This is a genomic window from Rhodanobacter spathiphylli B39, from assembly GCF_000264295.1.
In the GTDB taxonomy this organism is placed as follows: domain Bacteria; phylum Pseudomonadota; class Gammaproteobacteria; order Xanthomonadales; family Rhodanobacteraceae; genus Rhodanobacter; species Rhodanobacter spathiphylli.
Window position 1 is genome coordinate 1 of record NZ_AJXT01000024.1, and the last position, 57671, is coordinate 57671.

Genomic DNA, 57671 nt, shown 5'->3' on the forward strand with positions numbered 1-57671 from the left:
AGGTGGCCAAGGCACGTGCCGCAGCAGTGCCGGCCGCACCTGCCGGACACTGATGCCGCGGTGAAATGCAGGTATGGACGTCCATACGGCCATACCTGACAGACCAAAAGACAACGCCGTCCGCATGGACGGCGTTGTCTTTTGGGTGGACTGCGCGGCGCGTTGTCACAGTGGTGGCATCCCTCGCCATGACTTGACCGAAGTCAGGTCGGGTGCGCCCCCGCAGGCAGAGACTGCCGCCAACTACAAGGGAGCAACGCGATGAAGCACACGAGAAACCGTCTTTCCATGGCCTGCCTGCTGGCCATCGTGGCCATGCCGGCCTGGGCGGCGGGCGAGTCCGCCAGTGTCACGCCGGCCACCACGTCGGCCACGCCTTCGCTGCAACTGGAGTGGGATGCCCGCCTGCGCCATGAAGGCGTCGATGATGATGCTTTCAACCGCAACGCGAGCGCCGACACCTTGCGCCTGCGGCTCGGCCTGCATGCGGAGTTTGGCCACGGCTGGAGCGGCCTGCTGGAAGGCGCTGGCGTGGCCAGCGCCGGCGATCGCTACAACAGCGGCGCGAACGGACAGAGCCAGTATCCGGCGGTGACCGATCCCAAGGGCAGCGAGTTCAACCAGTACTGGGTGCGCTGGCAGGGCAGCCAGGTCGCCGCGACGGTGGGTCGCCAGCGGCTGCTCGTCGACAACCAGCGCTGGATCGGCAACAGCGGCTGGCGCCAGCACGAACAGACCTTCGATGCCGTCGCCCTGCAATGGCAGCCGTGGTCCGCGTTGACGGTGAACTACGACTGGCTCGACCGCGTGCATCGGGTGGCCGGCGATGATGCGCTGAATCCGCTGGCGCGCGAGCGCAAGCTGAATACCCACCTGCTCAACGTGGCGTGGACGCGGGGCACGCAGCAGTTCACCGGTTATGCCTACCTGCACGATGACCACGACGTCGCCAGCGCTTCCAGCGCCACCTATGGCCTGCGCTGGAACGGCAAGGCCCTGCGCGATGGCAACGGACTGGGCTGGACGGTGGAGGGCGCGCGGCAATACGAGCATGCCGACAACCCGCTGCACTTTGCGCACAGCTACTGGTTGCTTGAACCGAGCTGGACGCAATCCGGCATCACCGCGAAGCTGGGCTGGGAACACCTGGGCGGCAACGGTCTGCATGCGTTGCAGACGCCGCTGGCCACGCTGCATGCGTTCAATGGCTGGAACGACCAGTTCAACGTGACGCCGGCCGGTGGGCTTGACGATCGCTACGTGGGCGTCAACGGCAACTTCGGTCGCGCCGGCCTTGCCGGCAAGCTGGCGTGGACCGTGGTGTGGCACGACTATCGCGCCGATCGTGGCGGCCGTTATGGCAGCGAATGGGATGCGTCGCTGGCGTTCCCGCTGGCGAGCGGACTCAGCGGCCTGGTCAAGCTGGGCAACTACCAGGCGGACGGCTTCGGTCGCGACAGCGCCAAGGTGTGGTTGCAGCTGGAGTGGCGTGGCCAGCATGGCTTGGCCGGCGCCCGCTGAGACGACCGGTGCTGAGCTGCGGGCGGGTTGACCCAGGTCAGCGCGTCCGCAGCGCATCCGCGGTCAGATGGTGACATGCAGAACAACCTTTCCACCGTGTGCGGCGTCGCTGACGCGCCGCTGCTCGAACTCGATCTGCGCGACCTGCCGTCGCCGGAACCGATGATGCGTGCGTTGGCCGCCGCCGACGCGTTGCGTCCGGGTCAGGCCGTGCAGGTGCTGACGCCCTTGCTGCCCACACCGCTGCTCGACCTGCTGCAGGCCCGCGGATGGCCGGCAACCGCAACGCTGCTTGCCGGCGGCGGTGCCCGCGTGCTGATCCGCTGTCCGCTCGGCGATGACGAAGCTGCGGCTTGACCGGGCGCCGGCCGCGCCGCTGCCGCTGCGCTTCCTGCTGACGGTGCCGTTGTGGGGCGTGCTGGCCGGCGTGCTGCTGATCGTCGACGGCGATGTCGCGCTGCGGACGCGCTGGAGCCCGGCCACCCTGGCACTGGTGCACGCTTTTACCCTCGGCGTGCTGGGCAATGCGATGTTCGGCAGCATCCTGCAGTTTCTTCCCGCGGCCGCTGGCGTGACGCTGCGCGGTGGCGAGCGATCGGGCCGGTGGCTGCATGGCCTGTTCAACGTCGGCGTGCTGCTGCTGGTGGCCGGCATGCACCAGCGCTGGCCTTTCGGCCTGATGACCGCGGCGATGGTCCTGCCGGCTGCCTTCGTCATGCTGGCGCTGATGGTGGTGCCCGGGCTGCTGGCGGCGGCGGGACAGCGCCTGCTGCGTGCGGGCTTCGGCGTGGCGCTGGCGTCCGCGCTCGTCACCGCCGCGCTCGGTGCCGTGCTTGCGCTGGGCCTGGCGGGGCGCCTCGCCGTTCCGCTGATGGTGTGGACCGACGTGCATGCCAGCTGGGGCGTGCTGGGCTGGATCGTGGTGCTGTTGGCCACCGTGGCACGCGTGGTGATGCCGATGTTCCAGGGCACCGGCAGCGTGCCCGAAGCGGCGCAGGCGACGTGGCTGGCTGGTGTGGTCGCGATGCTGGTGGCTGTTGCCGGCCTGCGCGCAGGCAGCGCGGTGGCCGGCGTGGTTGCCGCGCCCGTGCTGATCTTCGCCGGCGCCGGCCTGTGGCTGCAGTGGCGCGCGCCGCGGTTGCGCCGGGGACCGCTGGTGGACAGCTGGCGTGCAGGACTTATCGCGCTGGCATGCGCCGCGCTGGCCTTGCCGATCGCGCCCGGCGGCATGCTCGCCGCCAGCGTGGGGCTGGGCCTGGCGCTGCCCTTGCTGGTGACCGCAATGATGCTGGAGATCGTGCCCTTCATCGGCTGGATCGCGCTGCATCGCCACTGCGGTCGCGGCATCCAGCTGCCCGGCGTGCAGCGCCTGCTGCCCGAGGCGGACAAGCGTCGCGTCCTGCTGGCCCAGCCGCTGCTGCTGTCGTTGCCGGCCGCGATGGCCTGGCCGTCCGCCTCGCTGGCACGCGTGGCCGGCGTGGCGCTGGTGCTGGTGTGGTCATTGACGGGCTGGACCCTGCTCGGCGCGGGCCGTCGCGCCAGGCACTTTCTGCGCTCGCTGGAGAAGTCGCGATGAGTGTTTCGACAGGAGAGCGGGCCGTGAGACCCGGCACCGGACGTTTCGCGCTTGCCCGCGTACGTGCGGCGATCGATCGCGTCGACGATGGCCTGATCGTGTTGCTGGCCGCGCGTCGGCGGCTCGCCGCCATGGCTGGCCGGTTGAAGTCACGCAGCGGTGTGCCGTCGCGTGACCTGTTGCGCGAGCAACAGGTGCGCCGTCGCACGCAGGCGCTGGCGCAGCGCGTGCAACTGCCCGCGGAGACGGCCAGCAGGTTGTTGAACCTGGCGATCGCCGATGCCTGCGCGCGGCAAGGCCTCGTCGTTGACCTGGGTCAAGGCGTCCACGCCGTCGATCCACGCATGATGCCGCCCACCATGCGCATGCCTCCAGCCACTGTTTCCATCACGCCGCGCCTGCTGCGTGCGCTGCCGCCGCCGCAACGCGTGGCGCCACTGTTGCGCGTCCTGCCGCTGCGCTGGCAGCAACGCCTGCTGGAAGCGGCGATGCAGCGCGTGCTGGCCGCGCCGATCCGCGACGGCTCGCTGGAGTTCATGCGCGGCCGTCGGCTGGCCATCGAGGTCAGCGACCTGCGCCTGCGCTGGGTGCTGGAACTGGCCGGTGACCGCCTGTGCGTAGTCGATGCCGAACCCGAGGCGAGCGTGCGCGGCAGCGCCACCGACCTGCTGTTGCTGGCCGGCCGGCTGGAAGATGCCGATACGCTGTTCTTCCAACGCGCGCTGGACCTCACCGGCGATACCGAACTTGGCCTCACCGCGCGCAACCTGCTGGAGCGGCTGCCGTGGGAATCGGTGCCGCTGGGCCTGCGCATCGCGCTCAATCGCGGTGCCCGGTTCGCCCGCGCGGCGCGTGCGGCGCATCGTGGCGAGTCCGCCTGACGCGCCGTTCCTTTCCTCGAAAGCGATCACCATGACTGACCTCGCAAACCTGCCCGTGCCGGTCTGGCGCGACGAACTCGAACACGACTACGCGGCGCTGGCCGAGCGGCTGGAGCCGCTGGTGCCCTGCCTGGAAATTCCGTTGCACCTGCCGTGGATCGAGGCGATCAACCAGCTGAAGAAGCAGCGCGGCGCGGTGATCATGGCGCACAGCTACCAGTCGCCGGAGATCTTCCACGGCGTGGCCGATATCACCGGCGATTCGCTGGGGCTGGCGCAGGCCGCGGCCGACTGCGACGCCGAGCTGATCGTGCTGTGCGGCGTGCACTTCATGGCCGAGACCGCGAAGATCCTGGCGCCGCACAAGACCGTGCTGCTGCCCGACCTCGAAGCCGGCTGCTCGCTGGCTTCCTCGATCACCGCCGCCGACGTGCTGGCGCTGCGCGCGCAACATCCGGGCGTGCCGGTGGTCAGCTACGCCAATACCTCGGCCGCGGTGAAGGCGCAGTCCGATGCGATCTGCACTTCGGCCAACGCGGTGCAGGTGGTCGAGTCGATGGGCACGGACCAGGTGATCTTCCTGCCCGACGAATTCCTGGGCCGCCATGTCGCCAAACAGACCGCCGTGGAAATCATCCTGTGGCACGGCCGCTGCGAAGTGCACGAGCGCTTCACCGCGCAGGAAGTGCGGCATGTGCGCGAGCAATTCGGCACCCGGGTGGTGGCGCACCCGGAATGCTCGCCCGAGGTGCTGGCCGAGGCCGATTTCGTCGGCTCCACCACCGCGATGGGCAAGTGGCTGGCGCGCGAAAGGCCGGCGCGCGTGGCGATGGTCACCGAGTGCTCGATGGCCGACAACCTGAAGTCGCAGTTCCCGCAGACCGAGTTCATCAAGCCGTGCAACCTGTGTCCGCACATGCAGCGGATCACCTTGCAGAACATCTACGCCTGCCTGCGCGACTTGCGCCACGCGATCGAGATCCCCGCCGACGTCAGCCAACGCGCACGCGCAGCGCTGGAGCGCATGCTGGCGGTCGGTCGGCGCGAACGCGTGTGAGGCACGCACGCCTGCCGATCGTGGTGGTGGGCAGCGGCGTCGCCGGGCTGGCGACGGCGCTGGCCGCGGCGCCCGCGCCGGTGCGCCTGCTGTGTCGCGCCCATGACGGCTGCGGCAGCGCCAGTGCGCTGGCCCAGGGCGGCATCGCCGCCGCGCTCGATCCGCACGACAGTCCCGCGGCACACGCACTCGACACGCTGGTGGCCGGGGCGCATCACAACGATGAGGCGATGGTGCAGTGGCTGACCGCCGAGGCGCCGGCGGCGATCGCCTGGTTGCAGGCACAGGGCGTGGCATTCGATCGCGATGCGCAGGGTGAACTGCAACTGGGTCGCGAAGGCGGCCATGGCGCCGCCCGCATCGTGCATGCCGGCGGCGATGCCAGCGGCGCGGCCCTGGTGCAGGCCTTGCGCGCACGGGCGCAGGCGGCCGTGCATGTGCAATGGCGCGGCGGCGTCGATGTCGATGCCTTGCTGATGCGCGAAGGCCGCGTGGTCGGCGTGCGCACCTGCGATGAGCGCGGCCGGCATGAGCAGGTGGAAGCGTCGGCCGTGGTGCTGGCCACCGGCGGGATCGGCGCGTTGTATGCCCGCAGCAGCAACCCGCCAGGCGCCGATGGCGCGGGGCTGGCACTGGGGCTGGCCGCCGGCGCCGCGGCGCGCGACCTGGAATTCGTGCAGTTCCATCCCACCGCGCTGGACGTACCGGGGCACTGCCTGCCGCTGATCACCGAGGCGCTGCGCGGCGCCGGTGCCCGTCTGCTCGATGCCGACGGCAACGCGCTGATGGCTGGCGTGCATCCGCTGGGCGACCTGGCGCCGCGCGACGTGGTGTCGCGCCGCGTGGCCGCGGTACAGGCGGCCGGAGGAGGCGTCCGCCTCGATGCGACCGGTGTCGACGGCGACTGGGAGCGGCGTTTTCCCACCGTGCTGGCGGCGTGCCTGGCGCACGGCTTCGATCCTCGCCACGCCGCGCTGCCGGTGACGCCGGTAGCGCATTTCCACATGGGTGGGCTGGCCACCGACGCGGACGGGCGCACCAGCGTGCCCGGCCTGTACGCGGTGGGCGAGGTGGCCTGCAACGGCGTGCACGGCGCCAACCGGCTGGCCAGCAATTCGCTGCTGGAAGGCGTGGTCTGCGGCCGTCGCCTGGGCGAAGGGCTCAGCCACGCGGCGGAGCCTGTCGTGGCGGGAACGGTGCGCGTGGTCGAGCGCGGCCCGAGCCTGCCGCCGGCCGAGCTGGCCGTGTTGCGCGAGCTGCTGTGGCATGCGGCCGGCCCGATCCGTGAAGCCCGTTCGCTGCGCGACGCGTGGCACGCCTGCGCGGTGCTGGCCGAGGCCGGCTGGCAGGCGCAGCTGGGCAAGGCGCTGCTGCGCGCGATGCGCCTGCGCACGCGCTCGCTGGGCGCACACTGGCGGGAAGATCGCGGCTGTCCGTCCTGACACACCGCCCACTACCACGACAGCTTTTCAGTGCGCACGCGTACGGCATCGCGTTGATGCGCGTCAAGACAGGAGGGCGCTCAGCTGGCACACTGGGCGTTCCTCACCCCGCGAGTATTTCATGACACGTCCTTCCTCCTTCGACTACGAACAGCTGCGCGCCTGCGGCCGCGGCGAGTTGTTCGGTGACGACAATGCCCGTCTGCCTTCGCCGCCGATGCTGATGTTCGATCGCATCACGCGGATTTCCGAGGAAGGCGGTGCCTACGGCAAGGGCCTGATCCATGCCGAAATGGACATCCATCCGGACCTGTGGTTCTTCGGTTGCCACTTCATCGGCGACCCGGTGATGCCTGGCTGCCTTGGCCTGGACGCGATGTGGCAGCTCAGCGGCTTCTTCCTGCCGTGGCTGGGCGAACCCGGCCGTGGCCGCGCGCTGGGCGTGGGCAACGTGAAGTTTTCCGGCCAGGTGATGCCGACGGCCAAGCTGGTGCGCTACGAGATCGACATCCGCCGCGTGATGCGCGGCAAGCTGCGCCTGGTGATCGCCGACGGCAAGACCTTCGTCGACGACCGCCTGATCTACGAGGCCAGCGACATGCGCGTGGGCCTGTTCCAGTCCACCGAGGGTTTTTGAGATGCGTCGCGTCGTCGTGACCGGCATGGGCATCGTGTCCTGCCTGGGCAATGATCTGCAAACCGTGACCAGCGCCTTGCGCGATGGCCGCAGCGGCATCCGCGCGATGCCCGAGTACGCCGAGCTGGGCTTGCGCAGCCACGTGGCCGGCGTGCCGAACATCGATCTCGACGCGGTGATCGATCGCAAGCTGAAGCGCTTCATGGGCGACGCCGCGGCGTTCGCCTATGTGTCGATGCGTTCGGCAATGGAAGATGCCGGACTGGACGCGGACCAGGTGCGCGACCCGCGCATCGGCGCGATCGCCGGTTCCGGCGGCGGCTCGCCGCGCTGGCAGATCGAAACCGCCGACCTGCTGCGCAACAAGGGCGTGCGCAAGATCGGCCCGTACATGGTGCCGCGCACGATGTGCTCGACGGTGTCGGCCACGCTGGCCACCACCTTCGGCATCCAGGGCCTGAGCTATTCGATCTCCGCCGCCTGCGCCACCTCGGCGCACTGCATCGGCGCGGCCGCCGACCTGATCCGCCACGGCGCGCAGGACGTGATGTTCGCCGGTGGCGGCGAAGAGGAACACTGGGGCATGACCTCGCAGTTCGACGCGATGGGCGCGCTGTCCAGCCATCACAACGACACGCCGGTCAGCGCCTCGCGCCCCTACGACACCAGCCGCGACGGCTTCGTCATCGCCAGCGGCGGCGGCATGCTGGTGCTGGAGGAATACGAACACGCCAGGGCGCGTGGCGCGCGCATCCATGCCGAGCTGGTCGGCTACGGTGTCACCTCCGACGGTGCCGAGATGGTCGCGCCGTCGGGCGAGGGCGCGGTGCGCTGCATGAAGATGGCGCTGGCCAACGTCAAGGCGCCGATCGACTACCTCAACACCCACGGCACCGCCACGCCACTGGGCGACATCGTGGAGTTGAACGCGGTGCGCGAAGCGTTCGGCGACGCGGTGCCGCCGCTGTCCTCGACCAAGGCACTGACCGGCCACTCGCTGGGCGCCGCCAGCGTGCACGAGGCGATCTACAGCCTGCTGATGCTCAACGGCGGTTTCATGGCGGGCTCCGCCCACATCAGCGACCTCGATCCGGCAGCCGCAAGCTTCCCGATCGTGCGCGAAAGCCGGGAAGCGAAGCTGGCCACGGTGATGTCGAACAGCTTCGGCTTCGGCGGCACCAATGGCACCCTGGTGTTTGCCAGGGTCTGAGCCCGCGCGTCCTGCGGCTGCCCTCGCGGCAGCCGCTCCATTCTTCCGAGCTTCTCCGCATGTCTCCCACGGCCGCGCCCGCGCTCTCGCGTGACTCCACCCTCGGCGAGGAAATCGCCAACAGCATCAGCCATGGCCTCGGCCTGCTGCTCGCCGTGGCCGGTCTGCCGATCCTGGTCATTGCCGCACTGCGCAGCGGCAGCACCACCGCGGTGGTGGCGTCGACGGTGTTCGGGGCCAGCGCGATCCTGCTGTACCTCGCGTCCACGCTGTACCACGCGATCCCGCATCTGCGGATCAAGGAACTGCTGCAGCGCTTCGACTACGCGGCGATCTACCTGCTGATCGCGGGCACCTACACGCCGATCGCGCTGGGCGTGCTGCGTGGCGGTTGGGGCTGGTCGATGCTGGGCGTGATCTGGGGCCTGGCCCTGCTGGGCGCGATCTTCAAACTTGCCGTCGGCGCGCGTTTCCATCGGCTGTCCACCGCGCTGTACGTCGCGATGGGCTGGGCGGCGCTGATCGCGATCCGCCCGCTATGGCTGCACATGGCGCCGGGCGGCCTGGCCTGGCTGCTGGCCGGCGGCCTGGCCTATACGCTGGGCGTGGTGTTTTTCCTGCTGCACGAACGCCTGCGCTACAGCCACTTCGTCTGGCATTTGTTCGTGCTCACCGGCACCGGCTGCCACTACTTCACGGTGTTGCGTTATACGTTTTGAGCGTGGTGCAGCGTGCTGCCTGTGAACTTGCGTGCGTTGCAGGCAAGTGGACTGCGATGCTGTGCCATTCAACGCCACTCGATGCATCGCCCAGTCCAGCCTGCCTGAGGAATCGCCTTTCGATTCACCGCCAGCGCGACGCGATGACAACGGGCACGCCACACCAAAGATCACATGATCGCCGGCAGTCGCCCGAAGGCCCAAGGCAAGAGCATCGTGCAACCGGCGTTGACGAGAAGCTTTCCGCGAAGGCTGCTATGGAGCTGGCGTGGGCGCGAACTTCTTGATGAGATTGAAGAGCTCGCCGCCGTCAGGGACCAGATAGGTCCCGTATACCCATCCTTTCGTCACGCCACTCATGCAGTAAAAAACTGTGCCGTCATTGCTGCTCTCCTCGAGGTAGCCACCTAGCACCCGGTCTTTGAGTTGTATGCGAAGTATGGCGGCCCTAGTGACTTCAGGATGCTCAGGGTTATGGCCTGACAGATGCGAGAACGCCTTGGAAAAGGCCGCAATGCTCTGCCTGTCCTTGATAAGGACTGTCTGGTTGACAAGAGTTGGGTATCCGGCTCGGGCTGGCTCGACGCTTATGGACAGAATCTGTTGGCTCGAAAAGTTTCTCAGAATTGCTCGATCTTGGCGCGACGTGGGATCGATATAACGATATAGAAAAGTGCCAAGCCAAACGGTCGCGAATGCATACGCCAAATACCGTATCCATCTGGGCTGTTCTTTCTGATCAGGTGCCACGTTCCCCTCCAACGTCGCTGCAGGAAAAGCCAAGCCGCAGCCTATCATCCGGCAAGCCTGCGGACTGTGGCGGTTGGGAGTACGGCCGTGGGATACCGGCACCACGACCCGCAACAAAGAAGGATGGCCGCGATGTCTGTTGGGACAGCTGCCGGTGCCACGCGTCGGCTTCGCTGGGCTTATGCCTCAGCCACCGGCCGCATGCCCGGCTCGCCGTGCCAATAGCCGTTGCGGGCGCCGATCCGCGGCGGTGCTACCGGGGAGTGGCGGGCCAGGTCGAAGTGCGCCATCACTTCGGCCATGCCGTCGACCTGGGGATACAAGCGCAGCACGTCGACGCCCAGTTCGCGCAAGGCGGGCAGTTCGGGGCCGAGGTCGGTGATTTCCTCGCCCTGGATCTGGATGCCGTTGATGCGCAGGAAGGGGCGGCCTTCGCGGGTGGCCAATGGCATGCCGTCGGGGTAGTCGATGCAGCGGAAGCCGCACTGGTCCTTGGCCACGTCCAGCGCGCGGGCGGTGAAGCAGCGGGCGGAGAAGGCCAGCGGCAGGCGGCCGAAGGCGATCACCTCCAGCTCGGGCATGGGCCGGTCCTCGGCCTGCATCGCCTCGCGCAGTTCGCGCAGCAGCTGGTGGCCCTGCTCGACGCCTGGTACCCAGCGGCGCAGGCCGTCGGTCATCAGCATCGCCAGGGCGTGGTGGTTGTAGACGTTGAGGGTGGGGCCGGCGACGAAGGGCACGCCGCGTTCGCGGCACAGCTGCACGGCGGAAAGATCGTTCGCCTCGATCCAGCAGTCGCCGTGGTCGACCAGCCGTTGCAGCACGCCCAGCTCGGATTCGGCCTCGATCAGCGCCAGCGACGACAGCACGACCTGCTTGCCGCTGCGGGCCAGTTCGGCGGCCAGCGCGATCCAGTCGCGCGTGCCAAGTTCGCGGCGCTTGCTGCACACCGTCTCGCCCAGGTAGATGATGTCCAGCGGCCACTCCACCGCCTCGCGGTAGAACGCCAGGGTCTGTTCGCGGGGCCAGAAATACTGCAGCGGGCCGAGGCTCAGTTTCATCGTGCTCATCGTTTCAATGCCAGGAACGGTGGTAGGGGCCAAGCGTGGTCTGGTGGCCCTCGGCGTGTTTCGACAGCGACGACTGCCAGCCCGGCTGCAACTGCCAGGACTCCGGCGCATGGCGGTAGCGGTCCAGTGCGTCGCGCCAGGTGCGGGTGACCGAGGCGACGTAGGCAACGCCGCGCTGGCGGCCTTCGATCTTCAACGCGGCCACGCCCGCTTTGGCCAGGCGGGGCAGCAGCTCCAGCGTGTTGAGGCTGGTCGGCTCCTCCAGCGCATGGAAGGTCTCGCCGCCTACCTCGAAGCGTCCCTTGCACACGGTGGGATAGCCGGCCGGTTCGGCGGGCTCGAACTTGTCCATCAGCACCTGGTTCAGGCGCACGCTGCGGCGACCGTCGCCGTGTTCCTCCCAGCGCACGAAGCTGGCAGGCGAGCATACGCCGTGGCGATTCGGCGAGGCGCCGGTGACGTAGCTGGAAAGCTGGCAGCGGCCTTCGACCATGATGCACAGGCTGCCGAACGCGAACACTTCGATGGGCACCGGCGAGCCTTCGCACAGTCGCTCGACCTGCTGGATCGACAGCACCCGCGGCAGCACCGCGCGACTGATGCCGAAGCGCTCGTGGGCGTAGCGCAGCGCCGGCGCGGTGGTGGCCGAACCCTGCACCGACAGGTGCCGCGCCATCGCCGGGCAGGTGCGCGTGGCGTAATCGAGCACCGCCATCTCCGCCGCGATGATCGCGTCGCAGCCGAACTCGGCGGCCTTGTCCACGGCGCGGTACCACGTCGCCAGGCGCGCGCTGTCGGGGTAGGTGTTCAATGCCAGGTAGACCTTGCGCTTGCGCTGGTGCGCGTAGGCGATGCCGTCGCGCAGCTCCGCGTCGCTGAAATTCAGGCCGGGGAAGGCGCGGGCGTTGGTCTGGTCGCGGAAGCCCGCGTAGACCGCATCGGCACCGGCGTCGATCGCCGCTTGCAGCGCCGGCAGGTTGCCGGCAGGACAGACCAGTTGCATGTGCACCTCGAAGCCAGGAAGTTCGCGGCGCATCGTGGCGGCTGATCCGGCGAGCTGCGTTGACATGGGTCAGGTCGGAGCGGTTCCGTGCGGATGCGGGGAAAATCGGCGGATGCGCCGAAGTCCCCGGAAGGGAACTTGACCGAGGTCAATCCCGGGCGCGCCGGTGCGGTCCATGCTGTGCCCGGCTTTGCACGACTCGTGTCGATGCCCGGCCATCTGTTCCGAATGCCGACGGCGAAACTTCCCATGAATCCGATGAACACCACCGACCGTTATCACCCGCTGTCGATCGGCATGCACTGGCTGATGCTGGCGCTGCTGGTCGCGGTGTACGCCTGCATCGAGCTGCACGAACTGGCGCCGCGCGGCAGCAGCCTGCGCGCCGGCCTGAAGACCTGGCATTTCATGCTGGGGCTCGGCGTGTTCGCGCTGGTCTTCCTGCGCCTGGCGATTCGCCTGACGACGCCGGCGCCGCGCCGTGATGCAAGCCTTCCGGCCTGGCAGCATCACCTGGCCGGGATCATGCACCTGCTGCTGTATGCGTTCCTGGTCGTGATGCCGGCGCTGGGCTGGCTGACCCTGAGTGCGGGCGGCAAGGTGATCCCGTTCTTCGGCCTGGAGCTGCCGGCGCTGATCGCGCCAGACGAACTGCTCGGCGAGCGGCTGGAGGACCTGCACGGCACCATCGGCACGATCGGCTACTACCTGGTGGGCCTGCACGCGGCCGCGGCGCTGTATCACCACTACTTCATGCATGACGACACCTTGCGCCGGATGCTGCCGCGCCGCGGCAACGGCAACTGAGAGGTTGCGAGTTCAACCTCTCAGGTCGGCCAGGCACGGCCGACCGCGGATCGGGCACGTCAGTGCCTGATTCGCGTGAGCGAGTCCGGGCGTGTACCGGGCTCGCGATAGAAGAAAACCACAGGAAGTGGTTTTCTTCACAGGCTCCGAGCTGCGGCAGCCGGCCGCAGCGATGACGGTCGCGCGGTTGACGTGGGTCAGTCGCGCAGCGGCGGGCCCGCGCTAGCATCCTTCCATCCGCGGCATGCACGCCGCCTGCTGGAGCGCTCCCCATGACATCCGTCCCCACTCTCGTCGCCCTGGCCTGCGGCCTGGGCCTGGCCGTTTCGGTGCAGGCCGCACCACCACAGACGCATGCGGATCACGCCGCCCATCATGCTGCCAAGGTGAGCGTGCCCGCGCAGCGCTGGGAGCCGGACGCGTCCCTGCGCGAGGGCATGCGTCGTGTGCATGTCGCGGTGGACCAGCTGCGTCATTACGAGATGGGTCACATGAGCGCGCCGATGGCGGTCGACCGCGCGGCCGAAGTGGAGGATGCGGTGGGCTTCATGTTCGCCCACTGCAAACTGGCCGCCGAACCGGATGCGGCCCTGCACGGCATCCTGGCACCGCTGCTCGGTGCGGCGCAGTCGCTGCAGGCCAACCCGGGCAACGTCAAGGCGGTGGCCGCGATGCGCGAGGCGATCGCGCACTATCCGCACTACTTCAATGATCCGGGCTGGGACCAGCCGGCGCCGGCGATGCACGAGATGCATGACGAGCCGTAAGAGCGCACCCTGTGCGCGAGGTCTGGCGACACGTGACGGAGTGCATCGCGCACGGGGTGCGCTCCTACGGGGTCGCTTGCAGGGTCGCCCATAACGCATCCACGCGCCGCTCCACCGCGGCATCCGGCACGATCGGCCGGCTCCACGCACGCGCGGTTTCGGACGGCCATTTGCGGGTGGCGTCGATGCCGAGCTTGGAGCCCACGCCGGCCACCGGGCTGGCGAAGTCCAGGTAGTCGATCGGGGTGTTCTCCACCAGCATGGTGTCGCGCGCGGGATCGACCCGCGTGGACAGCGCCCAGATCACCGCCGACCAGTCGCGCACGTCGATGTCGTCGTCGGTGACGATCACGAACTTGGTGTAGGTGAACTGGCGCAGGTACGACCACACCGCCATCATGATGCGCCGCGCATGGCCGGCGTACTGCTTGCGGATGCTGACCACGGCGATGCGGTACGAGCACGCTTCCGGCGGCAGGAAGAAGTCGATGATCTCGGGAAACACCTTCTGCAGGATCGGCACGAAGATGTCGTTCAGCGCCATCGACAGCACCGACGGCTCGTCGTGCGGCGCGCGGCCCATGTAGCTGCCGTGGTAGATCGCGTCGCGGCGCAGGCGCAGGCGTTCGATGGTGAAGACGGGGAAGTGATCCTGCGCGTTGTAGTAGCCGGTGTGGTCGCCGAACGGGCCTTCCAGCGCGGTGTCGCCGGGGTGGATGAAGCCTTCCAGCAGGATCTCCGCACCGGCCGGTGCATCGAGCCCGGTCAGCTCGCTGTGCCACACGCGGGTGCGCTGGCCGCGCAGCAGGCCGGCGAATTCGTATTCTGACAAGCTGTCCGGCACCGGCGCCACGGCGGCCAGCATGGTCGCCGGATCGGCGCCGATGGCGACCAGTAGCGGGAACGGTTGCCGCGGATGCGCGGCGCGCCAGTCGGCGTAGTCCAGCGCGCCGCCGCGATGCGGCAGCCAGCGCATGATCACCCGGTTCGGACCGATCACCTGCTGGCGGTAGATCGCCACGTTCTGTCGGGGCTTGTCGGTGCCCCGGGTCACCACCAGGCCGAAGGTGACCAGCTTGCCGGCGTCGTCCGGCCAGCAGTGCTGGATCGGCAGGCGGGCCAGGTCGATCTCGTCGCCGCGCAGCGTTTCGTGTTCGAACGCCGCTTCCCGCACGCGTTGCGGCGCGACGTGGGCCAGTTGTGCCAGCTCCGGCCAGGTGGCCAGCGCCTGGCGCAGGCTGGACGGCCAGCGCGGTTCCTTGATCGCGGCAAGCAGCTGGCCCAATTCGCGCAGCGAGGCCAGCGGCCGCCCGGCCAGTGCCAGCTCGATGCGGCGACGATGGCCGAACAGGTTGCCCAGCAACGCGTGCCGACTGTCGCCGGGATGTTCCATCAGCAACGCGGGACCCGCCTCGCGCAGCGCGCGCAGGCTCAGCGCGGTGGATTCGAGATGTATGTCCACGGGTGCGCTGACGCGCTGCAATTGCCGCTCGCGCTCCAGTCGCTGCAGGAAGCTGCGCAGGTCATGGAAACTCATGCGGACGGTTCGCCGGAGGTCGCAATGGCGAGCTCGTCGTCATCCGTCGCGACCAGCAACTGCTGATGCACGCGTTGCAGTTCGGCCAGCAGTTCGGCGCGGGCCTCGGCGGCAAACGGGTTCTCGCGCTGGATCGCGCCGAACAGGTGGCCGGCGTCGCCGCGCACCGCGGCCAGCATGTGTTTCATGCCCTGAAACGAGGGCGGCGCGATCGGCATGCCGTCGTCCACGCCGATGTCGATCAGGCCCTTGGCGATGAAGAAGGCCAGCACGTGGGTGCGCGCCATCGCGCGGTCGTGGCTCTCCGGGTCCTGTTCGATGACTTCGCAGCCGAGCGCGGCGAACAACGCAGACGTGCGTGCGGCGGCCTGCGGATGCCGGGCGGAGGCGCAGATCACCGTGCGCCGCGGGCGCTCGTCGCGGGCCAGGCTGAGCGGGCCGAACAGCGGGTGGCTGCCGACGTGGGGAATCGCGTCACCCAGCAACTCGTCCATCGCCGCGCAGGGATGCATCTTCACGCTGCCCACGTCGAACACGATCTGGCCGGCATGCAGCAGCGGGCGCAGCGCGAGCAGGGTGCCCCGCAGTTGCGGCACCGGCATCGCCAGCACGATCCATTGCGCGCCCTCGAGCGCGACACGCAAGGATGGCGCGGCCAGTGCGGCGGGAACCCGGGCGTGCGGATCGAACACGCGCACGTGGTGCCCCGCCTGCAGCAACAGCTGCGCAAACGCGGCGCCGAAACGGCCATGGCCCAGCAGCGCAAAGCGCACGCCCGGGGCCGGCGACGCAGCGGCGCTCATGTCAGCGCGGGCGCGCGGCCGCTGGCCAGGCTGTGGCGCAGCGCGGCATCCCACGGCGCGAGGTCGATCGCGCGCGCGGCCAGCCAGTCGCGGTCGAACAGGGTCTGCGCGTAGCGCTCGCCGCGGTCGCACAGCAGGCTGACGATGCTGCCACGCTGGCCGCGCGCGCGCATCGACGCGGCCAGCTGCAGGCAGGCGACCAGGTTGGTGCCGGACGAGCCGCCGTAGCGATGGCCGAGCAGGTCTTCCAGCAGCCAGGCGGCGGCGATCGAGGCGGCGTCGGGGATTTCGTTGACGCGGTCGACCACGTCGAAGATGAAGCCCGGTTCCACGCGCGGTCGGCCGATGCCCTCGATCAGGGTGGGCTGGCTGGCCACCGCCTTCATGTCGCGGTTGCGCCAGCCGTGCGCGTAGCCGCTGCCGCTGGGCTCGGCCACGCACAGTCGGGTGTTGAGGCGGCGGTAGCGCAGGTAGCGGCCGATGGTGGCCGAGGTACCGCCGGTGCCGGCGCCGCACACGATCCACGCCGGTTCGGGTTCGGCCTCCAGTGCCAGCTGGCCGATGATCGACTCGGCGATGTTGTTGTTGCCGCGCCAGTCGGTGGCGCGTTCGGCCAGGCCGAACTGGTCGAGGTGGCAGGCGCCGCGTGCGGCATGTTCGGCGGCGCGCGCGTGCACCTGGGCCGGGTCGTCGACCAGGTCGCAGGTGCCGCCCAGCGCCTGCACGTCGCGGATCTTGCCCGGCGCGGTGCAGGCCGGCATCACCGCGGTGAACGACAGGCCGAGCAGGCGCGCGAACCAGGCTTCCGAAATCGCCGTGCTGCCCGAAGACGCGTCCACCACCGCCTGGCCGCCACGCAGCCGGCCGTTGCACAGCGCGTACAGGAACAGTGAGCGGGCCAGCCGGTGCTTCAGGCTGCCGCTGGGGTGGGCGGCCTCGTCCTTGAAGTAGAAGTCGATGCCGTGGAAGCCGGGAAAATTCAGCTTCAGCAGATGGGTGTCGGCGGAGCGTGCGGCCTCCTGCGCCAGCCTGGTCAGGGCGTCGTGCACCCAGCGGCGATCATGATCCTGTTGCAGGTTGACCAGGTGCAGGACGCTGTCCATCGGAGACTCCGGATTCATGTCGAGTGGCTCGCGGCCTGGTGCATCGCGCGCATGCGGCGGCCGAGAAATTCAAAATAGCGGTCGATGTAGCTGATGCCGTTCTCGTGATCGATCAGGTACGGATTCATCAGCGTGTGGCGCAGGATCATCAGTCGGTCCTCGTCCGGATCGATCGAGCTCGCATCCAGGCCCAGCGCCTGGAAGATGCGCGTGGTCTGCGCGTGGCCCAGCATGTCCGGGCGCAGCGTGGTCACCGAGCCGAAGAACTCCTTGGTCTGCAGCGGCTGCTGCGGATCGCAGCGCAAGGTGTCGTGCAGTTCGCGCATGAAGGCGTTGGCGGCGGTGATCGAGCGGTTGCCGCGCGGGTTGAGCGCCAGGCAGACCAGGTTGCTGTCCGGCGCGAACGGCACCAGCGCGTGGACGCAGTCGGCCAGCTCCAGCGCGAAGCGCTGCGCGCGGGCGTGGAAGGTTTCGGCGGCACGCACGGTGGCGCAGGGCAGGCGGCCGAAATGGGCGTGATCCAGCGGCAACACCTTGTGGGTGACGTAGACCGCTGCCGCCGCCGCGCCGGACTTGGAGCCTTCCGGAATGAACTGGCCCAGGCTGCGGTAGCGGGCGAGATAGTCCTTCGGCGTGCCGCCGTGGAAGACATAGTCGGCACGCTCGGCCAGCAGGCTCATCGCACGATGGTCGCGGCAGATGAAGGCGCCGCTGCCATAGGGCAGGTAGCCGAGCTTGTGCGGGTCGACGGTGACCGAGTCGGTGGCGCCCAGCGCGGCGAACGCGGCGTGCACGGCGGGCGTGGGGAATTGCACGTAGTCGGTGGCGACTTCGTCGCGCGGGCGCAGCGAGCCGTCTTCGTTGCGGAACAGGGTGGCCAGGTAGCCGCCCCAGGCGGCGTCGACGTGCACGGCGAAATCCAGTCCCCGCTGGCGCGATGCATCGCGGGCGGCCAGCACCTGGTCGATCGGATCGATGGTGCCGTACTCGGTGCCACCCAGCACCGCCACGCACATCAGCACGGGTTGTTGCTCGCGGGCACAGCGCTCCAGCGTGTCGCGCAGGGCGTCCCGGTCCAGTCGCATGCCTTCGGTGGGCAGCAGCTCCAGCTGGTCGCTACCCAGGCCGAGCAGCTTCACGCCCTTGCTCCAGGAGTAGTGGGCGGTCACCGGCGCCAGCACCCGCGGCAGCTTCAGCGTGGCGTGTGCGGCGAAGAAGTCGACCAGGCCGCGCTGCTCGATGCGCTCGCGTTCGACGCGCTGCAACCAGCCGCTGCGCCCGGCCGCGGGCTGCGCCACAAGCCAGGCCTGCCAGTCGGTCAGCAGCGCGATGCAGTCCGCCTGGGTCAGGTTGAATGCGCTCCAGTCATCTTCCGGCAGCGCCAGTCCGGGGATCTTCGCAGCACGCAGCGCCACCGGAAACGCCTTTAGCGCCAGCGCCAGGCGCAGTGCCTGGTAGTTGGCCAGGGTGCCGCCGGAGGTGAGGTGGCCGAACGCGCAGGCGTCCTGGGCGGGGTCATGCGGATAGCCGAGCATGCGCGCCAGCTGCAGGCCGACCTGCACTTCCATGTCGACGGTGACCGGCGCGGCATCCTCGCTGACGTTGTTCGGGTTGTAGGGCAGGGTCAGCATCTGCGCCGCCAGGCCCGGCAGCAGCAGGTCCGAGGCCATGTGGCCGATGTAGCGCGGGCTGTGGAACGGCACCGACTTCTTCAGCGACGCCGACAGCTGGTGCAGCTCGCGGCGCATGCGCGACTCGAAGGCCAGGTAGTCGGGGTGGTGCGCGGCGGCGGTGGCGATCGCCGGCGGATCTTCAGGGTGGAAGTTGCGCCGCCAGTAGACGTGATCGCGCAGGAACTCGACCAGCATCTTCTCCAGCAGCGCGTCGTTCTCCCCGTAGGGGCCGAGGAAGCAGGCGTCCAGCGTGTGGTCGCGCGGCTCGCCATGGTTGAACGGTTGTGCGCTCATGCGATCCATCCATGCAGCCAGCCCAGCGGGTGGTGCATGCGCGCCACGCCGAGCATGTAGACGTAACAGGCCAGTGCGGCGATGAAGAAGGCCAGCCGCGCACGGCGGGTGCGGGCGCGTTTCAGTGCCAGCGTGGCCAGCACCACGTAGACCACCAGCAGCACCAGCTTGGTGGTGAGCCAGCCGTTGGCGAACAGCGCGCCGGGCAGGATGCTGACCAGCATCAGCGCGGCGGTGAGCAAGCTGGTGTCGATCGCGTAGCTGAGCCAGCGCACGGGCTCCCACTGGGCGGCGCCGGCGTGGCCGAGCTGGACGAGCAGGCCGCGCAGCGCGAACAGCGAACCGCTGGCCAGCACGCAGGCGATATGCACCCATTTGATTTGCGGGTAGAACTCGAACACCGGCATTCCATGAGGCTTTCTGGATGGCTGCAAGCATCAGGGCGCGCCTTGCGGCGCGCCCTGATGTGGGTCATGTCAGCGCCGCATCAGACGCCTTCGGTCTGGCGCTTGCCCAGCGGCAGCGTGGCGCTGCGACGTTTTGGCGCAAGCCACAGTGCCGCGACGAAGACCGAGATCAGCAGCGCGCCGAGGGCGAACAGGGAGTCGCCGGGCACGCGCATCCACACCAGCATGTGGATCAGCGGGCGATCCATGAACTCGGCCGAGCGGGCGAACCAGTAGCCGTGTTCCAGCACCGCCTTCAGCTGCAGGATGCCCAGCGGCAGCAGGGTCAGCGCAGCCATCAGCGAGAGGCCGATGTTGAGCAGCCAGAACGCGCTCTTCAGCCAGCCTTCGCGCCACTCGGCGTCCGGCCTGATGCCGCGCAGGCAGAACAGCATCAGGCCCAGGCCCAGCATGCCGTACACGCCGAACAGGGCGGTGTGGCCGTGCGTGGCGGTGAGGTTCAGGCCCTGCATGTAGTACAGCGCGATCGGCGTGTTCACCAGGAAGCCGAGCAGGCCGGCACCGACCAGGTTCCAGAAGCTCACCGCCACGAAGAACATGATCGGCCAGCGGTAGCGCGCCATCCACGGCGCCTCGTGCTGCTTCTTCCAGGTCTCGTACGCTTCCATGCCGATCAGGGCCAGCGGCACCACTTCCAGTGCCGAGAAGCTGGCGCCCAGCGCGATCACCGCCGTGGTGGTGCCGCTGAAGTACAGGTGATGCAGGGTGCCCAGCACGCCGCCGGCCATGAACACGATGGTGGCGAACAGCACGTTGGTGGTGGCCGTGGTCACCCGCAGAAGGCCAAGGCGCACGAACAGGTAGCTGATCACCGCGGTGGCGAACACCTCGAAGAAGCCTTCCACCCACAGGTGCACCACCCACCAGCGCCAGTACTCGACCATCGCGATATGGGTGTGCTCGCCCCACATCAGGCCGGCGCCGTAGAGCAGGCCGATCGCCACGGTGGAGAGGAACAGCAGGCCCACGATCGAGGCGCCTTCCTTGTTGCGATCCATCGCCGGCCACAGCGCGCGACCGACCAGGAACAGCCACAGCATCAACCCGATGAACAGGAAGATCTGCCAGAAGCGGCCGAGGTCGGTGTATTCCCAGCCCTGGTGGCCAAACCAGAAGTTGTACTTCAGGCCCATCTTGTCCATCACCGCGAACCACTGGCCTGCGAACGAGCCGACCACGATGACCAGCAGGCAGACCCACAGGAAGTTCACTCCGAGCCGCTGGAATTTCGGTTCATGGCCAGAGATCAGCGGCGCGATGTACAGGCCGGTGGCCAGCCACGCGGTGGCGATCCACAACACCGCCAGTTCGGTATGCCAGGTGCGGGTGAGGCTGTACGGCAGGTAGTTGGCCAGCGCGAAACCGTAGGCTTGCTGGCCTTCCACCTGGTAGTGGGCGGTGGTGGCACCCAGCAGGATCTGCGCCAGGAACAGCCCCAGCACGGTCCAGAAATACTTGCCGGTGGCCTTCATCGAAGGCGTGGCCTTGAGTTCGGTCAGCGGGTCGCGCGCCGGAACGACCGGCAGCGGTTCGTGGCTGACCTGGCGGGCGTGATGCCAGCCGAGCAGGCCGATGCCGAAGATCATGAACAGGATGCTGAAGACCGACCACAGGAAGCTGGTCGAGGTCGGCGTGTTGCCGGCCAGCGGCTCGTACGGCCAGTTCTGCGTATAGCTCATCGGCTCGTTCGGACGCTGCGTGGCGGCCGCCCAGCTGGTCCACCAGAAGAACGCGGTGACCTCGCGCCGGTGCTCCATCTCGGCCACGGTGTTCTCGCGCATGGCGTAGCCTTCGCGCAGCTTGTGCGTGGCCGGGTCGTTGCCGAGCAGGCTCATGTAGTGCGCCGCCACGGCTTCCATGGCGCGGGCGCGCAACGCGGAGACGGTGATGGTGTTGCTGGCCGCGTCCCAGGTATTGGTGCGCAGCTCTTCCTGCACGCGAGCCTTCAGCGGCGCCTGCTGTTGCGCGGTCAGCGTGTCGTAGGGGCCCAGGCCGGCGTCGCGGGAAAGCAGTTCAAGCATCGCCATGCTCTCGCGATGCAGCCAGTCCGCGCTCCAGTCCGGTGCCAGCAAGGCGCCATGGCCCCAGATCGAGCCCAGCTGCTGGCCGCCGATGCTCTGCCAGACCTGCCGGCCTTCCTCCATGTCGCCCTTGGTGTACAGCGTCTGGCCGTCTGCGGTGACGACGGCGGTGGGCAGCGGTGGCGCCTGCTGGTGGACCTCCTTGCCGACCCACAGCAGCACGGCGAAGGAGGCGACGAGCAACGCCGCCAGCCCCAGCCAGAGTTTTCGGGTGGTACTCATGGTGCATCTCCCTGAAAGATGCGCGCATGCTGGTCGAGGCGGTTGTCGCCGTTGTTGATGCAGGTCAAGCGACCACGTCAGCTGCCCGGGCGAATTGTCGCGGCCGCAATCCGGGTCACGGGATGGTCATGACGCGATCAAGGGAACGCGTTGCGCGCTCCCGGTGGTGCCGGTCGGCAGGGACGATCGATGCGGGGCCGGCAGGACAGCCGATGTCCGCGGACCCCACTGCGCCAGAAAGGGACGCACCGGCTTTCGGCCCGGGCATCGCGTGTGCGTCTAGTGCTGCATCAGTACCGGGACGACGGCTTCCGCCAGCACGCGTCGGGTGGCCCCGCCAAAGACGCGTTCGCGCACGCGCGAATGGCCGTAGGCGCCCATCACCAGCAGGTCCGCGTCGATGTTTTCCACTTCCTTCAGCAGGATTTCACCGGCCATCGCGGAAGAGGCGCGAATGTAGTTGGGTCGTGGGGTGACGCCGTGGCGCAACAGGTAGATGAAGGGGTCAAAGTGCGGTCGTCCTTCATCGCCATTGCGCATGTCGCCGTCGACCAGGGTGACCTGCCGCGCCACCCTGAGAAACGGCAGCGCGGCATGGATCGAGCGGATCGCCTCGACGCTGCCGTTGCAGCCGATCACGATGCGTTCGAAGCGGATTTCCCGATCGAGCCGCGGGGGCAGGATCAGGCAGGGCAGTTGGCAGGACAGGATCGCCTCGCCGAGGACGTCGAGCAGGCCGGATGCCGGCACCATGTCGCGCTCGATCACCGCCAGGTCGTGTCGTGCGCCGAGCCAGCGCAGGCTGTGGGCGAGGCCCATCCGGGCGACAATCCAGTCGGCGTTGCTGATGCCGGATCGGCGGGCGAAGGATTCGAAGGCCGCCCGCTCGTCAGCGAATTCGGCTCGCGGTTCGAGCAGCAGGCCCAGTACGCTGGGTTCGCTGTCCGCTTCGCTGCCGGTGAGTTTTCGCAATGCAGGGTCCAGGTAGCAGCCGGTCAGGTTGCTGCCCCAGCGCCTGGCAATGGCGGCGCCGGCGACGACCGCCGGGCTCCATGGACTGGTCGAAGTCGCCAGCGCGAGGATGTCGCCCGGACGCTTGACGTCCGGTGTCTGTTCGGTGCTTGTCATGGCGGCCGTGTCGATTTGGTGGCGTTCAAAGATCGAGCGTGTGGATGACCTGGGTGGCGTCATCCGGGTCGCGCCGGCGCTGGAAGCCGAGGTGGTCGGCCAGTTCGCGCATCGGCTCGTTCTCCGCGGCGTCGGTCGAAAACATCTTGCGAAAGCCGTTCTTGCGCGCGACCTCGATCAGCCGCCTCATCAGCAGCACGGCCAGGCCGCGATGGCGCCAGTCGTCGGCCACGGTCACCGCGCATTCGCATTGCCCCGCATCGCCGCTGGCGCTGTAGCGGCTGATGCCGACTTCGCGCAACTCGCCGTTGTCGTGGGCGAGCGCGATGAAGGCCATCCGGTTCCGCTCGTCGATGTCCATCAGCTGGTCGAGCAGGGCGGGGCTGGCTTCCTTCAGGCTTCCCATGAAGCGGAAGCGGCAGGCCTGTTCGGACAGGCGATGGATGAAATCCTTCTCGCGCTGGCGATCGTCGGGACGCAACGGGCGTATCAGTACCGCGCTGCCGTCGTTCAGCGTGTCGATCCAGTGGGTGCCTTCGATGGCACCGAAGGGTGTGCCCGAAGAGGCGCCGTGATCGGAGTGGCTGGTGGACATGGTCGTTCCCGCAGTGGATGAATCGTGATCGATTCCCATGCCGGGAGGGGCGGCCATCGCGGCACGGCTTTTCGCTGCGTACTGTTCTACGCCGGCCCGGAGTGGCTCGACTTGATCCAGGTCAATCAGGCAGGAAGGCGATGGCGGGCTCAGCCGTTGTCGCGTTGTCTCGACGGCGAGGTGGAACTGCTGCGGCAGAGCTCGGCGAGCAGGTCCGGTCGACGGATGGTCACCGCTTTGCGGTTGACCTCCAGCACGCCCATTTCCTCGAGTCGCGAGAACAGGCGGCTGACCGTCTCGACCACCAGGCCAAGGTAGTTGGCGATGTCGTAGCGCGACATTGACAGGGTGAGCATGCTGCCGTCGCGCTGCAGGCGCTGGTAGCGGTCGGACAGGCTCTTCAGGAAAATCGCCAGTTGCTCCTGTGCCTGCTGCCGTCCCATCACCACCGTGTGCCGGTGTTCCTCGACCACCTCGCGGCTGACCACCCGCATCAGCTGTCGATGCAGCGCCGGCACCTCGCTGGTGACCTGTTGCAGGCGGTCATACGGCAGCTCGCAGATGCTGCTGCGCTCCAGCGCCTCGGCCTGGCTGACATGCCGGTCCGTGGCCAGCGCGTCGAAGCCGACGATGTCGCCGGGCAGGTGGAAGCCCAGGATCTGCATCGCGCCGGTGTCATCCTGCACGAAGGTCTTCAGTGAACCCGAACGGACCACGTAGAGCGCGTGGAAGGGGTCGCCGTCGCGATACAGCGCACCGCCGCGATCGAGCATGCGCTTGTCGCGGATCGCCATGTCCAGCTTCTCGAGGTCATCGCCGCCGATCCCGGCGGGCAGGCACAGGTCGCTCAAGGCGCAGGACGAACAGCTGCGGCGCAGCTGGCTCAGGTCGAGCACGGTGGATTCGTCGGCCATCGTTTCCTCGGTGGCACCTGCGGTGAACCCGGTTGGGCGCCGCGCCGGTGCGGAGTCTGCACGCACCATAACATGCGGCACGGCCGCCTCACCCGGCCGCCCGCGGGCAGGCCAGCACCGCAAGTGCCGGATCTGCCAATCCGCCTGCGTCAGGCTCAGTCGATCCTGATCGGTTCGTGCAGGCCGGGCAGCTGGCAGTTCACGCCTTGCCCGGTCAGCACGTCCTGCATGGCCTGCATGCCGCGGTCGTATTCGCCGTGCACCAGGAACACCTTGCGCCGCGGTGCATCACCCAGCCAGGCCAGCAGCGAGGGCTGGTCGGCGTGGGCGGAGAAGCCGTTGATCGTCCACACCTGCGCGCGCACCGGGATCTCCTCGTTGAACACGCGCACGCTGGCGGCCCCGTCGATGATCCGCCGCGCCAGCGTGCCTTCCGCGGCATAGCCGACGAACACCACGCTGCTGCGCTCGCGCCACAGGTTGTGCTTGAGGTGGTGACGCACGCGGCCGCCGTTGCACATGCCCGAGCCGGCCAGGATGATCGCGCCGCCGTCGACGTTGTTGATCGCCATCGACTCGGCCGTTTCGCGGGTGAAGTGCAGGCCGGGCATGGCAAACGGGTCGCCGTGCTGCAGTTCGTCCAGGAAGCGCTGGTCAAAGCATTCCCGGTGGCGGCGGAAGATCTCGGTGGCGGAGATCGCCATCGGCGAGTCCAGGAACACCCGTACGTGCGGCGGAATTGCGCCGCTAGCGATGCCGCGGTGCAGGTAATAGAGGATTTCCTGGGTGCGCTCCAGCGCGAAGGTGGGGATCACCACGTTGCCGCGCCGGTTCACCGTGTCGCGGATGGCCTGGTACATCTCGTCCACCGAGTCCGGCACTGAACGGTGCGGACGATCGCCGTAGGTGCTCTCCATCACCACGTAGTCGGCCGGCGGCGCGGGTGTCGGATCGCGCAGGATCGGTCGGCCGGGGTTGCCGAGATCGCCGGAGAACAGCATGCGGCGCTGCCGCTTGCCGTCGTCGAGCTGCAGCAGGATCGACGCGGAGCCGAGGATGTGGCCGGCATCGAGGAAGCGTGCCGTGACACCTTCGACCACCGGCACCGTTTCGTCGTAGCCGACATCCGGGCCAAAGAAGTCCAGCGCTTGCAGCGCCTCGTCCAGGGTGTACAGCGGCGGTGTCACTTCCTCGCCGCGGCGATTGCGGCGTTGCGCCCGGCGCGCCTCTTCCTCCTGCAGGCCGGCCGAATCGAGCATCACCACCCGCGCCAGTTCGCGGGTGGCGGCCGTGGTGATGATGCGACCACGAAAGCCCTGGCTCACCAGTAGCGGGATCCGCCCGCAATGGTCGAGGTGGGCGTGGGTCAGCAGCAATGCATCGATGCCGGCCGGGTCGAAGCCGAACGGCTCGGCATTGGCCCGCTCCACTTCGTCGCTGCCCTGGAACATGCCGCAGTCGATCAGTACGCGGCGATCGTTGCAGGTGACCAGGTGGCAGGAGCCGGTGACCTGTTTGGCGGCGCCGTGGCAGCTGTAGATGATCATGCGGGTCTTGCTCCGGATGGCACAGTCCGGCGGACTTTCCCATGAAGCCGCCGCAACCGTACTGACCGACGTCAATCGCGGATGTCGAAGGGGCTTAAGACCCACGTAAGCCTTCCCGGTTGCAATGCCACCCAAGGCAATCATGCCGATACGGGAGAAGCACCATGAAGCGCATCGTCATCGCACCGTTGTTCCTCGCCGCCGCCGTCCTGTCGGCGTCCGCCTTCGCCGCACCGCAATGCACCAAGGCGCCGCGCGCGCAGTGGCTGACCGAGGCGGCGATGAAGCAGAAGGTGCTCGACCAGGGCTACACCATCAAGGTGTTCCAGGTCTCGGGAAACTGCTACGAGATCTACGGCAAGGACAAGGCGGGCAAGAAAGTGGAGATCTATTTCGATCCCACCGACGGCCGCATCGTCAGGAAGAAGGGCGGTTGATCGTCACCTGACTCGAGCGAGGAAAAGCCATGAACGCGATGGTCAAAGTGTGGGACCCGCTGGTCCGCCTGTTCCACTGGTCGCTGGCGGGCTTGTTCCTCGCCAACTTCTTCACCGACGACGGCGAGCTGGTCCACCGTGGGATCGGTTACGCCGTGCTGGCCCTGCTCGCGGTGCGTTTCGTGTGGGGCTGGGTCGGCACGCGGCACGCGCGCTTCGCCGACTGGGTGCCCGGCCCGCGCCGGGTGCGAGACTACCTGCGCGAGCGCCTGGCCGGGCGCTCGCGACGACAGCTCGGGCACAACCCGGCGGCCGCCGTGATGATCCTGGCGCTGCTGGTCGGCGTGTTGCTGGTCGGTGTCACCGGCTGGCTGCAGACCACAGATCGATTCTTCGGTGAGGGGTGGCTGGAGGAGCTGCACGAAGCGCTGGCCTACGCCGTGCTGGGGCTGGTCGTGCTGCACGTGCTGGCCGCGGTGGGCGAGAGCGTGCATTACGGCGAGAACCTGGTCGCCGCGATGATCCACGGCCGCAAGCATGCGCTGGGGCAGGATGCCGCAGGCGGCGAAAAGACGGCGCCAATTGCTGCAAGTCAAGTGGGCGGATCGATCACGCGAGAAGAATGAGGCCATGCGCGTCCTGCTAGCCGAAGACGACCGGGCACTGGGGCAGGCGCTGGCCGACGGCCTGCGCCAGCTCGGCTATGCGGTGGACTGGATCACCGACGGCAACCAGGCGGCCGCCGCCCTGAGCGACACCGCGTATGCCGCGGCGGTGCTGGACTGGAACCTGCCGCGCAGCAGCGGCCCGGCGATCATCGCCGGCATGCGCCGGCGCCAGGACGCCACCCCGGTGCTGCTGCTGACCGCCCGCGACGAACTGGCCGACCGCGTCGCCGGGCTGGACGCCGGCGCCGACGATTACGTGGTCAAGCCGGTGCACCTGGACGAACTGGCCGCCCGCCTGCGCGCCTTGTTGCGGCGGGCCGACGGCCAGGTCGAGCCGGCGATCCGCGTGGGCGCGCTGGAAGTCACCCCGGCCGCGCGCAGCGCCACGCTTGCCGATGCGCCGCTGGAGCTGACCGCGCGCGAATACGCGTTGCTGGAAATGCTGGTGCGCCATCCCGGGCGTGCGTATTCCCGCGAGCAACTGGAGGATGCGTTGTACGGCTGGGACCGCGAAGTGGCCAGCAACGCGGTGGAAGTGCACATCCATCACCTGCGCCACAAGCTGGGACCAGGCTGGATTCGCACCTTGCGCGGTATCGGCTACGCCATCAATCCGCCCGGCGGGGTTGCCGCGTGATCCGCCCCTCGCTCAACCGGCGGCTGGTGCTGCGGCTGCTGGCCGGCATCGTGCTGGTGTGGTGTGCCGCCGCCGGCTGGCTGGCCTGGCGCAGCCTGCACGAGGTCGACGAGATCTTCGACCAGATGCTGGTGCGCACCGCCGCCAGCGTGTTCGCGGTGATGCCGGACGAGGTCGCCCGCGTCGGTACGGTGCGCCTGCCGGACAAGCCGCTGCTCGGCTCGGACGATACCGCCCAGCGGCCGGCCATCGTGCTGCGCGATGCGCGCGGCGAACTGCTGGTCGAGAGCGCCGAACTGCCGCTGCTGCGCTTCGACCCGGGTGATGCGCACTTCCATTCGATCGTGCACGACGACCGGCGCTGGCGGGTGTTCCAGCGCTGGGATGCGCGGCATCGGTACTGGGTCCAGGTCGGCGCGCCGCTGGACGAGCGCGACGAACTGCTGCGCAAGCTGCTGGCGCCGGCGCTGCTGGCCTTGCTCGCGCTGCTGGTGCTGGTGCCGCCGATCGTGTTTGCCGGTTTGCGCAGCGGGCTGAAACCGCTGCGCCAGCTGGCGCGCAGCCTCTCCGCCGGCACCGATCCGGCCGCCGCCTCGCTCACCGACGCGCGGGTGCCGGTCGAGCTGGCGCCGTTCACCGAGGCGATCGACCAACTGGTCGATCGCCTGCGGCGCAGCCTGGAACACGAACGCCGCTTCACCGCCGACGCCGCGCACGAACTGCGCCACCCGCTGGCGGCGCTGCGGCTGGAACTGGACCTGGCCGGGCGCGGCGACGATGTGCCCGTGCGCGCGCAGCACCTGCAGCGCGCGCAGGCGGCGCTGGACCGCATGCAGCGACTGGTGGCCCAGCTGCTGATGCTGGCGCGGGTCGAGAAACTGGCCGAGCTGGACGACGCCGGCCCGTTGCGTCTGGTGAGCGTGGCCGAAGCCGCCCTGCGCGACGCCAGCGAGCGCGCGGCGGCGCGTTCCATCGAGCTGTCGCTGGACCACGACGGCAACGACTTCGTGCTGGGCAGCCGCAGCCTGCTCGACATCCTGGTGCAGAACCTGCTCGACAACGCGCTGCGCCACGTACCCGACCACGGCCAGGTGAACGTGCGCGTCGGCGGACGCGACGAACAGGTGACACTGGAGGTGAACGACAGCGGCAGCGGCTTCGCCGACGCGGCCGTGGCGCGGCTGGGCGAGCGCTTCCATCGCCCCGAAGGCAGCATCGGTGAAGGCAGCGGGCTGGGCCTGTCGATCGCCCAGGCGATCGCCCGCCTGCACCACGGCGAGCTGGCCTTCGGTCGCTCCGCGCTGGGTGGCGCGCAAGTGAGTTTCAGCCTGCCGCGCGTCGCGACCGACGCGGCGCATGCGCCCGGCTACGCTTGATCCATCGGCCGTCTCATTCTGGAGAACTCCCATGACCGAACCTGCTGGCAAGCTGAGCTTCCAGGTCCTTGCCCATCGCACCGATGCCCACGGCAGCGTCGCCCGCTGCAAGCATGCCGAACTGTCGCTGGATACCGATCTGGCCGGTCGCCTCGATGCGTTCAATCCCGCCGAACTGCTGCTGGCCGCCCTGTCGGCCTGCATGATCAAGAGCATCGAGCGGGTCACGCCGATCCTGAAGTTCCAGTGGCGCGGGGTCGAGGTGCGCGTGCATGGCGTGCGCCAGGACGTGCCGCCGCGGCTGGAATCGATCGACTACGAGATCCTGGTGGACAGCGACGAGAGCGAGCAGCGCCTGGCCTTGTTGCACGACAACGTGCGCAAGTTCGGCACGGTATTCAACACGGTGGCGCCGGGCACGCGTCTTTCCGGCGTGCTGCGGCGAGCGGATGGGAGGAGGGCCGACGGCTGAATGGCATCGTCGCATCGGGAGCCACCCTGCGGTCGGGCTCGTCGAAGGCCGGGCCGCCGCGCCTTCACTGTCCCCAGCTGACGAACATCACCACGGCCGCCGTCGCCATGGCCGCAGTAGCCAACCAGCCGAAGATCTTCAGCGGCCACGGCATGGTGAACTTGCCCATGACCTTGCGCCGCGAGCCCATCAGCATCATCACGACCATCAATGGCACAGCGGTGACGCCGTTGACCACCGCGCTCCAGTACAAGGCCTTGATCGGGTCCAGCGGCGTCAGGTTCAGCGCGATGCCGGCGAGGCTGGCGACGATCAGTACGGTGTAGAAAAAACGGGCGTTCTGCGGCTTGTATTCCAGCCCGCTGCGCTGACCGAAGGCGCCGGCGGCGGCATAGGCGGTGGCGCCGGCCAGCACCGGTACGGCGAGCAGGCCGGTGCCGATGATCCCGGCGGCGAACAGCGCGAAGGCCAGGTCGCCAGCCAGTGGCCGCAGTGCCGCGGCCGCTTCGGCGGAGGTCTGGATGTCGACCTTGCCGTGTGCGTGCAGCACGATCGCGGCGGTGAGGATGATGAAGAAGGCAATCAGGTTGGAGAAGATCATGCCGACCGTGGTGTCGATGCCGATGCGGCGCAGGGCGCTCGGCGCCTGCTTCGGCGCGCGGCGCAGCGGCTTGCGGCGTTTGCTGGAGGTCATTTCCTCGACCTCCTGCGCCGCCTGCCAGCAGAACAGATAGGGGCTGATGGTGGTGCCGAGCAGGGCGACCAGGCCGACCGCGTATTGCGCATTCCAGCGGATGGGCGGCAGCACCAGGCTCTTCAGTACGGCCAGCCACGGCACGCCGATCACCAGCACGGTGGCCACGTAGGCAAACAGGCTGAGGGTGAGCAACTTCAGGATCGGGGCGTAACGGGTGAACGGTATGAACACCTGCAGCACCAGCGACAACAGCGCGAAACCCGCCGCGTAGAGCAGCGCCGGTCCGCCGATCAGCAGTTGCAGCGCGGCGCCCATGGCACCGATGTCGGCCGCCAGGTTGATCACGTTGGCGAACACCAGCGAGGCCGTCAACGCGTAGACCAGCGGATGCGGATAGTGCTTGCGCATGCCGTCCATCAGGCCGTGGCCGGTGACGCGGCCGATGCCGGCGCTGACCGCCTGGATCGCGATCATCAGCGGCATGGTCAGCACGACGCACCACAGCATGCCGTAGCCGAATGCGGCCCCCACCTGCGAGTAGGTGGCGATCCCGCTGGGGTCGTCGTCGGCCGCGCCGGTGACCAGGCCTGCGCTCAGGTTGGCCCACACCGGCCTTTCGGTACCGCCATCTTCGGTGTTCCTGCGCACGGTCATGGGTGTTTCCGGTGGAGTGGTTGCCGACTGGGCCGGTGTCGCAGGTCAGTGCCCGTTGCCCAAGTGTGGTCGGGAGTCGGTGCGGTTGCACGACATGCGGCAATGTGCAGCATCGGAATTCACGGATACGGGTACATACTGCGGGCATACCGGGCTTCCAGCCCGCCGGGGAGACTGTCGATGGCGACCCACCTGGATTGTCCGCCGGCCGATGCCGGATCGTTGCGGGGCATCGATGCGTGGTGGCGCGCGGCGAACTACCTCTCGGTCGGGCAGATTTACCTGCGCGCGAATCCGCTGCTGCGCGAACCGCTGGCCCCGGCGCACATCAAGCGCATGTTGCTTGGCCACTGGGGCACCACACCGGGGCAGAACTTCATCTACGCGCACCTGAACCGGGTGATCAGGCAACACGATCTGGACATGCTCTACCTCTCCGGGCCCGGCCATGGCGGGCCCGCCGTGGTGGCCAATGCCTACCTCGACGGCACCTACAGCGAGGTCTATCCGCAGATCGGCCGGGACGAGGCCGGCTTGCAGCGGCTGTTCAAGCAGTTCTCGTTCCCGGGAGGCATAGCCAGCCATGCCTCGCCGGAGTGCCCGGGCTCGATGCACGAGGGCGGCGAACTCGGCTACTCGCTCAGCCATGCGTTCGGCGCCGTCTTCGACAACCCCGGCTTGATCGCCGCCTGTGTCGTGGGCGATGGCGAGGCGGAGACGGGGCCGCTGGCCACGGCGTGGCACTCGAACAAGTTTCTCGACCCGGTGGGCGATGGCGCGGTGCTGCCGATCCTGCATCTGAACGGCTACAAGATCGCCAATCCCACCGTGCTGGCACGCATCGGCCATGACGAGCTGGAGCAGCTGTTGCGCGGCTACGGCTGGACGCCGCATTTCGTGGTGGGCAGCGAACCGGCGGCCATGCACCAGGCGATGGCCGCGACGCTGGACGCCGTGGTGGCGCAGATCCGCCAGATCCAGCGCGACGCCCGCGAAGGCGGCGTCACCACCCGGCCGCGCTGGCCGATGATCGTGCTCGATTCGCCCAAGGGCTGGACCGGCCCGGCCGTGGTCGACGGACGGCCAAACGAAGGCACGTTCCGCGCCCACCAGGTGCCGTTGTCGATCTCGTCGACGAGCCCGCCGGAACACCTGGCGCAGCTCGAGGCGTGGCTGCGCAGCTATCGGCCGGAAGAACTGTTCGACGAGGAAGGCCGTTTCCGCGCGGAGTGGGCCGCATTGGCGCCGACCGGGACGCGTCGCATGAGCGCGAACCCGCACAGCAATGGTGGCCTGCTGTTGCGCGACCTGAACATGCCGGATTTCCGCGACTACGCCGTCGACGTGCCGATCCCCGGCGTGCCCGGCATCGGGGACACGCGGGTGCTCGGGCCGTTCCTGCGCGACGTGATCCGGGGCAACGCCGAGCAGCGCAACTTCCGCATGTTCGGGCCGGACGAGACGCTGTCCAACGGCCTGGGCGCGGCGTTCGAGGTCACCGATCGGCAATGGCAGGCCACTACCTTGCCGGGCGACGAGTTTCTCGCCCCGAGCGGGCGGGTGGTGGAGATGCTCAGCGAGCACCAGTGCGAAGGCTGGCTGGAAGGCTATCTGCTGACCGGGCGCCATGGCCTGTTCAACTGCTACGAGGCATTCATCCATATCGTCGATGCCATGTTCAACCAGCACGCGAAGTGGTTGAAGATGACCGCGGCGATTCCGTGGCGGCGCAAGATCGCCTCGCTGAATTACCTGCTGGCGTCGCATGTGTGGCGACAGGACCACAACGGTTTCACCCACCAGGATCCGGGTTTCATCGACCACGTGATCAACAAGAAGGCCAGCATCGTGCGGGTGTACCTGCCGCCGGATGCGAACTGCCTGTTGTCGGTGATGGACCATTGCCTGCGCAGCCGGCACTACGTCAACGTGGTGGTCGCGGGCAAGCATCCGGCGCCGCAATGGCTGGCGATGGATGCGGCGGCGAGCCATTGCAGCCAGGGCATCGGCCTGTGGCCGTGGGCCAGCAGCGATCAGCACGATGAGCCGGACGTGGTGATGGCCTGCGCCGGTGACGTGCCCACGCTGGAAACGCTGGCCGCGATGTCGATCCTGCGCCGTTACCTGCCGGAGCTGAAGGTGCGCGTGGTCAACGTGGTCGACCTGATGAAGCTGCAGTCGCCCAGTGAACATCCGCATGGCCTGGACGATGACGACTTCGACCAGTTGTTCACCCGCGACACGCCGGTGATCTTCGCCTTCCACGGCTACCCGACACTGATCCACCGCCTGACCTACCGGCGCGCCAACCACGACAACCTGCACGTGCACGGCTACCGGGAGGAGGGCACCATCACCACCGCGTTCGACATGACGGTGCTCAACCAGCTCGACCGTTTCCATCTGGTGATCGACGTGATCAACCGGGTGCCGCGGGCAGGCGAGCGCGGCATCTACCTCAAGCAGAAGCTGCTGGACAAGCTGGTCGAGCACAAGCGGTACATCGACGAGAACGGCGAGGACCTGCCGGAGATCCGCAACTGGGCGTGGAGCGCGGAGACCGCAGGCATGCTGGCGTAAGGCCGTGCCGTGCTTCAATGGCGAATGAGGGTGGCGGCAGCGCTGGCGGCCACCCATTCCTCGTTGGTGGGTTCCACCACCACGCACACCTTGCTGGCCGCGCTGGAGATCACGGGGGCATGGGCGGCATTCGCCGAGGGGTCCAGCGCGATGCCGAGAAAGCCCAGGGCGGCGCAGATGCGTTCGCGGATCGCCGCGTTGTGCTCGCCGATGCCGGCGGTGAACGCCAGCATGTCCAGGCCGTTCAGCGCCGCCGCCAGCGCACCCACTTCGCGCACCGCGCTGCGCACATACAGGTCCAGCGCTTCGCGTGCGCGTGCGTCGTCCTCATGCTGCAACAACATGCGCGGATCGGACGAGATGCCGGAAACGCCGAGCAGGCCGGACTCGTGGTACAGCATCCGCGCCACCTGTTCGAGCGACAGTTTGCGGATCTCCATCAGGTAGATCACCGCGCCGGGGTCGAGCGCGCCGCAACGCGTGCCCATCATCAATCCATCCAGCGCGGAGAAGCCCATGGTGGTGGCGACACTGCGCAGATCCTGCAGCGCGCACAGGCTGGCGCCGCTGCCCAGGTGCGCCACGATCGTGCGGCCGCGCGCGGCCACGCCGTAGCGCTCGCCCAGGGCCTGTGCCACGTAGGCATACGACAGGCCGTGGAAGCCGTAGCGCCGCAAGCCCTGCTGCCAGGCCGAGCGTGGCAGTGGCAGCATTTTTTCCACGGTGGGCATGCTCTGGTGGAAGGCGGTGTCGAAGCAGGCGACTTGCGGCAGTTGCGGCTGTTCATCCAGCAGCGCGGCGATCGCTTCCAGCGCAAAGGGTTGGTGCAGCGGCGCCAGCGGGACGTAGCTCTTCAGGTCGGCCAGCACCCCCGCATCGACCCGCGTCGGCTCGAAATACTTGCTGCCGCCATGCACGACACGGTGAGCGACCGCCACGATCCGGCCATCTTCCAGGCGATCCACGATGCGTTGGCGCAGCAACGTCAGGGCCGACAGGTACGGCTGCCCGGCATCCAGTGTCAGTGGCTCGACAGCGGTGTCGATCGCGCTGAACACCGGCGTGGCGCCGGTGATGCCTTCGATCGCGCCGCTCCAGTGCGGCGTGCGCGACAGCGGCGTGTGGCTGGCGTCGAACAGCGCGAACTTGATGCTGGAGGAGCCGCAGTTCAGCACCAGGATCAGCGGGCGGCCGGTGGCGTCGGTCATGGCGGTGAGCGCCGGTAGTGGTGGGCGATCAGCACGGCCAGCGCGCAGGAGGCGATGCGCGATTCGCGCGGGTCGGCGCGGCTGGTCAGCACGATCGGCACGCGCGCACCCACCACCACCGCCGCGCTGGTGGCGCCGCCAAGGTATTCCAGCTGCTTGGCCAGCATGTTGCCGCTTTCCAGGTCGGGCACCAGCAGGATGTCGGCGCGGCCGGCCACATCCGAGGCGATGCCCTTGATCTTCGCGGCGGCGGCGGAGATCGCGTTGTCGAAGGCCAGTGGGCCGTCCAGGATCGCGCCGGTGATCTGGCCGCGATCGGCCATCTTGCACAGCGCGGCCGCGTCCAGCGTGGCTTGCATGCGCGGGTTGATCGTCTCCACCGCGGCCAGTATCGCCACGCGCGGCGTGGCCACGCCCAGGATGTGGGCCAGGTCGATCGCGTTGCGCACGATGTCGGCCTTGTCCTCCAGCGTCGGCGCGATGTTGATCGCGCCATCGGTGATGATGAACGGACGGGGGTAGGCCGGCGTTTGCATCAGGTAGCAGTGCGAGATGCGCCGCGCCGTTCGCAGGCCGGAGGTGGCGGCCACCACCGCGGCCATCAATTCGTCGGTATGCAGGCTGCCTTTCATCAGCGCGTCGACGTGTCCGCTGGCGGCCAGCGCCACCGCCCGGTCCGCCGCCGCGTGGCTGTGGGGCACGTCTTCGATGGGAATGCCGGCCAGGTCGAGCGCGCCGTCTTTCGCGACCTGCTCAAGCTTGTGGCGTGGCGCCACCAGCACCGGCTCGATCAGTCCGCAGCGCCGGGCATCCAGCGCGGCGGCCAGGCTGGTGGCATCGCAAGGATGGACCACCGCCATGCGCACGGCACCCAGCTGCCCCGCGCGCTCCAGCAGCGGTTCTCCGATGGTGGTGTGGGCTGGCGTCGTGGTCATGGCGTGGCCTTCGCTGGGCCGGCGTGAGGTGGATGGGGGCGGGCCGGCGTGGGTGAAGATATCGCCTGTGGCGCGGTCGCGGGTCAAGGCGCCACAAACGCGCGCGGCCGCACATGTGTCGCGCGGCGCAAGAACTCCAGCCACGCGATCGCTGCCAGCAGCATGCCGGCGCTGGCGAGCAGCAGGGGGGCGTTGGGCAGGGCCAGGCCCATCACGCCGCGGAAAAAGGGCACGCCGATCACGATGACGAGCATCGCCGTCACGGCGCCGAACATCCGCCGCAGCCAGGGGTTCTTCGCCGGATGGCGGGCCAGCATGGGGTGGGACAAGTCGCGGTTGGCCAGCGTCAGCAGGAACAGTCCCATGATCAGCGCGATGAACACGGCGCTGCGGCTCTGCACGGCGTCCATTCCCTGGCCGGGCAGCAGTCCGTAGCCGAGCAGCAGGATGCCGGCGAAGCCCAGTCCCTGGATCACGGCGAAGCGCAGGTTGGCCGCGGCGAACGGGGAGTCGGACGCTGCGCGCGGTGGCCGGCGCATGATGTCGTCGTCGGCCGGCTCGGCTTCGAACACGATCGAGCAGGCCGGGTCGATCAAGAGTTCCAGCAGCACGATGTGCACCGGCATCAGCAGCACCGGCCAGTGCAGCAGGGCGGGCACCAGCGCCAGCGCGATGATCGGCATGTGCACCGCGAACACGAAGCGGGTGGCCTTGGTGATGTTGTCGTAGATGCGCCGGCCCTGGCGGATCGCGCTGACGATGCTGGCGAAGCTGTCGTCCAGCAGCACCAGCGCGGCGGCCTCGCGCGCCACGTCGGTGCCGCGCTCGCCCATCGCGATGCCGACGTCGGCGGCCTTCAGCGCGGGCGCGTCGTTGACGCCGTCGCCGGTCATCGCCACCACTTCGCCGCCTTCGCGCAGCAATTGCACCAGGCGCAGTTTCTGCTCGGGCTTGAGTCGCGCGCAGAGGTCGACGCGACGCAGCCGTTCACGCAGCGCGACGTCGTCCAGCGCGGCCATTTCCGCACCGGTGATCACCTCGGCGCGCTCGCTCAAGCCCACCTCGCGGGCAATCGCCCGTGCGGTGGCGGGGTGGTCGCCGGTCATCATGATGATGCGGATGCCGGCGCTGCGGCATTCGGCGATCGCCGCCGGCACTTCCGGGCGTGGCGGGTCGACGAAGCCGAGCAGGCCGAGGAAGCGGAAGTCGAAATCGTGCTGGCTGCGCGGCCACGCCTCGCCCTGCCATTCGCCGCGGGCCACGCCGAGCACACGCAGGCCGCGCTCGGCCATCGATTCGACCTGGCGCAGGATCGCGGCAGCGGCATCCGCGTCCAGGTGGCACAGGTCGATCACCGCTTCGGGTGCGCCCTTGGTGGCCAGCAGGTGCGCATCGCGGGCATCGCCGCGGAACACGTGGGTCATCGCCAGGATTTCCGGCGACAGCGCGTATTCGAATTCCGGCGCCCACTCGGCGTGCACGTGTTCGGTGTTGGTGAGCCAGCGCAGGCCGAACTGCTGGATCGCCTTTTCCATCGGGTCGAACGGGTCGGCCGGCGTGGCCAGCATGGCGAACTCGACCAAGGCGTGGAACGGCTCGGGCAATGCGTCGGCGCCGGCGTCACGGAAGGTGTCGCCGATCAGGTCCAGCTCGGCCACCTGCATGCGGTTCTGCGTCAGCGTGCCGGTCTTGTCCACCGCCAGCACCGAGATCGCGCCCAGCGCCTCCACCGCCGGCACCCGCCGGGTCAGCACCTTGTGCTTCGAAATGCGCCATGCGCCCAGCGCGAGGAACACGGTGAGGATCACCGGGATCTCTTCCGGCAGGATCGCCATGGTCAGCGCAATGCCGGCCAGCACGCTCTCCAGCAGGCCGTGGCTGTCCCACAGCCAGCCGAGCAGTGTGTACGTCGTGGCCAGCAGCAGGCCGCCGATGGTGAGGTTGCGGATCAGCCGGCGCGATGCACGCTGCAAGCCGGACACCGGTTCGGCCGTGTCGACCAGCGCCTGGCCGATGCGACCGACCGCGGTGGCGCCGGCGATGGCGCGGACCTCGGCGACGCCCACGCCCTTGGTCGCCACGGTGCTGGCAAACAACTGGCCGGTGTCTTCGCCGGGAAGCTTGGTGACCGGCACCGCCTCGCCGGTGAGCAGCGATTCGTTGACGTCGAGATGCCCGTCCAGCAACACCGCATCCGCGGCGACGCGGTCGCCCTCGTGCAGCACCAGCAAGTCGCCGACCACCACTTCGCGGCCGGGAATGCGCACTTCCTCGCCGCCGCGGATCACCAGCGCGCGCGGCGCGGACAGCTCGCGCAGCGATTCCAGCGCGCGCTGGGTCTTGCGCTCCTGCGCCAGCGTGATGCCGATCACCACGAACACGAAGGACAGCAGGAACGCCGCCTCGGCGCGGTCGCCCAGTGCCAGGTAGAGCCCGCCAGCAACCAGCAGCATCAGGAACATCGGTTCGGTCAGCACGCCGCCCACGATCGCGAGCATGCTGCGCGGCGTGTTGCCCGGCAGCAGGTTCGGGCCGTCCGCGGCCAGCCGGCGCGCCGCCTCGGCCGGGCCGAGGCCGTGGCGCGCCGGTGCCGCTGCCTTGTCGTTCATGCCGCGGTCTGCCGGCCGTTGCTCAACGGCAGACCAGTACCGGCACGTCGCCGTTCAGGATGACCTTGTGCGTCTCGCTGCCGAGCAGCAGCCGGTCGAAGCCGCGCCAGCCGTGCGAGGCCATCACTATCAGGTCGCACTGCTGCTTGCGCGCGGCGCCGACGATGGCCGCGTAGGGCCGCGCGTCGGTCTCGTGGCTGCTCTCGCAGGGAACTCCGGCGGCCTGCGCGCGCTGGCTCACGTCGGCCAGGTACTTCTCGGCGTTGGCGATGGCCTCGCTGGTATAGGTCGGCTCGTTGGCCTGGATGATCTCCGCGAAGTAGATGGAAGCGGGGAACGGTGCGATCACGTGGAAGGCGTACACGCTGGCGCCCAGCCGGGCGGCCAGCTCGATGCCGGTGTCGACGGCGCGCAGGGACAGTTCGGAACCGTCGACGGGCAGCAGGATATGTTTGAACATGGGGAACTCCTCAAATGCTCTGGGTAATCAGCGGCAGGTATAGCCGCCATCGATGACCAGCTCGCTGCCGGTCACGAACTTCGACTCGTCGGAGGCAAGATAGACCACGCCCCAGGCGATATCGTCCGGGTCGCCCATGTGGCCCAGCGGATGCAGCGCGCCGACCTCGCGACGGTGTTGTTCGGGGTCACCGCCCATGGACGCGACGTGCTGCTCGACCATCGGCGTCCAGATGAAGCCGGGATGGATCGAATTCACCCGGATGCGATCGGCGGCGTACAGCAGCGCGTCGGTCTTGCTCATCAGGCGGACCGCCCCCTTGGACGCATGGTACGGCGGCACGTCGGGCGCGCCGACCAGGCCATAGATCGACGACAGGTTGATGATGCTGCCACCACCGGCTGCGCGCAGCGGCGCGATCGCGTGCTTGGTACCGAAGAACACGCCCTTCACGTTGACCGCCTGCACCCGATCCCATTCGGCCTCGGTGAGTTCGTGCGTCGGCTTGTTCGGACCGGCGATGCCGGCATTGTTGACGAGGATGTCCAGCCGTCCGAACGCGGCGACGGTGGCGGTGATCGCCGCCGCGACATCGGCTTCCAACGAGACGTCGGCAGGGAAGAAGCGGGTGTCTTCACCGAGCTCCGCCACCAACTGCCGACCCGGCCCGTCGGGCAGGTCGACGACGGCTACCCGGGCGCCTGCCGCCACCATGCGGCGCACGCAGGCGGCGCCGATGCCCACGGCGCCGCCAGTCACCAGCGCCACTTTTCCGCTCAACCTGCCCATGGCCATGTCTCCTCCGGGAGACTCAGCATGTGCCTGTCGGCGTGGCCAGGTGTTGATCGGGATCAACTGGACATGCTGCCGCCGCGTCAACCTCGCCGAGGCGGGTCATCTCAGCTTGGCGCAAGTGGCGGCCTGGGTGGAGTTGGCCGGGGCGCCGCGGACGCGGCCCGCATTGGAAACCACCACGGTGAGAGCATCGCCGGCATGCGCAGGTTGGCAGAACAGCAAGGTGATGTTGCTGCCACCGGCGGTGCCGTCCGGGTGAAATCGCACGATGTGCCGACCGTTGCTGCTCTGGATGATCAGCTTTCCGCGATGACTGTTGCCGACATCCAGCGGATGTCCATCGGGCTGATCGTCGCCGTTGCGGTCGTGCGCCACCAGCCAGCCGCTTTCCCAGCGGATGGCACTGCTGCAGCTGCCGCCGTCCACGCTGGGACAGAACAGCGCGCGTCGGCCGCTCATCACGGCCGCCTGGCGCGTGCGCTGCAGGGCGCTGATGAAGTCCATCTGGGCAACCCGCAATTCGTTGCGGCCGAGCATGCGATGCAGGGAAGGCGTGGCCACGCTGGCCAGGATGCCGATGATGGCGAGCACCATGACCTGCTCGATCAGGGTGAAACCGGTTTGCCCGTGCCCTGGCCTGCGTTTCCCGGATATTGTCACGGCGTCGCCTCCTGCGTGGACCGGACGTCCATGCTATGGCGCAGGTGTTTCCCCTCCAGTGGCCGGGCAGCCTTTGGTCCGTCGGCTTCTGGTGACACTCCCTGTCAGCAGGCCCGATTTAAAATGGCGTACCGCGCCCACATCTGTAGCCGATGACTGATCGTTTCCAACTCGCCGCCCCCTACCAGCCCGCCGGCGACCAGCCGCAGGCCATCACCCGCCTGGCCGAGGGTTTCGAGGCCGGCCTGGCCGCGCAGACCCTGCTCGGCGTCACCGGCTCGGGCAAGACCTACACCATCGCCAACGTGATCGAACGCGTGCAGCGGCCGACCATCGTGATGGCGCCGAACAAGACGCTGGCGGCGCAGTTGTACGGCGAGTTCAGGGAATTCTTTCCGCACAACGCGGTGGAGTACTTCGTCAGCTATTACGATTACTACCAGCCGGAAGCCTACGTGGTGGCGTCGGACACCTTCATCGAGAAGGATGCCTCGATCAACGAGCACATCGAGCAGATGCGGCTGTCGGCGACCAAGGCGTTGCTGTCGCGGCGCGACTCGATCATCGTGGCCACCGTGTCGGCGATCTACGGCCTGGGCAATCCGGAGGACTACCTGTCACTGCGCCTGATCCTGGCCACCGGCGAACGCATCGACCAGCGCAAGCTGATCCACCAGCTGACCGAGCTGCAGTACACCCGCAACGAGACGGAGCTGCGCCGCGGCACCTACCGCGTGCGCGGCGAGATCATCGACGTGTTCCCGGCCGAATCGGAAACCGAGGCGCTGCGTATCGAGCTGTTCGACGGCGAAGTGGAAAAGATGGCGCTGTTCGACCCGCTGACCGGCGAGACGATCCGCAAGGTGCAGCGCTACACCGTCTATCCCCGCACCCATTACGCCAGCACCCGCGAGAGCGTGCTCAACGCGATCGAGACGATCAAGCTCGAGCTGAAGGATCGGCTGGAATATCTCTACCGGGAAAACAAGCTGGTCGAGGCGCAACGGCTGGAGCAGCGCACCCGCTTCGACCTGGAGATGATGGCCGAGGTCGGCTACTGCCAGGGCATCGAGAACTACTCGCGCCACCTCACTCGCCGCGCGCCGGGGGAGCCGCCGCCCACGCTGTTCGACTACCTGCCGGCCGACGGTCTGCTGGTGGTCGACGAGTCCCACGTCACCGTGCCGCAGCTGGGCGCGATGTACAAGGGTGACCGCTCGCGCAAGGAAACCCTGGTCGAGTTCGGCTTCCGGCTGCCATCGGCGATGGACAACCGGCCGCTGCGTTTCGAGGAATGGGAGGAGCGCGTGCCGCGGACGATCTATGTTTCCGCCACGCCGCGCGACTACGAGCTGCTGAAATCCGGCGATGCGGTAACCGAGCTGGTGGTGCGCCCGACCGGCCTGGTCGATCCCGAAGTGGAGGTGCGCCCGGTGCGCACCCAGGTCGACGACCTGCTCAGCGAGGCGCACAAGCGCATCGCCATGGGCGACCGCGTGCTGGTCACCACGCTGACCAAGCGCATGGCCGAGAATCTCACCGAATACCTGTCCGAACACGACGTGAAGGTGCGCTACCTGCACTCGGACATCGAGACGGTCGAGCGCAGCGAGATCATCCGCGACCTGCGGCTGGGCGAGTTTGACGTGCTGGTCGGGATCAACCTGCTGCGCGAAGGCCTGGACATGCCCGAGGTGTCGCTGGTGGCGGTACTCGACGCCGACAAGGAAGGGTTCCTGCGCTCCACCGGCTCACTGATCCAGACCATCGGCCGTGCCGCCCGCAACGTGCGGGGCAAGGCGATACTGTATGCCGACAACGTCACCCGCTCGATGCAGGCCGCGATGGATGAAACCGCCCGCCGTCGCGAAAAGCAGCTGGCGTACAACGAAGCGCACGGGATAACGCCAAAGACCGTGGTGCGGCGCATCGCCGACATCATGGAAGGGGCGCGCAGCGATGCCGGCAACCGCCGTGGCGGCAAGTCATCGTCCCGCAGTCAGGGCGCCGTGGCGGAGCAGGCCGCCGATTACGCAGGCATGAGCTCACAGCAGGCTTCGGCACTGCTGAAAAAGCTGGAGACGCAGATGTACAAGCACGCGCAGAACCTGGAATTCGAGGATGCCGCCCGTTTGCGCGACCAGATCCATCAATTGCGCGAGCAGTCGCTGCGTTGAGCCGGGAAACCCGTCGCCGGCGGGATATTGTCGATCGCCTTCGGCTCCCGTATACTGCGCGGCTCGCGTCGTCAGTCAGGCGCGATACGGGCGGTTAGCTCAGCGGTAGAGCACTACCTTGACATGGTAGGGGTCACAAGTTCGATCCTTGTACCGCCCACCAATTGAAATCCAGAAGCGGCGCGATCCCCAGGGTCGCGCCGCTTCTGTTTTGCGGCCTCGGAACCGGCATTCCGGCCATTCGCGGAATGGCGGACGAAGCGAGCGGGTACCGCCGGAAGCCGCGGGCGGCGGCGTCGGAATTACGGATTCGGCCCGATGCGGAATTCGCTGCGGATCACCTCCCGAACGGTGGTGCCGATGCACGGCTGAAACAGGAGTTGGCAGCCATGGTACCCCGACGTCGAACTGGCCGAGCCACCGATTTTCCCGCAATGGGCAGTTCGGTGAACCGGACGGCCGGCCGCGCCGCGTTTGACCCGGGCTGGCCGGCTCCCGTCCCCGTGCCTCGATCACCGGGACGGGGCAAAGACCTACAGAATCTTGCGTCCTGCGATGCTTCTCAAACACACGATGCAACAGCAATTGTCGTGTCGCGGCGATCGCCCGGCATGGGCCGGTTGTTAGTTTGTTGTCATAACCGTCGACGGGCTCAAATTCAGCTTGCAGACAGGCGATTGCGGATGTACGTTATCCGGCGAACCAGTCTGGTTCAGGATGGAAGCGGAGCGCAGAAACCTGCCGTTCCGCGATAGCAGATTCAGGGGCCTCCGGGTATCACGGACTGTGCTGACCAGTGCAGCATTTCGGTGACGATAGTTGTACGGGGGCTGCAAGACACTTCATTGCTGCGATTCGGCAGCTGGCGCGTTCGTCCGGATGAGGCGGGCCTTGCCATGAGGTGGAAAGATCCAGGGCGGGGCAGGCAAGGAGCCCCGTCGAGCCTGTCCGACGCATGGAATGAAGGGGGTGGACGATCACGCTTGCGAACCATCTGGTGATATCGGGTCTGATCCGGAGGCAGTGCCGCGATCCCCGCTGTGCGCCCCATGGGCGCCGGAGCCTGCGGTTTGCAGTGTTTCGAAATTGCGCAATTCCAATTGATGCAATGTCCGGCTGATCGAACCGGCCCGGCTGTGCAGCGCATGTGCGCTACCAGCTTTCGGGGTGTCGGGCAGCGGCAATGAGGGGCATCAATGCAAATCCCGGCAGTTCTCCGTCGCGGTCATCTCGCGATGCAGGAACGTCGGCCCACCGATATAGGGTTTTTTGCGGCAGGCGCACATTGGTGCCGCACCGAATTGATCGTTCCGTTCGAACTGCAAGAGCATTTACCGGGAGACAAGGCATGGCCAAGCAAAGCAGTCAGAAGTTCATCGCGCGCAACCGTGCGCCGCGCGTGCAGATCGAATACGACGTCGAGGTCTACGGCGCGCAGAAGAAGGTCCAGGTTCCGTTCGTGATGGGCGTGATGTCGGATCTCTCCGGTGCCAACGCTGGCGAACTGCCCTCGATCGAGGATCGCAAGGCGCTGGAGATCGATGTCGACAACTTCGACAACCGGTTGCAGTCGATGAAGCCCCGGGTGACGTTTGCCGTTCCCAACACGCTGACCGGCGAAGGCAATCTCGCGGTCGACATCACGTTCGAGAGCATGGACGACTTTTCGCCGGCGGCGGTGGCCCGCAAGGTGGGCGCCGTAGCCAAGTTGCTCGAAGCGCGTACCCAGCTTGCCAACCTCGACACCTACATGGACGGCAAGGCCGGCGCGGAGAATCTGATCGCCCAGGCACTGAAGGACCCGGCGCTGCTGCAATCGCTGGCTTCAGCGCCGAAGCCGTCCGACGACAACAACAAAGACGGGGAGTAAGCACGCATGGCAACCGAGAAACTAGCCGAACAGGGTGGCGCCACCGAGACTCTGGACGCCGGCGATTTTGCTGCGCTGCTGAACAAGGAATTCAAGCCCAAGAGCGACCGCGCCAAGGAAGAAGTGGAATCGGCTGTTCGCACCCTGGCCGAACAGGTGTTGAGCCGTTCCGACATCGTTTCGGACGACGTTGCGCAGACCATCAACGCCTACATCGCCGAGATTGACCGCAAGCTCAGCGAGCAGATCAACCTGATCATGCACCACGCCGATTTCCAGAAGCTGGAGAGCGCGTGGCGCGGCCTGCATCACCTGGTCAACAACACCGAAACGGATCAGCAGCTGAAGATCCGCGTGTTGAACATCTCCAAGAAGGATCTGGCCAAGACCCTGAAGCGCTACAAGGGCACGGCCTGGGATCAGAGCCCGATCTTCAAGAAGATGTACGAGGAAGAGTACGGCCAGCTCGGTGGTGAACCCTACGGCTGCCTGGTGGGTGACTACTATTTCGACCACAGCCCGCCCGACGTCGAGCTGCTGAGCGGTATCGCACAGGTCGCGGCGGCGGCGCATGCACCGTTCATTTCCGCAGCGGCATCCACGCTGATGGGCATGGACAGCTGGAACGAGCTGGCCAATCCGCGTGATCTGGCCAAGGTGTTTTCCACTCCGGACTACGCCGCATGGCGTTCGCTGCGTGAGTCGGATGACGCCAAGTACATCGGTCTGACCATGCCGCGCACGCTCGCGCGCCTCCCGTATGGCTCCAAGACCGATCCGGTCGAGGAGTTCAATTTCGAAGAGGACACCAGTGGCGCCGACTCTTCCAAGTACACCTGGCAGAACGCGGCCTACTCGATGGCGGTGAACATCAACCGTTCGTTCAAGGAATACGGCTGGTGCTCGCGTATCCGCGGCATCGAGTCCGGTGGTGCGGTGGAAGGTCTGCCGGCGCACACGTTCCCCACCGACGACGGTGGCGTGGACATGAAGTGCCCGACCGAAATCGCCATCACCGACCGTCGTTCGGCCGAGCTGGACAAGATGGGCATGATGCCGCTGGTTCACCGGAAGAACTCGGACATGGCGGCATTCATCAGCGCGCAGTCGCTGGCCAAGCCGGACGAGTACGACGATCCGGACGCGACCGCGAACGCGGCCCTCGGCGCACGTCTGCCGTACATGTTCGCCTGCTGCCGCTTCGCGCATTACCTGAAGTGCATCGTCCGGGACAAGATCGGCTCGTTCAAGGATCGTGATGCGATGGAGCGGTGGCTGGGGTCCTGGATCGGCCAGTACGTCGACGGTGACCCGGCCAACTCCAGCGAGGAAACCAAGGCGCGCAAGCCTCTGTCCGCGGCGGAAGTCATCGTGGAAGAAGTGGAGGGCGCACCGGGTTTCTACACCTCGAAGTTCTTCCTCAAGCCGCATTACCAGCTGGAGGGTTTGACGGTGTCCTTGCGGCTGGTTTCCCGCCTGCCGTCTGCGGCAAAGAGCTGACGCTCCTGCCAGATGTTCGTTTCATGAAGTGGTTGCACGCAACATCGCCGGATCGTTGGTGAAGAGTAGAAGGCCAATCCGGTTCAATTGACCAAAACTGACAAGGAGAATTCTCATGGCATTAGACATGCATCTGGAGTTGAAGGGCGGTTCGGTCACCTTTACCGGTGAGTCGAAGCACAAGAAGCACGCTGGCAAGATTCAGCTCCTGGCCTGGTCGTGGGGCATGTCGCAGAGTGGCTCGTTCGGCCATGGCAGCGGCGGCGGCGCCGGCAAGGCCAACGTCCAGGACATCAGCATCACGAAGTATGTGGACAAGAGCTCGACGCAGTTCATGAAGGCCCTGACCACCGGCGCCCATTCCGATTCGGCGATCCTTTATGTGTCCAAGGCCGGCGGCACGCAGGATGACTACCTGAAAGTCACGCTCACCAGCGTGATGGTCACCAGCTACAGCACCGGTGGCTCGGGTGGTGAGGACATGCTGACCGAGAACATCTCGCTCGCGTTTGCCAAGTTCGAAGTCGCCTATTCCACCCAGGACGACAAGGGCAAGGTCAGCGAAGCCGGTACGGTCGCGTACAGCGTCGAAGAAGTCGCTTAAACCGCGCGGTGCTCCCCGGCTTCCAGCCGGGGTTGAACCCCGGGGCCTTCGTTCTGGTCGTCCCGTGAATGCACGCGCAGGCATGATCGAAGATCGTGCCTCGCGTGATTTTCCGGGCGTCGTGCGCGAGCGGCTCCGGGGCCAAGCATGGACAACGGGCCTGTCTGTGGACATGTCCACAGATACGCTTCCGAGAATGACATGACGCCCGAGAGCAAGCTCAAAGATGGTCGGCCTGACGAGGCACTGCAACTGCTCACTGCAGAAGTACGCAACAACCCGGCAGACGCCAAGCGCCGGGTTTTTTTATTCCAGTTGCTGGCCCTGCTCGGACAATGGGAGCGGGCACAGAACCAGTTGAACGTCTGCGGTGAGCTCGATCCGCTCAACGCCATGATGGTGGGCGCGTACTCCGAGGCACTGCGCGGCGAGCTGGTGCGCGCCGAGGTCTTTGCCGGCAAGCGCATGCCGGTGATCATCGGAGAACCGGAGCAATGGCTGGCGCTGCTGCTCCAGGCGCTCAAGCTGGGCGCCGAAGGACAGCATGAGCAGGCCGCCGCCCTGCGTGAACAGGCTTTCGAGCAGGCGCCGGCAGTGGCCGGAAACATTGATGGAAATGCGTTCGAATGGATTGCCGACGCGGACCCGCGCATCGGTCCCTGTCTGGAGATCATCGTCAACGGTGGCTATTCCTGGGTGCCGTTCTCGCGCCTGAGCGAGCTGAAGTTCGAGGCGCCAAGCGACCTGCGCGACAAGATCTGGGTACCGACCCAGGTCACCTGGAGCAATGGCGGAAAGGCGATCGGCTTCATTCCGGGGCGCTATGCGGGCAGCGAGCTCACCGGGGATCCTGACCTCGTGCTCGGCCGCCGAACCGACTGGATCGAGCAGGGCGAAGGACTGCACGTGGGCCTGGGCCAGCGCATGCTGGCTACCGATGCAGCAGAGTATTCGCTCTTCGACGCGCGCTTGATCGCGTTCGGCGCCGCCTGAGCCGGGATGCATTGCCATGGCTGAATTGACCACCCAGGAACGACTTCAGCCATCGCTGCTCGATCGCCTTACCGACGACGAACCGGGCAAGCTGGAAGAGAGCCGCGAGAAGCGGGTCATTTCGGCCACGCGGCTGCGTGACTGCGTCACGCGGGACATGTCGTGGCTGCTGAACTGCGTGAGCATGGATGCCGACAACGACCTGTCCGAATATCCCGAGGTGGCGCGCTCGGTACTCAATTTCGGCATCCCGGACCTGACCGGCATGGCCTTGTCCGGAATCAATCCGGACGTGCTGCAGCGCCAGGTCAGGGATGCGATTCTCGCCTTTGAGCCCCGGCTCACGGCCAACACGCTTCGGGTCACGGCCACGGCCATGTCCAAGCGCATGGATCGGCAGGCACTGGTCTTCAATATCGACTCGGAAATGTGGGCGCAGCCGATCCCGCTGAATCTCTACCTGAAGACGGAAGTCGATCTGGAGACGGGCAACTTCAAGGTAACGGAAGGCTTCGGCTGATTGACCATGGACCCACGACTGCTGCGGTACTACAACCGGGAACTGCAACACGTCCGCGAGATGGGCGGCGAGTTTGCGCGCGAATACCCGAAGATTGCCGGACGCCTTGGCCTGGAAGGCTTCGAGTGCGCCGACCCATATGTTGAGCGTCTGCTCGAGGGTTTCGCCTTCCTCGCCGCGCGCGTGCAGCTCAAGCTGGACGCGCAATACCCGGTGTTCACCCAGCATCTGCTGGAAATGATCTACCCGCATTACCTGGCGCCCGTGCCGTCCATGGCCGTGGTCCAGATGCAGCCGGATCTGAAAGAAAGCGGCTTGCTCGCCGGTCATACGGTGGCGCGGCACACCGCGCTGCGCAGCCTTGCCGGCAAGGATGACCGCACGACGTGCGAGTATCGCACTGCACACGACGTCACCCTGTGGCCGCTGGAACTGATCGAGGCGAAGTATTTCGAGACGCCGGCGGCCATCGCCGCGGCGGGCGTGGCCCTGCCCACAGGCAAGACGGTGCGTGCCGGCCTTCGGCTCAAGCTTCGCGTCACGGCCGGCGCCCAGGCCAACATGCTGGCGCTGGACAAACTGCCGGTATTCATCGCCGGCGCTGACGAGTTGCCCAAGCGTCTCTACGAGCAACTGCTTGGCAATGCGGTCTGTTACATGGTGCGAGCCATGGGGGCCAGTGGCGAGATCAGCCAGACACATGACGCCAGCGCCATCCATCGGCGTGGTTTCGACGATGACGAGGCGCTCATTCCGTACAGTGGCCGATCCTTCAGCGGCTACCGGCTGCTGCAGGAATATTTTGCCTGTCCCGAGCGCTTCCTGTTCGCCGAATTCACCGGGTTGAAGTCGTTGCTGAGCCGCTCCAAGGGCAACGAGTTCGAGATCGTCGTGCTGTTCGACCGCAGTGTGGCAAGCCTGCACAACGCGATCGACCTGAACAACTTCCGTCTGTTCTGCACGCCCGCGATCAACCTGTTTCCCCGCCGGGCCGACCGCATCCATCTGCAGCAGGGCAAGAGCGAGTACCACATCCTGGCCGACCGTACGCGGCCGATGGATTTCGAGATCCACAGCATCGGCAACGTCGAGGGCTTCGGCGACCGGCAGGAACCGGAGCAGCGCTTCCTGCCCTTCTATGGTTGCGACGAACGCACCTGGCACAGCCAGCATTCGGCCTATTACACGATACGCCGCGAGCCGCGGCTGGTGTCCTCGCGGCAGAAGCGCCAGGGTGCGCGTTCCAGCTACATCGGCAACGAGATGTTCATCGCGCTGGTCGACTCCAGCGAGGCGCCGTACTCGACCGAGCTGCGCCAGATCGGCATGCAGCTGATGTGCACCAACCGCGACCTGCCGCTGCAGATGCCGGTGGGCAAGTCCAAGACCGACTTCACGCTGGAGACCGGTGCGCCTGTCGAATCCATCCGTTGTGTTGCCGGCCCCACCAAGCCACGAGCGCCGGTGGCCACGGGCGAGACGGCGTGGCGGCTGCTCAGCCACCTTCAGCTGAATTACGTATCGCTGCTGGAGAACAACGCCGGCGAAGGCGCCTCGGCCTTGCGCGAGATGCTGACGCTCTACTGCGACGAGTTCGACTCCAGTGCGCTGCGGCAGGTCGAAGGTGTGAAGGCCGTGAGTTCGCAGCCCATCGTGCGGCGCATTCCGGTACCGGGCCCGATCACTTTCGGCCGTGGCCTGGAGATCACGCTTACCTGTGACGACGGTGCCTTCGAGGGCACCGGCGCCTTCCTCCTGGGCGCGGTGATGCAGCAGTTCTTTGCGCGCTACGTGTCCATCAATTCCTTCACTGAAACAGTCCTGCGTACTTTGGAACGCAATGAGGTCGCTCGATGGCCGGCTCGGCTCGGAACACGGCAGACGTTGTAGCGCTGGAGAACGCGCTGCGCGATCGTCCGGAGGACTTCGAGTTTTTCGAAGCGATCCGGCGGCTTGAGTGTGCCCATCCCGAACGGCCGAGACTTGGACATTCCGCCAAGGCTGCCGAGGACTTCGTGCGCCTGTGCCAGACGCCGTCGCTGGCGTTTGCGCCCAGGACAGTTGATCGCTACCAGCCGGGTGGCGGTGGCCGGCCGGCGCGCATGCATGGCCTCTTTTTCGGCCTGTTCGGCCCGAATGCGCCGTTGCCGCTGCATCTGACCGAATATGCGATGGACCGCGAGCTGAACTCGCGGGATCGCACATTCTCCGCGTTCGCGGACATCTTCCATCACCGGATGATGAGCCTGTTCTATCGCACCTGGGCCGACTCGCAGCCCACCGTGCATCTGGATCGACCGGATGAAGACCGGTTCCGCCTGTACATGGGCGCCCTGGTCGGCCTGGCCACACCCAATCTCGAGGGGCGCGACGCGCTGCCGGACCAGTTCAAGCGCTTCTTCGCCGGGCGGTTGCTGCAGCAGGCACGCAATGCCGAAGGGTTGAAGGGCCTGCTCGAACGTTTCTTCCGCATCCCGGTGGGGATTGTCGAGTTTGTCGCCGAGTGGATGCGTCTGCCACCGGAGTCCCACCTGCGCCTTGGTGCCTCCGGCGAGGTGGCGGCGCTGGGACTGACCACGGTCACTGGCCAGTACGTATGGGGCAGTCAGCAGCGGTTCCGCCTGCGGTTGGGGCCGCTGAGCCGAGCCGAGTTCAACAATTTCCTGCCGGGGGGCGAGGCGCTGAAACAGCTCGTGGCCGCGGTGAAGACCTATGTCGGTGAAGAAAAGGCCTGGGATGTGCAACTGGTCCTCAAAAGGGACGAGGTGCCTGCCACCCGGTTGGGGCAGGGTGGCCGCATGGGGCTGACGACATGGATGGGGCAGGTGTACCGGGACGATGACGCCGATCAGGTCGTCCTGAAGCCGGTGGGCTGACCAGACAGGGCGAAGGCAGCTCGTTGCACGATCGCGCCGCCTGAACGGCGCGCGCAGATACCAGTTCGACATCGCAAGAAGTTCGCTGAACGACAACTACTGCAAAGGAACGATGATCATGGCCGAAATCAGTCGCGGCGCCCTGTTCGGAAAGCTCAACAAGCTTGCTTTTCGCGGCATCGAAAGCGCTACCGTGTTCTGCAAACTGCGGGGCAATCCCTACGTGGAACTGGTGCACTGGATTCACCAGATCCTGCAATTGCAGGATTCGGACCTGCATCGCATCGTCAAGCAGTTCAACCTCAATCCGTCGAACCTGGCGCGTGACATTACCGATGCGCTGGATCGACTGCCACGCGGTTCATCGTCCATTTCCGACCTGTCGAGCAATGTCGAGGAAGCAGTCGAGCGCGCCTGGGTGTTCGCCACCCTGATGTTCGGCGAGGCGCAGGTCCGCACCGGCTACCTGATCGTCGGCTGCATGCGCACGCGCAACCTGCGCAATGCCCTGGTGAACATCTCGGCCGAATTCGACAAGATCAAGCCCGAGGCCCTGGTCGAGAAGTTCGCCGAGGTCGTCGGCGGTTCACCCGAAGACGGCTTGAGCGCCAACGACGGTTTCAGGATGGGTGGGGGCTCGGCGCCGGGTGAAGCGAGCGGCGCGATGTCGCCGGCGCAGATGGGCAAACAGGAAGCGCTTGCGCAGTTCACCATCGATCTCACCGCGCAGGCGCGCGACGGCAAGATGGACCCGATCGTCGGTCGTGACGACGAGATCCGCCAACTGGTCGACATCCTGATGCGCCGTCGCCAGAACAACCCGATGCTGGTCGGCGAGGCCGGTGTGGGCAAGACGGCGGTGATCGAAGGCTTCGCCATGCGCATCGCCATCGGCGACGTGCCGCCGCCGCTGAAGGACGTGCAGTTGCGCGTGCTCGACGTGGGCCTGCTGCAGGCCGGCGCCAGCATGAAGGGCGAGTTCGAGAATCGCCTGAAGCAGGTGATCGAGGAAGTGCAGTCCTCGACCAAGCCCATCATTTTGTTCATCGACGAAGCGCACACCCTGGTCGGCGCCGGCGGCGCGGCCGGCACCGGCGACGCGGCGAACCTGCTCAAGCCGGCGCTGGCCCGCGGCAACCTGCGCACCATCGGCGCCACCACCTGGGCCGAATACAAGAAGCACATCGAGAAGGACCCGGCACTGACCCGTCGCTTCCAGACCGTGCAGATCGACGAGCCCAGCGAGGAGAAGGCGATCCTGATGATGCGCGGCGTCGCCAGCGTGATGGAGAAGCACCACAAGGTGCAGATCCTCGACGAGGCGCTGGAAGCGGCGGTGAAGCTGTCGCACCGCTACATACCCGCGCGCCAGTTGCCGGACAAATCGGTCAGCCTGCTCGACACTGCGTGCGCCCGTGTGGCGATCAGCCAGCATGCGGTGCCGGCCGAGGTGGACGACACCCGCAAGCGCATCCAGGCGCTGGAAACCGAGCTGGGCATCATCGCCCGCGAGAAGAACGTGGGCGTGAACGTGACCGCCCGCGAGGACAGCGCCAACGAGAAGCTGGCGACGCAGAAGGCGCGGCTGGAAACGCTGGAGGCGAACTGGGTCAAGGAGAAGGATCTGGTCGACAGGATCCTCGACATCCGTGCGAAGCTGCGCGGTTCTTCCGCGCCGGTCGAAGGCACCGGCAGTGCGCTGGAACAGTCGGCCAACCAGGTGGCCGACGCCAAGGAAGCGCCCGCTGGCGACGCCGCCCTTGCCGGTGACGACCGTGCGGCCGCGCTGAAGGAACTGCAGGACCTGCAGGGCGAACTGGCCGAACTGCAGGGCGAACATCCGCTGATCCTGGCCTCGGTCGATCAGCAGGCCGTGGGTTCGGTGGTGTCGGACTGGACCGGCATTCCGGTCGGTCGGATGGTCAAGAGCGAACTCGAGACCGTGATGAACCTGGCCAACCTGATGGGTGCCCGCGTCATCGGCCAGGATCACGCGATGGAGATGATCGCCAAGCGCATCCAGACCTCGCGTGCCGGGCTGGTCGATCCGAACAAGCCGATCGGCGTGTTCATGCTGGCCGGCACTTCCGGCGTCGGCAAGACCGAGACTGCGCTCGCCCTGGCCGAGGCACTGTACGGCGGCGAGCAGAACATCATCACCATCAACATGAGCGAGTTCCAGGAAGCGCACACCGTCTCTACCCTCAAGGGGGCGCCCCCCGGCTATGTCGGCTACGGCGAAGGCGGCGTGCTTACCGAAGCGGTGCGGCGCAAGCCGTATTCGGTGGTGCTGCTGGACGAAGTCGAGAAGGCCCACCCCGACGTCCACGAGATCTTCTTCCAGGTCTTCGACAAGGGCGTGATGGAAGACGGCGAAGGCCGCTCGATCGACTTCAAGAACACCCTGATCCTGCTGACCACCAACGCCGGCACCGAGATGATTGCCGGCCTGTGCAAGGACCCCGAGCTGATGCCCGATCACGAGGGCATGGCCAAGGCATTGCGCGAGCCGCTGCTGAAGATATTCCCGCCCGCGCTGCTGGGCCGTCTGGTGACGATTCCGTACTACCCGCTCAGCCCCGAAATGCTGGGCAAGATCGTCAAGCTGCAGATCAACCGAATCAAGAAGCGCGTCGAGGCCCGCTACAAGATCCCGTTCGAATACAGCGAAGACGTGGTGAAGCTGGTGGTCGAACGCTGCACCGAGACCGAATCGGGCGGACGCATGATCGACGCCATCCTGACCAACTCGATGCTGCCGGACATTTCGCGCGCGTTCCTCACCAGGATGATTGCCGGGGAGGAGGTGGCGAAGGTGCGCGTGGAAGTGACGGACGGGGAGTTTGCGTACGCCTTCGGGTGACCGTCGAACAAGCGGCAGACGATGGCCTGCCTGAAAGGACGAAGCGCGAAGTCGCTGCAGGTCGACCGTACGTCTTCGCAGCGACGCGCTCCCTCTCACATCGGGGCAGTCGCGTGGGTCCGGAAACTCGAAGGATGACCGTCACCCGCGCCCAGCCTGATCTGGCGCGGGCTTGCTGCGGACCTTGGGCGACGGAATGCGAAGTTGAAGTGCCATTGGGGGCATGACGTTGCCCATGTACCGCAGGCCCGCACGTCAGGGGGCGGCCAGCGACAACCGGGAATCAATATGACTACGTTCACGGTGTACTGCCACGGTACCGGGTTCAACCGGGTAAAGGCGACGGAAAGCAATGAACTGGTGGCCTGGTTTCATAACCATACGGACGGCTCGGAGGCGAGGCTGGCAGGGTCGCTGGTTACTCCGGGCAGCTATCTGATCAACGAGGGGCCCGGCTCGGGAATGGTCGGGGGCATCGCGCTTCCCCAGCAGGTCAACCCCATCACGGGCAATCGCATCTCGGGGTCGGGTGGTGGCGGCTCATCGTTCAGCAAGGCGCTGGGTGGCAAGACCTCCACGTCGAAACTGACGCGCTCGAACAAGGTCGGCAACGCGCTGGGAAATCTCAGCGGACTCGGCTGGGACGAGAACGTGATCCGTACGGTCAACATCATCCAGGACATGATCTTCGAGCATGGCCAGGCGATCGATCGGGTGAACCTGGCGGGCTGGAGCCGTGGCGCGGTGACCTGCATCCGCATCGCGGCGGCCCTGAACGAGGTGTTCGGCAACGAGCTGGAGTGCAATATCTTCGGGGTCGACCCGGTCGCCGGGTTGAGTGCCGGCAAGACCATCGAGGACACCACGCGACTGACCCCCAACGTTGCGCGTTACATCGCGATCATTGCGATGCACGAGATGCGCAAGTCATTCAAGCCGCAGGACTGGAGTCGCCTGACTGTCGTCGATCCGGCCCGCACCACGGCGGTGATGCTGCCGATGCCGGGTGTGCACAATGCCCAGGTGATCCCCAACGAGCCCGCCTATGCCGCATACATCACGCGGAACCTGGCTTGCGGATTCTTGCGCAGCCTCGGCACCCCGATCGATGGCGTCCCCTACAACTTTCTTTGCTCGGCAGCCGACATGTGCGAGGGCTACGCCCGCCTGGTCATGGGGCTTTCCGAACACAAGAGCTACCAGACCAGCGGGATGAAGAATCGCATCGTCGGCGGTGGATTGCGACGGCGTTCCGCCGCCAAGCACTCCAGGATGGATCTCTACACCCGCGGCGGCAAGGAAAGCTACTGGATCAACGAACATCATCGGGCCTGCTTCGCGGCCGCCTATCCCGGTGCCTATCAGACGATCTTCGAGGATGTCGGCAACGGCAACCTGCTGCTGTCCAAGGTCGACAGCCGCCTGTTCCAGGCGGTCGGAAGCAGCGCGTTCCTGCGCGATTCGCTGATGGGCAAGGGGCTGCTGACGGACGATCCCACGTATACCGTCGAGGTTGGTGGTGGCCGCTATGCGGATAGCCGTGTCAGTGTCTGGCCGGCAACTTTCCCCCTGCATGCATGAAGGTTCGCTGTGTCCCGGACCAGACAGGCATGGAGAGTTTCTGTTTTTCGTTGATGCCCGAGTGCCCGCGATGCGTGCGCTCCCACCCCATTGAAGGATGTCGAAATGGCCATTGAATACCACTCGCTCGGCGGGCAGAAGAAGGTCAACGAGATAGTGATGGCCGGCAGCCACGACGCGGCGATCAATTCGGGCGGCATCCGTGCCCGCACCCAGAGCAAGTCGATCTATCACCAGGCCAAGTGCGGCGTGCGCATTTTCGATATCCGCATTTCGGGTCAGCGAACCGGCCACGGCGGCGCCAAGCTTTCCGCCTTCCACGGCAAGAACACGCCGGAAATGAAGTCGAAAAACGTGGGCGGAGCCACCCGGAACATCGAGGTCACGCGGATGGTGCTCGGCGATTGGGGCATGGATCTGGACGACATCCTCGACGGCGCGTTCCGTTTCGTCGAGAAGTACCAGGACGAATTCCTGATACTCAAGTTCGACAAGTCGGCCAACTACGAGTTGATCCTCGAAGCTTGCCAGAGCAAGTTGAAAACCAGGCTCTACAAGAAGCCGGGCAATCTGGCCAACCATACCCTCGACGAAATGGGCGGCAAGGTGGTCTGCGGGTTCATGCCTGACGGCTTCTCCAAATTGAGCCAGGCGGGCGCGACGATTGCGGATGGTGCGGCCCAAGTCGTCAGTCTCTACCCCCATGGCGTGATGCCCGACCACATCAACGGCCTGGTCTATTACGGGAAGGGCGGAACGGACATCGTGCAGCCGCGGGACTATGCATTCAGCTCCCCGGTGAAGGGGAAGTTCCTCCAGAACATCGACAAGCAGAGGCGCATCCTCGGCGACGCCAATACGGCGCACTATTCCCGCGACGTACTCCGGATGATGTACTGGACGCAGACCGGCATGGTGCGAAGCATCAAGGGAAGGGACAAGAAGGCCTGGACCACGAGTGGAAAGCAGCAACTGAAGCAGTTGTGGACAGAAGGTGGCTACAACTACATGAGCAACAGCGTTCCGGAGGCCTTTCCCCTGGATTCGCATGCCACGAATTTCCAGATTTACCTGCCGAATTTCGTCATGGTCGACTTTGCCGACGAGAACAAGGGACAGACGATCTACGATCTGAACCGGTTGAGTCGGGCCGACATCATCCAGTTGAACAGCAGCATCGACAAGCCGGGAAATACCGTTCAGTTCAACGCCTAAGTCGATTCGTGGCCGCTTTTGCGTCAGCAGTCATGCAGCCTGGCCCGTCCTTGGGGGCGGGGATTTGAAGTCAGGAAGGCGAAGTTGCGCTTTCGATCCTGGGTCAAGTTGATCGGACGGATGCTCGCGCGGCGCGCCCCATTCATCGCCGCACGCAGGACGCCCGGCACGGCGCATAATTCATCCAAATCATTGAGGGAGAGGGAAGCTCATGCCTCCAGCAGCGCGACTTACCGACATGCACGTCTGCCCGATGTTTACCGGGCCGGTGCCCCACGTGGGTGGCCCCATCTCCGGCCCGGGTGCGCCCACGGTGCTCATTGGGGGATTGCCCGCCGCTCGGGTAAGCGACATGGCTGTCTGCGTGGGACCGCCGGACCTGATCGCCATGGGCTCGTTCAAGGTGCTCATCTCCAACATGCCCGCGGCCCGGATGGGTGACGTGACGGCGCATGGCGGAACCATCATCCTCGGTTGTCCCACGGTGATCATCAGCTGACCGGAACAAGTCATGGAGACGCCGCGTGCTGCAGTGATCATCGGCCCTGGTCGTTGGCGGGCGCCAGATGGCGGATTGCCATCCCGCGGGCCCGGTGCCAGGCATTTGTCCGGGATGCCGGAGCTCGGCGGGTGAGCCGGTCATCCGCTGACCGGGTCGGAAACGGTCGTCACGCCCAGGATCTGGCGCATCGCGTGATGAGTACGATGCAGCGGGCCATCGAGGCGCATCAGGAAGGCCGTCTCGACGAAGCCGAAGCCGGCTATCGGCGGGCCCTGCAGATGAAGGCGGGCCAACCCGATGCGCTGCATTTCCTTGGAGTCCTGCGTCACCAGCGCGGCGACAGCGATGAAGGGGCCCGATTGATCAGGATGGCCTTGCGTGCGGTGCCCGGTCACGCGGAAGCCCACAACAACCTCGGCAACATACAGAAGGAATCAGGACATCTCGCCGAAGCGGAAGCCTGTTATCGCCGGGCGCTGGCTTGCGTGCCTCACCATCTCGATGCGCTGGGCAATCTGGCCATCGTGCTGGAGGCCCAGCAGCGGCCCACGGAGGCTTGCCGGTTCTACGAAGAGCTGCTGCAACGGGCGCCCCGTCTGGGCCGCGCCCACATGTTGATGGGCATGTTCAAGAGCAGCCATCTGGACGTACTCGAGGATCTCGCCGACGCCGTGGACTGTTTTAGGGAGGCCTGGCGTTGTGACCAGACCGATACACGTGCCTTGCAGGAGCTGGGCGTGGCGCTTTACGTGCTGGGCCGGCGCGAAGAGGCACTCGATGTCTACCGCGACTGGTTGTCGCGCGAACCGAACCATCCGGTGCCGCGCCACATGCTGGCATCCTGTGGTGGCGGCACGATGCCGGCGCGGGCGGATGACGCCTACGTACGGGAGATCTTCGACGGGTTTGCGGACAGTTTCGACGAGCAGCTGCTGAACAGCCTCGATTACCGTGCGCCGGACGTACTGGTCGACCACCTGG

Annotated in this window: 49 protein-coding genes and 1 tRNA gene (1 of these 50 running past the window's edge); 31 read left to right on the plus strand and 19 right to left on the minus strand. The window is 66.9% G+C overall.

Going from position 1 to position 57671, the window contains the following annotated elements; genetic code table 11:
• Positions 1–261 precede the first annotated feature (261 nt).
• From UU7_RS09635 to trhA, 9 genes are all read left to right on the plus strand, one after another.
• Positions 262–1521, plus strand: coding sequence for an alginate export family protein (locus tag UU7_RS09635; RefSeq protein ID WP_050981442.1), 1260 nt, complete (start codon positions 262–264; stop codon positions 1519–1521).
• 75 nt (positions 1522–1596) lie between these two features.
• Complete coding sequence (locus UU7_RS09640) at positions 1597–1878, plus strand: DUF2249 domain-containing protein (RefSeq protein ID WP_007807779.1); 282 nt, start codon at positions 1597–1599, stop codon at positions 1876–1878.
• Complete coding sequence (locus UU7_RS09645; protein WP_007807781.1) at positions 1859–3097, plus strand: hypothetical protein; 1239 nt, start codon at positions 1859–1861, stop codon at positions 3095–3097. Before UU7_RS09640 ends, UU7_RS09645 begins: the two co-directional genes overlap by 20 nt.
• Positions 3098–3120: 23 nt before the next feature.
• Positions 3121–3978: a ubiquinone anaerobic biosynthesis accessory factor UbiT gene (gene ubiT, locus UU7_RS17420; protein ID WP_007807783.1), complete on the plus strand. Its 858-nt coding sequence runs from the start codon at positions 3121–3123 to the stop codon at positions 3976–3978.
• Positions 3979–4009: 31 nt separating this feature from the next.
• Positions 4010–5035: a quinolinate synthase NadA gene (gene nadA / locus UU7_RS09655; RefSeq protein ID WP_040673226.1), complete on the plus strand. Its 1026-nt coding sequence runs from the start codon at positions 4010–4012 to the stop codon at positions 5033–5035.
• Entirely contained in the window at positions 5032–6477 is a 1446-nt protein-coding gene (locus tag UU7_RS09660) for an L-aspartate oxidase (RefSeq protein WP_007807787.1), read from the plus strand. The genes nadA and UU7_RS09660 overlap by 4 nt, the downstream gene beginning before the upstream one ends.
• Before the next feature lie 121 nt (positions 6478–6598).
• Complete coding sequence (fabA, locus tag UU7_RS09665; RefSeq protein ID WP_007807788.1) at positions 6599–7114, plus strand: 3-hydroxyacyl-[acyl-carrier-protein] dehydratase FabA; 516 nt, start codon at positions 6599–6601, stop codon at positions 7112–7114.
• Between the two features lies 1 nt (position 7115).
• Positions 7116–8324: a beta-ketoacyl-ACP synthase I gene (gene fabB, locus UU7_RS09670; RefSeq protein WP_007807789.1), complete on the plus strand. Its 1209-nt coding sequence runs from the start codon at positions 7116–7118 to the stop codon at positions 8322–8324.
• 59 nt (positions 8325–8383) lie between these two features.
• Positions 8384–9043: a PAQR family membrane homeostasis protein TrhA gene (gene trhA, locus UU7_RS09675; protein WP_007807790.1), complete on the plus strand. Its 660-nt coding sequence runs from the start codon at positions 8384–8386 to the stop codon at positions 9041–9043.
• A gap of 929 nt (positions 9044–9972) precedes the next feature.
• On the opposite strand, the gene UU7_RS09680 is transcribed toward trhA, so the two are convergent.
• The gene (locus UU7_RS09680; protein WP_040673227.1) at positions 9973–10851 is read right to left on the minus strand and encodes a U32 family peptidase; all 879 of its coding nucleotides are present in this window, start codon (positions 10849–10851) and stop codon (positions 9973–9975) included.
• A 13-nt stretch (positions 10852–10864) separates the two neighbouring features.
• Complete coding sequence (ubiU, locus tag UU7_RS09685) at positions 10865–11896, minus strand: ubiquinone anaerobic biosynthesis protein UbiU (RefSeq protein ID WP_343122150.1); 1032 nt, start codon at positions 11894–11896, stop codon at positions 10865–10867.
• A 216-nt stretch (positions 11897–12112) separates the two neighbouring features.
• Between ubiU and UU7_RS09690 the strand changes: the two genes are divergently transcribed.
• Both UU7_RS09690 and UU7_RS09695 read left to right on the plus strand, forming a co-directional pair.
• Positions 12113–12670 (plus strand): cytochrome b, encoded by a 558-nt coding sequence (locus UU7_RS09690; RefSeq protein ID WP_007807793.1) that lies wholly within the window; start codon positions 12113–12115, stop codon positions 12668–12670.
• A 272-nt stretch (positions 12671–12942) separates the two neighbouring features.
• Positions 12943–13437, plus strand: coding sequence for a hypothetical protein (locus UU7_RS09695; protein ID WP_007807794.1), 495 nt, complete (start codon positions 12943–12945; stop codon positions 13435–13437).
• Positions 13438–13501: 64 nt separating this feature from the next.
• Here the strand turns inward: UU7_RS09695 and UU7_RS09700 are convergent, their stop codons facing one another.
• From UU7_RS09700 to UU7_RS09745, 10 genes are all read right to left on the minus strand, one after another.
• Positions 13502–14974: a UbiD family decarboxylase gene (locus UU7_RS09700; protein WP_007807795.1), complete on the minus strand. Its 1473-nt coding sequence runs from the start codon at positions 14972–14974 to the stop codon at positions 13502–13504.
• Positions 14971–15777: a prephenate dehydrogenase/arogenate dehydrogenase family protein gene (locus tag UU7_RS09705; protein ID WP_007807797.1), complete on the minus strand. Its 807-nt coding sequence runs from the start codon at positions 15775–15777 to the stop codon at positions 14971–14973. The genes UU7_RS09700 and UU7_RS09705 overlap by 4 nt, the downstream gene beginning before the upstream one ends.
• The gene (locus UU7_RS09710) at positions 15774–16880 is read right to left on the minus strand and encodes a PLP-dependent cysteine synthase family protein (protein WP_007807798.1); all 1107 of its coding nucleotides are present in this window, start codon (positions 16878–16880) and stop codon (positions 15774–15776) included. The genes UU7_RS09705 and UU7_RS09710 overlap by 4 nt, the downstream gene beginning before the upstream one ends.
• Before the next feature lie 14 nt (positions 16881–16894).
• Complete coding sequence (locus UU7_RS09715) at positions 16895–18847, minus strand: pyridoxal phosphate-dependent decarboxylase family protein (protein ID WP_007807799.1); 1953 nt, start codon at positions 18845–18847, stop codon at positions 16895–16897.
• Positions 18844–19248, minus strand: coding sequence for a SirB2 family protein (locus UU7_RS09720; RefSeq protein ID WP_040673229.1), 405 nt, complete (start codon positions 19246–19248; stop codon positions 18844–18846). Before UU7_RS09720 ends, UU7_RS09715 begins: the two co-directional genes overlap by 4 nt.
• Before the next feature lie 86 nt (positions 19249–19334).
• The gene (locus UU7_RS09725) at positions 19335–21617 is read right to left on the minus strand and encodes a nitric-oxide reductase large subunit (protein ID WP_007807801.1); all 2283 of its coding nucleotides are present in this window, start codon (positions 21615–21617) and stop codon (positions 19335–19337) included.
• A 279-nt stretch (positions 21618–21896) separates the two neighbouring features.
• Positions 21897–22745: a universal stress protein gene (locus UU7_RS09730; protein ID WP_007807802.1), complete on the minus strand. Its 849-nt coding sequence runs from the start codon at positions 22743–22745 to the stop codon at positions 21897–21899.
• A 25-nt stretch (positions 22746–22770) separates the two neighbouring features.
• Positions 22771–23340: a GNAT family N-acetyltransferase gene (locus UU7_RS09735; RefSeq protein ID WP_007807803.1), complete on the minus strand. Its 570-nt coding sequence runs from the start codon at positions 23338–23340 to the stop codon at positions 22771–22773.
• 149 nt (positions 23341–23489) lie between these two features.
• Complete coding sequence (locus UU7_RS09740; protein WP_007807804.1) at positions 23490–24254, minus strand: cyclic nucleotide-binding domain-containing protein; 765 nt, start codon at positions 24252–24254, stop codon at positions 23490–23492.
• A 155-nt stretch (positions 24255–24409) separates the two neighbouring features.
• A complete protein-coding gene (locus UU7_RS09745) occupies positions 24410–25801 on the minus strand; it encodes an MBL fold metallo-hydrolase (RefSeq protein WP_007807805.1) in 1392 nt (463 codons plus the stop codon).
• A gap of 164 nt (positions 25802–25965) precedes the next feature.
• Between UU7_RS09745 and UU7_RS09750 the strand changes: the two genes are divergently transcribed.
• From UU7_RS09750 to UU7_RS09770, 5 genes are read left to right on the plus strand one after another with little or no spacing between them, the layout of a single operon-like run.
• A complete protein-coding gene (locus UU7_RS09750; protein WP_007807806.1) occupies positions 25966–26238 on the plus strand; it encodes a PepSY domain-containing protein in 273 nt (90 codons plus the stop codon).
• Positions 26239–26267: 29 nt separating this feature from the next.
• Complete coding sequence (locus UU7_RS09755; RefSeq protein ID WP_007807807.1) at positions 26268–26864, plus strand: cytochrome b/b6 domain-containing protein; 597 nt, start codon at positions 26268–26270, stop codon at positions 26862–26864.
• 4 nt (positions 26865–26868) lie between these two features.
• Positions 26869–27543: a response regulator transcription factor gene (locus tag UU7_RS09760; RefSeq protein ID WP_007807812.1), complete on the plus strand. Its 675-nt coding sequence runs from the start codon at positions 26869–26871 to the stop codon at positions 27541–27543.
• Complete coding sequence (locus UU7_RS09765) at positions 27540–28919, plus strand: ATP-binding protein (protein ID WP_007807813.1); 1380 nt, start codon at positions 27540–27542, stop codon at positions 28917–28919. The genes UU7_RS09760 and UU7_RS09765 overlap by 4 nt, the downstream gene beginning before the upstream one ends.
• A gap of 31 nt (positions 28920–28950) precedes the next feature.
• Entirely contained in the window at positions 28951–29391 is a 441-nt protein-coding gene (locus tag UU7_RS09770) for an OsmC family protein (protein ID WP_007807816.1), read from the plus strand.
• 64 nt (positions 29392–29455) lie between these two features.
• On the opposite strand, the gene UU7_RS09775 is transcribed toward UU7_RS09770, so the two are convergent.
• Entirely contained in the window at positions 29456–30742 is a 1287-nt protein-coding gene (locus UU7_RS09775; RefSeq protein ID WP_007807818.1) for an NRAMP family divalent metal transporter, read from the minus strand.
• Positions 30743–30922: 180 nt separating this feature from the next.
• Between UU7_RS09775 and UU7_RS09780 the strand changes: the two genes are divergently transcribed.
• Positions 30923–33322 (plus strand): phosphoketolase family protein, encoded by a 2400-nt coding sequence (locus tag UU7_RS09780; RefSeq protein WP_007807821.1) that lies wholly within the window; start codon positions 30923–30925, stop codon positions 33320–33322.
• Positions 33323–33336: 14 nt separating this feature from the next.
• On the opposite strand, the gene UU7_RS09785 is transcribed toward UU7_RS09780, so the two are convergent.
• The 6 genes from UU7_RS09785 to UU7_RS09810 all read right to left on the minus strand — a co-directional run bounded on the left by UU7_RS09785 (position 33337) and on the right by UU7_RS09810 (position 39989).
• Positions 33337–34530 (minus strand): acetate/propionate family kinase, encoded by a 1194-nt coding sequence (locus UU7_RS09785; RefSeq protein WP_007807823.1) that lies wholly within the window; start codon positions 34528–34530, stop codon positions 33337–33339.
• Positions 34527–35465 (minus strand): bifunctional enoyl-CoA hydratase/phosphate acetyltransferase, encoded by a 939-nt coding sequence (locus UU7_RS09790; RefSeq protein WP_007807824.1) that lies wholly within the window; start codon positions 35463–35465, stop codon positions 34527–34529. The genes UU7_RS09785 and UU7_RS09790 overlap by 4 nt, the downstream gene beginning before the upstream one ends.
• An 83-nt stretch (positions 35466–35548) precedes the next feature.
• The gene (locus UU7_RS09795; protein WP_007807825.1) at positions 35549–38074 is read right to left on the minus strand and encodes a cation-translocating P-type ATPase; all 2526 of its coding nucleotides are present in this window, start codon (positions 38072–38074) and stop codon (positions 35549–35551) included.
• 22 nt (positions 38075–38096) lie between these two features.
• Complete coding sequence (locus tag UU7_RS09800; protein WP_007807826.1) at positions 38097–38534, minus strand: universal stress protein; 438 nt, start codon at positions 38532–38534, stop codon at positions 38097–38099.
• Positions 38535–38561: 27 nt separating this feature from the next.
• The gene (locus UU7_RS09805; protein WP_238530919.1) at positions 38562–39329 is read right to left on the minus strand and encodes a glucose 1-dehydrogenase; all 768 of its coding nucleotides are present in this window, start codon (positions 39327–39329) and stop codon (positions 38562–38564) included.
• Between the two features lie 99 nt (positions 39330–39428).
• Positions 39429–39989 (minus strand): GspH/FimT family pseudopilin, encoded by a 561-nt coding sequence (locus UU7_RS09810; protein ID WP_083845969.1) that lies wholly within the window; start codon positions 39987–39989, stop codon positions 39429–39431.
• Between the two features lie 152 nt (positions 39990–40141).
• On the opposite strand from UU7_RS09810, the gene uvrB reads away from it, so the two are divergent.
• The 14 genes from uvrB to UU7_RS09880 all read left to right on the plus strand — a co-directional run.
• A complete protein-coding gene (gene uvrB / locus UU7_RS09815; RefSeq protein ID WP_007807829.1) occupies positions 40142–42166 on the plus strand; it encodes an excinuclease ABC subunit UvrB in 2025 nt (674 codons plus the stop codon).
• Between the two features lie 88 nt (positions 42167–42254).
• Positions 42255–42329, plus strand: a tRNA-Val gene (locus UU7_RS09820).
• Between the two features lie 1185 nt (positions 42330–43514).
• Complete coding sequence (gene tssB / locus UU7_RS09825) at positions 43515–44036, plus strand: type VI secretion system contractile sheath small subunit (RefSeq protein WP_007807831.1); 522 nt, start codon at positions 43515–43517, stop codon at positions 44034–44036.
• A gap of 6 nt (positions 44037–44042) precedes the next feature.
• Positions 44043–45536 (plus strand): type VI secretion system contractile sheath large subunit, encoded by a 1494-nt coding sequence (gene tssC / locus UU7_RS09830; protein WP_007807833.1) that lies wholly within the window; start codon positions 44043–44045, stop codon positions 45534–45536.
• A gap of 115 nt (positions 45537–45651) precedes the next feature.
• A complete protein-coding gene (locus UU7_RS09835) occupies positions 45652–46140 on the plus strand; it encodes an Hcp family type VI secretion system effector (RefSeq protein WP_040673222.1) in 489 nt (162 codons plus the stop codon).
• Positions 46141–46341: 201 nt separating this feature from the next.
• On the plus strand, positions 46342–47133 hold the full coding sequence (locus UU7_RS09840) for a type VI secretion system accessory protein TagJ (RefSeq protein WP_007807838.1): 792 nt from the start codon (positions 46342–46344) through the stop codon (positions 47131–47133).
• A gap of 16 nt (positions 47134–47149) precedes the next feature.
• On the plus strand, positions 47150–47653 hold the full coding sequence (gene tssE, locus UU7_RS09845; protein ID WP_007807840.1) for a type VI secretion system baseplate subunit TssE: 504 nt from the start codon (positions 47150–47152) through the stop codon (positions 47651–47653).
• 6 nt (positions 47654–47659) lie between these two features.
• Positions 47660–49543 (plus strand): type VI secretion system baseplate subunit TssF, encoded by a 1884-nt coding sequence (gene tssF, locus UU7_RS09850; RefSeq protein ID WP_007807842.1) that lies wholly within the window; start codon positions 47660–47662, stop codon positions 49541–49543.
• The gene (tssG, locus tag UU7_RS09855; protein WP_007807843.1) at positions 49507–50529 is read left to right on the plus strand and encodes a type VI secretion system baseplate subunit TssG; all 1023 of its coding nucleotides are present in this window, start codon (positions 49507–49509) and stop codon (positions 50527–50529) included. Before tssF ends, tssG begins: the two co-directional genes overlap by 37 nt.
• A 118-nt stretch (positions 50530–50647) precedes the next feature.
• Complete coding sequence (gene tssH, locus UU7_RS09860; protein WP_007807844.1) at positions 50648–53392, plus strand: type VI secretion system ATPase TssH; 2745 nt, start codon at positions 50648–50650, stop codon at positions 53390–53392.
• A gap of 204 nt (positions 53393–53596) precedes the next feature.
• A complete protein-coding gene (locus UU7_RS09865; protein ID WP_157582128.1) occupies positions 53597–54973 on the plus strand; it encodes a hypothetical protein in 1377 nt (458 codons plus the stop codon).
• A gap of 105 nt (positions 54974–55078) precedes the next feature.
• Positions 55079–56188, plus strand: coding sequence for a PI-PLC domain-containing protein (locus UU7_RS09870; protein WP_007807846.1), 1110 nt, complete (start codon positions 55079–55081; stop codon positions 56186–56188).
• A gap of 211 nt (positions 56189–56399) precedes the next feature.
• Positions 56400–56687, plus strand: coding sequence for a PAAR domain-containing protein (locus tag UU7_RS09875; RefSeq protein ID WP_007807847.1), 288 nt, complete (start codon positions 56400–56402; stop codon positions 56685–56687).
• Between the two features lie 197 nt (positions 56688–56884).
• Positions 56885–57671 carry the 5' portion of a tetratricopeptide repeat protein gene (locus tag UU7_RS09880; RefSeq protein ID WP_007807848.1) on the plus strand. 515 nt of this gene lie beyond the right edge of the window, so only the first 787 of its 1302 coding nucleotides appear in the window; the start codon lies at positions 56885–56887; its stop codon lies beyond the right edge, outside the window.

What these genes read in the sequence shown, in the direction of transcription:
- UU7_RS09635 (WP_050981442.1), top strand. Translation starts at nt 262, where the DNA reads ATGAAGCACACGAGAAACCGTCTTTCCATGGCCTGCCTGCTGGCCATC.
- UU7_RS09640 (WP_007807779.1), top strand. Translation starts at nt 1,597, where the DNA reads ATGCAGAACAACCTTTCCACCGTGTGCGGCGTCGCTGACGCGCCGCTG.
- UU7_RS09645 (WP_007807781.1), top strand. Translation starts at nt 1,859, where the DNA reads ATGACGAAGCTGCGGCTTGACCGGGCGCCGGCCGCGCCGCTGCCGCTG.
- nadA (WP_040673226.1), top strand. Translation starts at nt 4,010, where the DNA reads ATGACTGACCTCGCAAACCTGCCCGTGCCGGTCTGGCGCGACGAACTC.
- fabA (WP_007807788.1), top strand. Translation starts at nt 6,599, where the DNA reads ATGACACGTCCTTCCTCCTTCGACTACGAACAGCTGCGCGCCTGCGGC.
- fabB (WP_007807789.1), top strand. Translation starts at nt 7,116, where the DNA reads ATGCGTCGCGTCGTCGTGACCGGCATGGGCATCGTGTCCTGCCTGGGC.
- trhA (WP_007807790.1), top strand. Translation starts at nt 8,384, where the DNA reads ATGTCTCCCACGGCCGCGCCCGCGCTCTCGCGTGACTCCACCCTCGGC.
- UU7_RS09680 (WP_040673227.1), bottom strand. Translation starts at nt 10,851, where the DNA reads ATGAAACTGAGCCTCGGCCCGCTGCAGTATTTCTGGCCCCGCGAACAG.
- ubiU (WP_343122150.1), bottom strand. Translation starts at nt 11,896, where the DNA reads ATGCGCCGCGAACTTCCTGGCTTCGAGGTGCACATGCAACTGGTCTGT.
- UU7_RS09690 (WP_007807793.1), top strand. Translation starts at nt 12,113, where the DNA reads ATGAATCCGATGAACACCACCGACCGTTATCACCCGCTGTCGATCGGC.
- UU7_RS09695 (WP_007807794.1), top strand. Translation starts at nt 12,943, where the DNA reads ATGACATCCGTCCCCACTCTCGTCGCCCTGGCCTGCGGCCTGGGCCTG.
- UU7_RS09700 (WP_007807795.1), bottom strand. Translation starts at nt 14,974, where the DNA reads ATGAGTTTCCATGACCTGCGCAGCTTCCTGCAGCGACTGGAGCGCGAG.
- UU7_RS09705 (WP_007807797.1), bottom strand. Translation starts at nt 15,777, where the DNA reads ATGAGCGCCGCTGCGTCGCCGGCCCCGGGCGTGCGCTTTGCGCTGCTG.
- UU7_RS09710 (WP_007807798.1), bottom strand. Translation starts at nt 16,880, where the DNA reads ATGGACAGCGTCCTGCACCTGGTCAACCTGCAACAGGATCATGATCGC.
- UU7_RS09715 (WP_007807799.1), bottom strand. Translation starts at nt 18,847, where the DNA reads ATGAGCGCACAACCGTTCAACCATGGCGAGCCGCGCGACCACACGCTG.
- UU7_RS09725 (WP_007807801.1), bottom strand. Translation starts at nt 21,617, where the DNA reads ATGAGTACCACCCGAAAACTCTGGCTGGGGCTGGCGGCGTTGCTCGTC.
- UU7_RS09730 (WP_007807802.1), bottom strand. Translation starts at nt 22,745, where the DNA reads ATGACAAGCACCGAACAGACACCGGACGTCAAGCGTCCGGGCGACATC.
- UU7_RS09735 (WP_007807803.1), bottom strand. Translation starts at nt 23,340, where the DNA reads ATGTCCACCAGCCACTCCGATCACGGCGCCTCTTCGGGCACACCCTTC.
- UU7_RS09740 (WP_007807804.1), bottom strand. Translation starts at nt 24,254, where the DNA reads ATGGCCGACGAATCCACCGTGCTCGACCTGAGCCAGCTGCGCCGCAGC.
- UU7_RS09745 (WP_007807805.1), bottom strand. Translation starts at nt 25,801, where the DNA reads ATGATCATCTACAGCTGCCACGGCGCCGCCAAACAGGTCACCGGCTCC.
- UU7_RS09750 (WP_007807806.1), top strand. Translation starts at nt 25,966, where the DNA reads ATGAAGCGCATCGTCATCGCACCGTTGTTCCTCGCCGCCGCCGTCCTG.
- UU7_RS09755 (WP_007807807.1), top strand. Translation starts at nt 26,268, where the DNA reads ATGAACGCGATGGTCAAAGTGTGGGACCCGCTGGTCCGCCTGTTCCAC.
- UU7_RS09760 (WP_007807812.1), top strand. Translation starts at nt 26,869, where the DNA reads ATGCGCGTCCTGCTAGCCGAAGACGACCGGGCACTGGGGCAGGCGCTG.
- UU7_RS09770 (WP_007807816.1), top strand. Translation starts at nt 28,951, where the DNA reads ATGACCGAACCTGCTGGCAAGCTGAGCTTCCAGGTCCTTGCCCATCGC.
- UU7_RS09775 (WP_007807818.1), bottom strand. Translation starts at nt 30,742, where the DNA reads ATGACCGTGCGCAGGAACACCGAAGATGGCGGTACCGAAAGGCCGGTG.
- UU7_RS09780 (WP_007807821.1), top strand. Translation starts at nt 30,923, where the DNA reads ATGGCGACCCACCTGGATTGTCCGCCGGCCGATGCCGGATCGTTGCGG.
- UU7_RS09785 (WP_007807823.1), bottom strand. Translation starts at nt 34,530, where the DNA reads ATGACCGACGCCACCGGCCGCCCGCTGATCCTGGTGCTGAACTGCGGC.
- UU7_RS09790 (WP_007807824.1), bottom strand. Translation starts at nt 35,465, where the DNA reads ATGACCACGACGCCAGCCCACACCACCATCGGAGAACCGCTGCTGGAG.
- UU7_RS09795 (WP_007807825.1), bottom strand. Translation starts at nt 38,074, where the DNA reads ATGAACGACAAGGCAGCGGCACCGGCGCGCCACGGCCTCGGCCCGGCC.
- UU7_RS09800 (WP_007807826.1), bottom strand. Translation starts at nt 38,534, where the DNA reads ATGTTCAAACATATCCTGCTGCCCGTCGACGGTTCCGAACTGTCCCTG.
- UU7_RS09805 (WP_238530919.1), bottom strand. Translation starts at nt 39,329, where the DNA reads ATGGCCATGGGCAGGTTGAGCGGAAAAGTGGCGCTGGTGACTGGCGGC.
- uvrB (WP_007807829.1), top strand. Translation starts at nt 40,142, where the DNA reads ATGACTGATCGTTTCCAACTCGCCGCCCCCTACCAGCCCGCCGGCGAC.
- tssB (WP_007807831.1), top strand. Translation starts at nt 43,515, where the DNA reads ATGGCCAAGCAAAGCAGTCAGAAGTTCATCGCGCGCAACCGTGCGCCG.
- tssC (WP_007807833.1), top strand. Translation starts at nt 44,043, where the DNA reads ATGGCAACCGAGAAACTAGCCGAACAGGGTGGCGCCACCGAGACTCTG.
- UU7_RS09835 (WP_040673222.1), top strand. Translation starts at nt 45,652, where the DNA reads ATGGCATTAGACATGCATCTGGAGTTGAAGGGCGGTTCGGTCACCTTT.
- UU7_RS09840 (WP_007807838.1), top strand. Translation starts at nt 46,342, where the DNA reads ATGACGCCCGAGAGCAAGCTCAAAGATGGTCGGCCTGACGAGGCACTG.
- tssE (WP_007807840.1), top strand. Translation starts at nt 47,150, where the DNA reads ATGGCTGAATTGACCACCCAGGAACGACTTCAGCCATCGCTGCTCGAT.
- tssF (WP_007807842.1), top strand. Translation starts at nt 47,660, where the DNA reads ATGGACCCACGACTGCTGCGGTACTACAACCGGGAACTGCAACACGTC.
- tssG (WP_007807843.1), top strand. Translation starts at nt 49,507, where the DNA reads ATGGCCGGCTCGGCTCGGAACACGGCAGACGTTGTAGCGCTGGAGAAC.
- tssH (WP_007807844.1), top strand. Translation starts at nt 50,648, where the DNA reads ATGGCCGAAATCAGTCGCGGCGCCCTGTTCGGAAAGCTCAACAAGCTT.
- UU7_RS09870 (WP_007807846.1), top strand. Translation starts at nt 55,079, where the DNA reads ATGGCCATTGAATACCACTCGCTCGGCGGGCAGAAGAAGGTCAACGAG.
- UU7_RS09875 (WP_007807847.1), top strand. Translation starts at nt 56,400, where the DNA reads ATGCCTCCAGCAGCGCGACTTACCGACATGCACGTCTGCCCGATGTTT.